40 protein-coding genes and 5 pseudogenes (1 of these 45 running past the window's edge) are annotated in these 57,671 nt (G+C 69.0%); 14 read left to right on the top strand and 31 right to left on the bottom strand.

The window, feature by feature from the left end:
- Positions 1–587: the beginning of a heavy metal translocating P-type ATPase gene (locus ACIOHC_RS38055; protein WP_401846137.1), read on the bottom strand. Its footprint begins 1,738 nt before the window's first position; 587 of the gene's 2,325 nt are visible here — the first part of the coding sequence; the start codon lies at positions 585–587; its stop codon lies beyond the left edge, outside the window.
- Between the two features lie 313 nt (positions 588–900).
- Between ACIOHC_RS38055 and ACIOHC_RS38050 the strand changes: the two genes are divergently transcribed.
- Entirely contained in the window at positions 901–1,236 is a 336-nt protein-coding gene (locus ACIOHC_RS38050) for a hypothetical protein (RefSeq protein WP_351078718.1), read from the top strand.
- Positions 1,237–1,549: 313 nt separating this feature from the next.
- Here ACIOHC_RS38050 and ACIOHC_RS38045 read toward each other — a convergent pair whose 3' ends face one another.
- Both ACIOHC_RS38045 and ACIOHC_RS38040 read right to left on the bottom strand, forming a co-directional pair.
- Positions 1,550–3,010 (bottom strand): multicopper oxidase family protein, encoded by a 1,461-nt coding sequence (locus ACIOHC_RS38045; protein WP_365690346.1) that lies wholly within the window; start codon positions 3,008–3,010, stop codon positions 1,550–1,552.
- Positions 3,011–3,337: 327 nt separating this feature from the next.
- Positions 3,338–3,964, bottom strand: a complete 627-nt coding sequence (locus ACIOHC_RS38040) for an isochorismatase family protein (RefSeq protein WP_351078723.1) — start codon at positions 3,962–3,964, stop codon at positions 3,338–3,340.
- A gap of 380 nt (positions 3,965–4,344) precedes the next feature.
- Here ACIOHC_RS38040 and ACIOHC_RS38035 point away from each other — a divergent pair.
- Positions 4,345–4,492 (top strand): annotated as a pseudogene (locus ACIOHC_RS38035) (RNA-guided endonuclease TnpB family protein); the annotation flags it as partial.
- Between the two features lie 39 nt (positions 4,493–4,531).
- On the opposite strand, the gene ACIOHC_RS38030 reads toward ACIOHC_RS38035, so the two are convergent.
- Both ACIOHC_RS38030 and ACIOHC_RS38025 read right to left on the bottom strand, forming a co-directional pair.
- Positions 4,532–5,782: a thiamine pyrophosphate-dependent enzyme gene (locus tag ACIOHC_RS38030; protein ID WP_401846134.1), complete on the bottom strand. Its 1,251-nt coding sequence runs from the start codon at positions 5,780–5,782 to the stop codon at positions 4,532–4,534.
- Positions 5,764–6,180 (bottom strand): thiamine pyrophosphate-binding protein, encoded by a 417-nt coding sequence (locus ACIOHC_RS38025; RefSeq protein ID WP_401846132.1) that lies wholly within the window; start codon positions 6,178–6,180, stop codon positions 5,764–5,766. The genes ACIOHC_RS38030 and ACIOHC_RS38025 overlap by 19 nt, the downstream gene beginning before the upstream one ends.
- Positions 6,181–6,525: 345 nt before the next feature.
- On the opposite strand from ACIOHC_RS38025, the gene ACIOHC_RS38020 reads away from it, so the two are divergent.
- Positions 6,526–7,425 (top strand): MBL fold metallo-hydrolase, encoded by a 900-nt coding sequence (locus ACIOHC_RS38020; RefSeq protein ID WP_389637755.1) that lies wholly within the window; start codon positions 6,526–6,528, stop codon positions 7,423–7,425.
- Between the two features lie 719 nt (positions 7,426–8,144).
- Here the strand turns inward: ACIOHC_RS38020 and ACIOHC_RS38015 are convergent.
- Together ACIOHC_RS38015 and ACIOHC_RS38010 are read right to left on the bottom strand one after the other, a co-directional pair.
- A pseudogene (locus ACIOHC_RS38015) lies at positions 8,145–8,330 on the bottom strand (substrate-binding domain-containing protein); the annotation flags it as partial.
- A gap of 73 nt (positions 8,331–8,403) precedes the next feature.
- Positions 8,404–8,601, bottom strand: a pseudogene (locus ACIOHC_RS38010) (LacI family transcriptional regulator); the annotation flags it as partial.
- A 580-nt stretch (positions 8,602–9,181) separates the two neighbouring features.
- Between ACIOHC_RS38010 and ACIOHC_RS38005 the strand changes: the two are divergent.
- On the top strand, positions 9,182–10,117 hold the full coding sequence (locus ACIOHC_RS38005; protein ID WP_389637757.1) for a PQQ-binding-like beta-propeller repeat protein: 936 nt from the start codon (positions 9,182–9,184) through the stop codon (positions 10,115–10,117).
- Between the two features lie 128 nt (positions 10,118–10,245).
- Positions 10,246–11,082: a heparin lyase I family protein gene (locus ACIOHC_RS38000; RefSeq protein ID WP_389637758.1), complete on the top strand. Its 837-nt coding sequence runs from the start codon at positions 10,246–10,248 to the stop codon at positions 11,080–11,082.
- Between the two features lie 332 nt (positions 11,083–11,414).
- Here the strand turns inward: ACIOHC_RS38000 and ACIOHC_RS37995 are convergent, their stop codons facing one another.
- The 6 genes from ACIOHC_RS37995 to ACIOHC_RS37970 all read right to left on the bottom strand — a co-directional run bounded on the left by ACIOHC_RS37995 (position 11,415) and on the right by ACIOHC_RS37970 (position 22,200).
- Positions 11,415–13,019 (bottom strand): glycoside hydrolase family 13 protein, encoded by a 1,605-nt coding sequence (locus tag ACIOHC_RS37995; protein WP_401846128.1) that lies wholly within the window; start codon positions 13,017–13,019, stop codon positions 11,415–11,417.
- A gap of 150 nt (positions 13,020–13,169) precedes the next feature.
- Positions 13,170–14,045 carry a carbohydrate ABC transporter permease gene (locus tag ACIOHC_RS37990; RefSeq protein WP_351078739.1) on the bottom strand — a complete coding sequence of 292 codons (876 nt, stop codon included), beginning with the start codon at positions 14,043–14,045 and terminating at the stop codon, positions 13,170–13,172.
- 18 nt (positions 14,046–14,063) lie between these two features.
- Positions 14,064–15,026, bottom strand: a complete 963-nt coding sequence (locus ACIOHC_RS37985; protein WP_351078742.1) for a sugar ABC transporter permease — start codon at positions 15,024–15,026, stop codon at positions 14,064–14,066.
- An 86-nt stretch (positions 15,027–15,112) separates the two neighbouring features.
- A complete protein-coding gene (locus tag ACIOHC_RS37980; RefSeq protein WP_351078745.1) occupies positions 15,113–16,528 on the bottom strand; it encodes an extracellular solute-binding protein in 1,416 nt (471 codons plus the stop codon).
- Between the two features lie 274 nt (positions 16,529–16,802).
- On the bottom strand, positions 16,803–17,810 hold the full coding sequence (locus tag ACIOHC_RS37975; RefSeq protein WP_351078747.1) for a LacI family DNA-binding transcriptional regulator: 1,008 nt from the start codon (positions 17,808–17,810) through the stop codon (positions 16,803–16,805).
- 100 nt (positions 17,811–17,910) lie between these two features.
- Positions 17,911–22,200: a discoidin domain-containing protein gene (locus tag ACIOHC_RS37970; protein ID WP_401846123.1), complete on the bottom strand. Its 4,290-nt coding sequence runs from the start codon at positions 22,198–22,200 to the stop codon at positions 17,911–17,913.
- A 773-nt stretch (positions 22,201–22,973) separates the two neighbouring features.
- On the opposite strand from ACIOHC_RS37970, the gene ACIOHC_RS37965 reads away from it, so the two are divergent.
- Positions 22,974–23,888 (top strand): GNAT family N-acetyltransferase, encoded by a 915-nt coding sequence (locus tag ACIOHC_RS37965; RefSeq protein ID WP_401846120.1) that lies wholly within the window; start codon positions 22,974–22,976, stop codon positions 23,886–23,888.
- A gap of 444 nt (positions 23,889–24,332) precedes the next feature.
- Here the strand turns inward: ACIOHC_RS37965 and ACIOHC_RS37960 are convergent, their stop codons facing one another.
- The 3 genes and pseudogenes from ACIOHC_RS37960 to abc-f form a co-directional block, all read right to left on the bottom strand.
- Positions 24,333–25,664 (bottom strand): erythromycin esterase family protein, encoded by a 1,332-nt coding sequence (locus ACIOHC_RS37960; protein ID WP_401846118.1) that lies wholly within the window; start codon positions 25,662–25,664, stop codon positions 24,333–24,335.
- Positions 25,665–25,841: 177 nt separating this feature from the next.
- A pseudogene (locus tag ACIOHC_RS37955) lies at positions 25,842–25,973 on the bottom strand (antibiotic acetyltransferase); the annotation flags it as partial.
- A gap of 47 nt (positions 25,974–26,020) precedes the next feature.
- Positions 26,021–27,640: a ribosomal protection-like ABC-F family protein gene (abc-f, locus tag ACIOHC_RS37950; RefSeq protein WP_351078755.1), complete on the bottom strand. Its 1,620-nt coding sequence runs from the start codon at positions 27,638–27,640 to the stop codon at positions 26,021–26,023.
- Positions 27,641–27,800: 160 nt separating this feature from the next.
- Between abc-f and ACIOHC_RS37945 the strand changes: the two genes are divergently transcribed.
- Positions 27,801–28,457: a TetR/AcrR family transcriptional regulator gene (locus tag ACIOHC_RS37945; RefSeq protein ID WP_351078758.1), complete on the top strand. Its 657-nt coding sequence runs from the start codon at positions 27,801–27,803 to the stop codon at positions 28,455–28,457.
- An 89-nt stretch (positions 28,458–28,546) separates the two neighbouring features.
- On the opposite strand, the gene ACIOHC_RS37940 is transcribed toward ACIOHC_RS37945, so the two are convergent.
- The 4 genes and pseudogenes from ACIOHC_RS37940 to ACIOHC_RS37925 form a co-directional block, all read right to left on the bottom strand.
- A complete protein-coding gene (locus ACIOHC_RS37940; protein WP_351078761.1) occupies positions 28,547–29,635 on the bottom strand; it encodes an NUDIX hydrolase in 1,089 nt (362 codons plus the stop codon).
- Positions 29,636–29,716: 81 nt separating this feature from the next.
- Positions 29,717–30,462, bottom strand: a pseudogene (locus tag ACIOHC_RS37935) (PIG-L deacetylase family protein).
- An 85-nt stretch (positions 30,463–30,547) separates the two neighbouring features.
- Positions 30,548–30,775: a hypothetical protein gene (locus ACIOHC_RS37930; protein ID WP_351078763.1), complete on the bottom strand. Its 228-nt coding sequence runs from the start codon at positions 30,773–30,775 to the stop codon at positions 30,548–30,550.
- A 53-nt stretch (positions 30,776–30,828) separates the two neighbouring features.
- Positions 30,829–33,330 carry a hypothetical protein gene (locus ACIOHC_RS37925; protein ID WP_401846114.1) on the bottom strand — a complete coding sequence of 834 codons (2,502 nt, stop codon included), beginning with the start codon at positions 33,328–33,330 and terminating at the stop codon, positions 30,829–30,831.
- 155 nt (positions 33,331–33,485) lie between these two features.
- On the opposite strand from ACIOHC_RS37925, the gene ACIOHC_RS37920 reads away from it, so the two are divergent.
- The gene (locus ACIOHC_RS37920; protein ID WP_351078813.1) at positions 33,486–34,220 is read left to right on the top strand and encodes a TetR/AcrR family transcriptional regulator; all 735 of its coding nucleotides are present in this window, start codon (positions 33,486–33,488) and stop codon (positions 34,218–34,220) included.
- A gap of 231 nt (positions 34,221–34,451) precedes the next feature.
- On the opposite strand, the gene ACIOHC_RS37915 is transcribed toward ACIOHC_RS37920, so the two are convergent.
- Entirely contained in the window at positions 34,452–35,030 is a 579-nt protein-coding gene (locus ACIOHC_RS37915) for a hypothetical protein (protein ID WP_401846113.1), read from the bottom strand.
- A complete protein-coding gene (locus ACIOHC_RS37910) occupies positions 34,940–35,317 on the bottom strand; it encodes a hypothetical protein (RefSeq protein WP_401846111.1) in 378 nt (125 codons plus the stop codon). Before ACIOHC_RS37910 ends, ACIOHC_RS37915 begins: the two co-directional genes overlap by 91 nt.
- Positions 35,318–35,554: 237 nt before the next feature.
- On the opposite strand from ACIOHC_RS37910, the gene ACIOHC_RS37905 reads away from it, so the two are divergent.
- A complete protein-coding gene (locus ACIOHC_RS37905; protein WP_401846109.1) occupies positions 35,555–35,776 on the top strand; it encodes a transposase in 222 nt (73 codons plus the stop codon).
- Here the strand turns inward: ACIOHC_RS37905 and ACIOHC_RS37900 are convergent.
- Positions 35,738–36,472, bottom strand: a complete 735-nt coding sequence (locus tag ACIOHC_RS37900) for a 2Fe-2S iron-sulfur cluster-binding protein (RefSeq protein WP_401846106.1) — start codon at positions 36,470–36,472, stop codon at positions 35,738–35,740. The two genes, ACIOHC_RS37905 and ACIOHC_RS37900, sit on opposite strands and share 39 nt — an antisense overlap.
- 137 nt (positions 36,473–36,609) lie before the next feature.
- Between ACIOHC_RS37900 and ACIOHC_RS37895 the strand changes: the two genes are divergently transcribed.
- The 3 genes from ACIOHC_RS37895 to ACIOHC_RS37885 are packed head-to-tail and all read left to right on the top strand — an operon-like array spanning position 36,610 to position 38,003.
- Positions 36,610–36,885, top strand: a complete 276-nt coding sequence (locus tag ACIOHC_RS37895) for a hypothetical protein (protein ID WP_351078776.1) — start codon at positions 36,610–36,612, stop codon at positions 36,883–36,885.
- A gap of 19 nt (positions 36,886–36,904) precedes the next feature.
- Positions 36,905–37,399: a transposase gene (locus ACIOHC_RS37890; RefSeq protein WP_351078778.1), complete on the top strand. Its 495-nt coding sequence runs from the start codon at positions 36,905–36,907 to the stop codon at positions 37,397–37,399.
- A 31-nt stretch (positions 37,400–37,430) separates the two neighbouring features.
- Complete coding sequence (locus ACIOHC_RS37885; RefSeq protein WP_365693853.1) at positions 37,431–38,003, top strand: GNAT family N-acetyltransferase; 573 nt, start codon at positions 37,431–37,433, stop codon at positions 38,001–38,003.
- 47 nt (positions 38,004–38,050) lie between these two features.
- Here ACIOHC_RS37885 and ACIOHC_RS37880 read toward each other — a convergent pair whose 3' ends face one another.
- On the bottom strand, positions 38,051–38,368 hold the full coding sequence (locus tag ACIOHC_RS37880; RefSeq protein ID WP_365693851.1) for a hypothetical protein: 318 nt from the start codon (positions 38,366–38,368) through the stop codon (positions 38,051–38,053).
- 395 nt (positions 38,369–38,763) lie between these two features.
- Between ACIOHC_RS37880 and ACIOHC_RS37875 the strand changes: the two genes are divergently transcribed.
- Positions 38,764–39,093: an antibiotic biosynthesis monooxygenase gene (locus ACIOHC_RS37875; RefSeq protein WP_351078785.1), complete on the top strand. Its 330-nt coding sequence runs from the start codon at positions 38,764–38,766 to the stop codon at positions 39,091–39,093.
- 170 nt (positions 39,094–39,263) lie between these two features.
- Here the strand turns inward: ACIOHC_RS37875 and ACIOHC_RS37870 are convergent, their stop codons facing one another.
- Entirely contained in the window at positions 39,264–40,280 is a 1,017-nt protein-coding gene (locus ACIOHC_RS37870; RefSeq protein WP_365693849.1) for a helix-turn-helix domain-containing protein, read from the bottom strand.
- A gap of 273 nt (positions 40,281–40,553) precedes the next feature.
- Between ACIOHC_RS37870 and ACIOHC_RS37865 the strand changes: the two genes are divergently transcribed.
- Positions 40,554–44,255: a S8 family serine peptidase gene (locus tag ACIOHC_RS37865; protein ID WP_401846101.1), complete on the top strand. Its 3,702-nt coding sequence runs from the start codon at positions 40,554–40,556 to the stop codon at positions 44,253–44,255.
- Positions 44,256–44,391: 136 nt separating this feature from the next.
- Here ACIOHC_RS37865 and ACIOHC_RS37860 read toward each other — a convergent pair whose 3' ends face one another.
- From ACIOHC_RS37860 to ACIOHC_RS37835, 6 genes are all read right to left on the bottom strand, one after another.
- Positions 44,392–45,678 (bottom strand): MFS transporter, encoded by a 1,287-nt coding sequence (locus ACIOHC_RS37860; RefSeq protein ID WP_351078792.1) that lies wholly within the window; start codon positions 45,676–45,678, stop codon positions 44,392–44,394.
- A gap of 88 nt (positions 45,679–45,766) precedes the next feature.
- Positions 45,767–45,973 (bottom strand): MbtH family NRPS accessory protein, encoded by a 207-nt coding sequence (locus ACIOHC_RS37855; protein WP_351078794.1) that lies wholly within the window; start codon positions 45,971–45,973, stop codon positions 45,767–45,769.
- 86 nt (positions 45,974–46,059) lie between these two features.
- Complete coding sequence (locus ACIOHC_RS37850; protein ID WP_365693845.1) at positions 46,060–47,556, bottom strand: amino acid adenylation domain-containing protein; 1,497 nt, start codon at positions 47,554–47,556, stop codon at positions 46,060–46,062.
- Positions 47,553–50,897: an amino acid adenylation domain-containing protein gene (locus tag ACIOHC_RS37845; protein WP_365693843.1), complete on the bottom strand. Its 3,345-nt coding sequence runs from the start codon at positions 50,895–50,897 to the stop codon at positions 47,553–47,555. Before ACIOHC_RS37845 ends, ACIOHC_RS37850 begins: the two co-directional genes overlap by 4 nt.
- Positions 50,890–52,689, bottom strand: coding sequence for a carbamoyltransferase C-terminal domain-containing protein (locus ACIOHC_RS37840; RefSeq protein ID WP_351078802.1), 1,800 nt, complete (start codon positions 52,687–52,689; stop codon positions 50,890–50,892). Before ACIOHC_RS37840 ends, ACIOHC_RS37845 begins: the two co-directional genes overlap by 8 nt.
- Positions 52,690–52,739: 50 nt before the next feature.
- The coding region (locus ACIOHC_RS37835) for an amino acid adenylation domain-containing protein (RefSeq protein WP_401846097.1) at positions 52,740–57,671 on the bottom strand (4,932 nt) is incomplete at its 5' end.

The following is a 57,671-nucleotide window of genomic DNA, read 5'->3' as shown; positions in this document are numbered from 1 at the left end:
ACTGATTCGTCCGGCGCCCGCTCGATATGGAGGGGTTCACCGGTGAGAGCCGACTCGTCAAGGACAGCGGCGTTCTCCAGGCGGCCGTCGACCGGGACCACTTCGCCCGGGCCCACCACGAGCAGGTCACCGACGCCCACTTCGGCCAGCTTCACGGTATGCACCCCGGCGTCGGTGAGTCGACGGGCCGTGCGGGGAGCGTGCTCCAGCAAGGCCCGCAGGTCGTGGGAGGCCCGCCGCTGAGCGGCGGATTCGAGCGTGCGACCGGTGGCAAGCATCAGGGCGATCAGGGAACCCGCCAGGTACTCGCGCACGGCCAGGGTGCCGCAGAGGGCCAGGACGGCGATCAGGTCCACGCCCGCCTGACCGCGGTGCAACGCAGCCAGAACCCACCCCACCGCTGGGACGATGGCGGATACGGTGCCCAGGCCCCAGAACAGGTCAGCCAGGCTGCCGGCGCCGACCACCCAGGCCACACCACCGGCCGTGAGGGCCGCTGCCGCAGTGGCCAGCAGCGCCGGTTCGAGCCCCGCGGGCAGGGCCGCTGCCAGCCGGCGAACCGGTCCTGTCCCGGCGGAATGCCCCATGGCTCACCCCTGCCGTTCCGAATTGATGGACTGAAGCCCCATGTCCTGCCTTTCGCACCCGTACCTGTCCACGACACACCGGCACCAGCACGCCACCAAGGGCGGCGGCCGCCGGCCAGGGCCGACCGGACGGTCCGCAGGTTGGGCGACGGAATGGGCATTGCCCACGGCCTGTCCGACGGAACTGGAACGCCCCAGAGCTTGGCCGGGTGGAGCCGCTGCGTCCGGAGAGCTCACGCGAGGTCCGCGCGCACCACCTTGCATCCGGCCGAACAACGACGCACGCGAAGCCCCCGCCGGTCCACCTCCAATCGTGCCCATCGACGCAGCTCTGCGCCAGCCAGACCTCATCGGGGAAGGCGGTCGACTCGTCGTCGGGCCGGTGGTGCTGGAGGCAGAAGAAAAGAACATGCCCATGAAGAAGCCGGTGGTGCGCAACGGCTACCACCGGCCCCGGAAGGTCACCACGGCGGCCTGCGTGATCGACGTGAAAGCGCCGCGGGCCGACGGCAAGCGCGTCGATGAGGACACCGGCGAGCGCAAGCGATTCTCTCCCGCGATCCCGTCGTGGTGCCGCAGCCCCCGAAGGTCAGCGAAGAGCTGCCCCTGCTCCACGGCCTGTCTTCGGCCGACTTCGTGGCCGCCCTGAGAAGCTCCTGGGCATTACGGCCGGCTTCCCCCGCCGACCACCGTCACTCGGCTCATCGCGCGGTGGCAGGCCGACCACAAGGCGTTCAGCGAGGGGAACCAGTCCAGGTCCGACTGCCGATTCCTGGGCCGGCCTGCTACACGACTGTGCCCCGCGCGGCATGCGCGCCCGGTCAGGGGCGAACGGCAGGCTGAGCGGTTCGTCCTTCCGATACTGCGGAGCAGGCGCCCGGCCCCGTGTCGGCGCCTACGGGAAGCTCCATGGACTCCGGGCCGGCGGCATCGCAGGCCCATGTGCCGTCGGCCGTCGGAGGTCACTTGCCGGGCGTCTTCTGGAGGGTGTGGGGCGGGACGATGTCGAGGACGGACATCATGCCCATGTCCTCGTGGTTGAGGATGTGGCAGTGCAGAACAGTCCTGCCGGTGAAGTCCCTGAAGTGGACGCGGATGACGATGGCGCCGCGCCTGGGCACGTTCACCGTGTCGTACACGCTGTGGGAGGGGTCCTCTGCCTTTCCGTCGGTGCTCATCAACTGGAAGTGGTCGGTGTGCAGATGGAAGCTGTGGTCCTCGTCGGAGTCGTTGCGGACGGTCCACTCCTCGACGGTGCCGAGGGTGGAGGTGAAGTCGGTCCGTTTCGGGTCGAACGTCCGGCCGTTGATGTAGAAGACGGTGCCCGCCGTGTTCTCCGTGTAGACCATCGTCTTGCGGGCCGCGATCTTCGCGTCGCTCAGGTCCTCCTGCGGGGCGAAGCGACTCGGGATCGTCGTCCGTGGCAGGGGAGTGCCGCCGGTGACGACGGTCGCGAGGTCGGCCTGGGGGAGCTGGTTGCCGGCCGGGCCCGTGTTGTAGGGCAGCGTCTCCAGCCGGTTGGTGCCGGGAGCACCGCCCTGGACCAGGACGTCGAAGCGTGCGGCGGCGGGGATGAGCAGCGTGTCCTTGGCGTAGATCCTGCCCACCGGAACGCCGTCCTGGGCGATCACATGGAAGCGGGCGCCCGGCAGGTGCAGCTTGTAGTAGATGTTGGCGCCGATGTTGGCCAGCCGCCACAACTGGGTCTCGCCCGGCCGGATGCGGATCACGGGGTTGTGCTGGCCGTTGACGGTGCGGTTGGTGGGCGCGCCGATGCTGAGGGGATGGGTCTTGATCGCGTCGCCCTCGACCTGGAAGTCCTTGAGCGCGATGGTGTGCTCGGTGATGTGGTGCAACGACGGCGGCAGATGCCGTCGCAGGCCGTCGACGACGATGATGCCCGACTCGCCCCCGGCGACCTGGGGGGCGGACAGCATGTCGGCGTGTGAGTGGTACCAGTAGGTGCCGGTGGGGTGATCGCGCGGGAGCTTGTACGTGTAGTGGTACGACTGCCCGTACTTGATGGAGATGAAGATGTTGTCGGCGGGGGAGCGTGGCGAGACCATGAGTCCGTGCGTGTGCAGGTTGGTGTGCTTGTCGGTCCTGTTGGTCATGGTCAGGTCGATGCGGTCACCCGGACGCACGCGCAACGTGGGCGGCATGTAGGCACCGTTGTAGGTCGTCGCGTACAACCGGTGGTCGCCGACCTGGACCTTGCGCCGCTCGACGACGATGGTCGCCTTGAGTACGCCGCCGTTGCTGACGAGCTCCGGTGGGTCCTGGAGCAGGGGCTCCGCGCTCCCTGAGGCGGGGTGGCCGTACTGCGTGGCGGGTCTGTATGCGGCGCGATAGAACTCCGTCGGTGTGTGCGCCACGCCGCCGGACAGCCCGGCCACGGCGAGCGCCAGGCCAATGGCCGTCAAGGTCGGAGGGAAACGGGTGTTGAGCCGGGTCACGTCACTCCCCAGGGGAACCGTGCGGCCGCGCGGGTGACGCTCGGCCGGGAACGAGTGTCGATACATGGACGGTCCGTGACCCGGATCGTATGCACGGTGGAGGCGGCGATGCCCCCGGTCGCACCCGGACGGTGACTCCGTTCACTTGAATGAACCCGGCAGCGGAGTTCACGCAGGAGCGGGGCTCGGTTCCGTGGGTAGCAAGGCGGAGGAGGGAGCCGCGACCGACGACAACGCGGCGAGGAACGGCTATGGGGCACGCGAGCCCGACATGATCCGAACGAGAGGCCCTGGTTAGACGTGGTAGGCCGCGGAGATCTGACCGACCAGGACGGCGAACGGCATGTCGAGGGCGGCGTAGAGGGCGCCGGCGTCGGGGGAGGCGTTGTCGGCCAAGGCCTCGACCATGAGGGTGGCGTAGTCGCTGACGATGACGCCCGCCTGCTGCATGCGCAGCAGTCCGGCCTCGCGCTTGGCCTGGCTGAACGTGCCGGAGGCGTCCACGACGACGTACGCGTCGTGCCCGGCGGCTGTCGCGGAGATCGCGGGCAGTGCGGCACACACTTCGAGCGACACCCCGGCGAAGATCAGCTTCTGTCGGCCGGTGGTCTCGATGGCTCCGCGGACCCGGTCGTCGTGCCAGGCGTTGACCGTGCTGCGGTCGATGATCTTCTGTCCGGGCGGCAGCACCTGAACCAGCTCGGCGGTGGTCGGCCCCCACATGCTGTCGGCCGCAGTGGTGGTGACAACGAGCGGGATGCCCAAAACGGTCGCCGCGCGTGCCAGCGCCACCACGTTGTGCTTCAGCTCGCCGAGGGGGATGTCCCGGACGCCGGACAGCAGGCCCACCTGGTGGTCCACCAGCACCACGGCGACGTTCTCGCGGGTGATCGGTTCCAGAAACTTGCTGCGCTCGCTCATGTTCCGCTCCTTTGGGGAGGTGAGTCGCAGCTTCACTGGTCACCAAACTCGACAGTCGAGTTTGGTGACTACTTTTGAAGCTATGCCTAGGCCTTCCGGAGTGCAAGCACCGAACGCGACGTCGCTCCGGGGGTGAGGTGACGATGTCCGAGCCCAGCGGGCGGTCGGTGACCGGGCATCAGACCATGGAACCGGATCTCGGCGTGCTCGCCCGCCCGGGTGCTCCTCTCCATTCAGTGTGAGCTGTTCACCGCGCTCGCCGGGCAGGGCTTCGACGACATCCCGCCCGTGCCGGTACCGTCCTCGCGCTCCTGCGTGCCGACGGCATCCGTGCCAGCGAACTCGCCCGCGCCTCCGGACAGCACAAGCAGGTCGTGCGCTCCCTCGTCGAGAAGACGCCGCTGACCTTCCGTACCTGGACGTGCGACTGCGGAACGACCCACGACCGGGACGTGAACGCAGCGAAGACGGAGACCTCCGGGCGGGCAGTCGGCGACGAAGGAGAAACCTCCACGGCGCGAGCCGTAGGAATCCCCTTCGCTCACGAGGGGGGAGGAAGTCAACTGACTAGAGAGCCGCCTTCTGGGGCTGTGTGGAGACCACGACGACCGTTGTTGTGTCGGCGGTGAGGGCCTGTGTGAACTCGCGTTCCAGGTCCTTGGTGGTGTCGACGTCGACGGCGCGGCAGCCGAAGCCGCGGGCCAGGGAGGCGATGTCGATGCCGGGCAGGTCGAGCCCCGGCACGCCGGGCGTCTCCTCCAGCTCTGCGAAGGATTTGAGGATGGAGTACTCGTTGTTGCGCATGACCACGTAGACGATCGGCAGCTTGTGCTGGGCAGCTGTCCAGATGGCCTGGACGGAGTACTGGAACGATCCGTCTCCGATGAGGCCGATGACGGGTCGGGAGACGCCTCTGTTCCGATCGGCCAAGGCGACCCCTACCGCAGCCGGCGTGCCCCAGCCGATGCCTCCGCTGGCTGTGGCGAAGAAGGATCCGGGTTTGACGGTCGGAAGCCACTCGATCTGCTGGGCCATGGTGGAGGTCGACTCGTTGACGATGACGGCGTCGAGAGGTCTGACCTTGCTGAGCGAGGCGTACACCTCCGGAGGGGTGAGCGGCCGGCTCGGTGCCGAGGGGAGCTTGCGGGGCCTTTCCATCGGCGTGGGGGCGCTGCGTGCGGACCCTTCGGTGACGAGTTCGAGGAGCTGGTCGATGGCAATCCTGGTGTCCCCCAGCAGGCTGTCGCCCATCCGTGCGGCCGCGGCCACTTCGGGGTTGCCCGTGATCTGCAGCAGACTCGTGCCGGCCGGGAGGTAGTCGCCGGGAACGTAGGGGTAGTACCGGAACACCTCGCCACCGATCACGACGACCAGGTCGTGTCCGGCCAGGCGGTCACTGATGGCCTTGATGGAGATTCCGAGCGGGCCGCGGAAGAGCGGATGGTCCTCGGGGAAGGAGGCGCGGTCCAGCAAAGGGGCCCCGTACACGGCTGCGCGCAGCTTTTCCGCCAAGGCGACCGCCGAGTCCCATCCGCCGCTGCGATCCACCTCCGGTCCGAAGACCAGGGCGGGCCGGCTGCAGGCCGAGATGCGATCGGCGAAGAGCCGCAGGCGCCGTTCGTCCGGGACCACCCGGTCGCTTACGGTACGCAGACGGGCAGGGCCGGCCAATGGCACCTTCCAGTCGTCGAGCGGAATCGAAAGGTGGACCGGCCCGGCCGGCGGCTGCAGGGCCATCGCATAGGCCCGCATGAAGGCATCCGGAACGTCTTCGGCGCGCGCGGGCTCGTAGGACCACTTCACCCACGGCTTGGGCATGGTGGTCGCTTCCCGGTTGCCCAGGTACGGATCGCCGATGACCATCTCGCGTGCTGCTGCCCGGACGTGACGATCAGGGGAGTGCTGCCGTGGTACGCAGTCACGAGATTGCCCAGGGAGTTGCCCAGTCCCGCCGAGGAGTGGACGTTGACCAGCGCCGGGCGCCGCGTGACCTGGGCGAAGGCATCGGCCATGGCGACGACCGAAGCTTCCTGAAGTGCCAGCACGTAGGTGAAGTCGTCGGGAAAATCCTGAAGGAATGGCTGCTCCGTCGAACCGGGGTTGCCGAAGACGGTGGTCAGTTCAAGGGAGCGCAGCAGATCGTAGGTCACACTGTGGACGGTTGATTGCGGAGCCACTGACACCACCAGTTCTCTGATCGTGATGCTGATGCTCACTGTGGCTGACGGCTGGAGTGCCGCGCTGGTGCGATGCCCGCGATACAGCACCTCGGGCCGGTCGTTCGACCCAGTATGCGCCGGATGGGCTCACCCTCCCGGGCGCCGTCGTCGTGGTCACCGCAAATTGCGCTGTTCGCGTGAGCTTCTCAGGGGCCCGACTCTCGCGCGTTCGCACCTCGTGCGACCGATCTGTGATTCCGTTCTCCGTCCCCCTGGTCACCGTCCGACTCCAACCCGGTGCGGTGCGTCGCCGAGCGGTCGCATCGCGCCGCATCCCGCTCCCTCCGAGGTGTGGTCATGCGACCGATAGCGTCTGCGTCATTCGGCACGCAGGCTGGGGGCATGGACACCATCGTGCTTGGAAACGCGGAGATCACTCGTGTGGTGGAGCTGCCGGCCAAGGGCCGCGCCCGCGACTACGTCTTCCCCGACGTGCCCGTCGAGCACTGGCAGGCACACGAGAACTGGCTCGCCCCCACCTTCCTGGACCCGGCCGCCGACGAGGTCCACTTGATGATCCAGACCTGGCTGATCCGCAGCGAGGGCCGGACGATCCTGATCGACACCGGCATCGGCAACGACCGGGAGCGACCGGCCATGCCGTCCTTCGACCATCTGAAGACCCACTACCTCGGTGAGCTGGCCGCGGCAGGCATCCGCCCGCAGGACGTCGACACGGTGATCTGCACCCATGTCCACGGCGACCACGTCGGCTGGAACACCCGCCTGACGGACGACGGAGAGTGGCGACCGACCTTCCCCCACGCCCAGTACGTCATCTCGCGCGCCGACTTCGACTACTGGAACCCGGCCAACGGGCACCGGACCCGCTCCGGCCCACAGATGGCCAACGTCTTCGAGGACAGCGTCGCCCCCGTGCACCAGGCCGGACAGACCGTGCTGTGGGAGGGCGACCACCACGACATCGACGCCCAGCTCCGTATCGAGCCCGCTCCCGGCCATACGCCCGGCTCCAGCGTAGTACGGCTGCGGTCGGGCACGGACCGGGCGGTGTTCGTCGGGGACCTGCTGCACAGCCCACTGCAGATCGTGGAGCCGGACGACTGCCCCGGCTTCGACGAGGACGAAGCTCGCGCACGGGGCAGCCGGCGCCGGGTGCTGGGGGAGGCCGCGGACCGGGGCGCCCTGCTGTTCCCCGCGCACCTGCCCGGGCCGGGCGCAGCCCAAGTACGTCGCGTCGGGGACCGGTTTGCGGTGAAGGAATGGGCGGCATGGAGATGAGGGCATGCTCGCGGTGCTTGGCCCTGTGGGCCTCGTTCCTGACGCCGAGTGCTTCCCCCACATCACCCTGTAGGGCAGCTTGACGAGCCTCGCTCCGCGAGCGTGACCTTCCGGCCGGTCCGTGCCGCCTCTCGGACCTGGTCAACGGTCAACAACCACGGAGGACAAGGCTGTAGCTCTGTCGCGCCAGACGCGAACCGATCCAGCGGGTGGAGGACGCGGCCGAGCGCGACCCCCTCTTCGCCGAGGCCCTGCGGCAGGCCGTGGCTCAGGTGCAGGCCCTCTCTCGTGCTGCCGGCCCCGAAGGCGGCAGGAACGTGGTGAGTGAGAACACGTTCATCGGGCCGACCGCGGTACAGACCGGCGACCATGACCGACAGGACGATCGTTTCGGGCCCCGACGACCACTCCGACCCCCGGCGGCCAGGGGACCGGCGGTACATCGGGCCATGTCTTCAACGCTGCATGTGCCTGGATGGTCGGCGACCACAACATCCAGAACAACTACTTCACCTTGCCCGTTCTGTGGCGCGCGGCGCCCGGCAGGGAGTTCGGCGACCATCTCCACCTGTCGGGGGACCCTGTTGAGGGAAGTGCTGCATCTCGGCTCCTTCGCTCGCGCCAGTGGACAGCGTCAGATCCCGTTCGACGCGCCGCAAGGAGGTCTGGTCGGATGCAGGCCGCAGCGCGTAGAAGCCGCGCGACGGTCGGCCGACAACTCACCAGCCGACTGGTGCCGAAGTGGTCCCGGCGCCCCCGCAGGACGCGCGGACGACCAGGGTGGGCCACAACTGCACGCGGTGTACGGGGCGTTCGGTCGGGTCGGCCATGCGCGCCAGGGCCATTTCGGCTGCGACCGAGCCGAGCCGGTGCTTGGGTGGGCGCACGGCAGTCAACGGGGGGGTCGGATGCCGCGGCGACTTCGTCGTCGTACGAGACGACGGCCAGGTCGTCGGGGACGGCGAGCCCTCGGTCGCGGGCGCGCTCCGTCAGGCCGATGGCTTCTCTGTCGGAGTGCACGAACAGTGCCGTGACCCCTGCGTCGTGGCAGCGGCGCGGTACGGCGTCGTACGCGTCGGCCCAGCCGGGCGACCCGTACGCGGGTACGTCGAATTCGAGGTCTTCACGGCCGGACAGGCCGAGAGAGACGACGGTCTCCCGCCACCCTTCGAGCAGGGCCTGGGCCGTGGGGCTGAAACGGGCGGTGATGAAGGCGATCCGGTGGTGGCCGATGCGACAAGGTGCCGTACCGCCTGGCCTGCCCCCAGGTTGTGCGCGGTGGTCACCGCGTCGAGCGGCAGCGTGGGCAGTGCCGGTGGCGGAAGACGCTCGACCAGCAGGACCGGGACGGTGAGGCTGCCGAGCCAGCGCAGGAGCTCCAGACCGGCCTCTCCAGTGGTGGTGGGGGCGATCAGCAAGGTACGTGCCCCGCGGTTGAGGAGCGCGGAGACCTGGCGTCGATCCTCCGCGGCGTCGTAGGCGGAACCGCGGAGCACGAGCCTTCCGCCCGCGGCGGCCACGGCCGACTGGGCGCCCTGGATGACGGGCGGCCAGTAGAACTCGACTGTGGGGACCACCATGCCCACCAGGACCTGACCGGGCAGCCGCCCGAAGGGCGAGGAGGCAGTGAGGGCACGCTGCTCGGGCGGATGACCACGGTGGGGCTGGGTGACCCCGCCGTGCACGCGCTGCACCAGGCCCCGGTCGGCCAGGATCGTGACATCCCGCCGGACGGTCACCGCGGTCACGCCGAGCCGTGGACAGCCGGGACGGAAAGATCGTCGTCACCTCGGCCTTCGGCTTCGTCGCGGAGATCGACCCGGGTGCGGGCACCTCGGCGGTCACCGACCTGGGGGAAGCGGGCGCCCCCCGGACCCCGCAGCTGGCCATGGGCCTCGCCGCGGGCGACGGCTACGTGTACGTCGGCGGTACAGGCACTCTCGCCCGTCACTCACTGCGCTCCGGCGACGTCGTCAACCTTCGCGCACCCGGCGAGGCCAAGGACTGCGTCGTCCACGGCGGAGCCCTGTACACCGGCCAGTACAACTCGCTGGGCATCTGGCGCCACGACCCCGACCACGACGAGCAGATGCGTCAGGTGGCCGGTTTCCTTCACGAGCAGAACCGGCCCCTGGACGTGACCCTCGACCGGACGAACGGCCTCGTGCTCGTCGGCGTGCAGTCCGACACAGAGGGCGGCGGTTCACTGTGGACGTACCACCCGAGCACAGGCCGGTCCCGGTGCTTCGTCGATCCTGTCGACGCGATGCAGTGCGTCCGCGGCATCGCGAGCCAGGACGGCGTGGCGTACCTCGGCGGTGACAACACCCTCGCCACCGGCCCGCGCAGCACCGTGGTGGCGTTCGATCCCGTCCGCGGCAAGGAACTCTGGTGCATCGACCCGCAGCAGACAGCAGGCACAGCGGCTCTGGCGATCAGAGGACGAGACCTCTACGGCCTGTCACGCAAGGGTGGCCTCTTCGTCATCGATCTTCACCGGCGCACCCTCGTGCACCGGGCGGACGTCAGAGAGGTCTGCAACGGGTTCGCCGCCATGGTGACCAACCGCGGTGTGGTGTACGGAGTCTCCGACACGACCGTGTTCCGCTTCGATCCCCCGCACTTTCGCCGTCAGCACCGTCGTCCCCGCGGTCAACGGCGGCTGGTACAGCGGCTCCCACCTCACCAATGACGAGGCCGGCCATCTCTACACCATGCGCGGCCGCAACTTGATCCGGATCACCGACAGGCCCGGCCGGTGACCGTACGACCCGATGGAGAACGACTACAGGAAGGGACGCGGAAATGCACAGGGAGGCAATGGTTTGGGCCTCGACCGCCCTTGCCCTGGCCGGGACTCTCAGCGTGGTGGACCCGAACGGCGCCGAGGCAGGTCAGGACAGGCCGAGCCGATCCGCGGTGCAGCAGCCCCGGAGCAGCACGCATTCCGCGCTGCTCGACATCGACTACGAGGACGGCAGCCTCAACTCGGGAATCCCCGCACTGACGACGACGCACGCCACCGCGCAGGACGCCTCGTCCGTCGTCAAGTCCGGGGACGACTACGCCATCACGCACAAGGTGACGCTCGGGGACTCCGGCTACGAGTCCGACGGAGCCCCACGCAGCGAGAGCGCCACGAACAACGTCCCCCAGGGGGCATTCCATGTGGGCGACGTGCGCCGGTACCGGTTCAGCGTCCTCCTGAAGGACTGGAAGACCTACGAGCCGGGGGACTCGGAGAGCGGCGACATCATCTTCCAGGGGAAGCACGCCGGCGGGAACCGGCCGTCCTTCTACCTGATGGCCAAGCGCAACAGCATCGCGTTCCGGTCACCCACGCTCGAACTGCACGCCGATGTGGTCGACGACTTCCGCCCGTACGTCAATCAGTGGATGACGTTCCGCGTGGACGTCCGCTGGACGGACGACAAGACCGGCTCCTACAAGATCTCCACCCGTATGCCCGGCGAATCGGACTTCGCCCTGCGGAAGACGTACGAGAACGTGCAGACCTTCCACCCCGAGAACCCCACGGGCTTCGGCTACATCAAGTGGGGCCTCTACCGGCCCAGCCAGAGCATCGAGAACGGAGATGTTCCGACGCGGGTCGTGCAGCACGACGACGTCAGTGTTCAGGATCTCGCGGGCGAGTGAGCCCGAAGGGGCGGGTGTCGGGCCCGCCCCGGCGTCTCCCCGCTGCTCATCTCGTCCTGCACGAGGTCCGTTCCGGTGACCACCGGAACGGACCGTACGTCCTGAGCCGGCCAGTCGCATTCGTGCGTCCGCCCGACCAGGTGTCCGGCCAGTCCGAGCCCGGCCACGATGCCGGTCGCGGCCGGGAGCAGGCAAACGATGCGCGCGGCTTCCGGTACGCGGTCGAGGAGTTGCCGGAGTCTTCCGTTCTGGCCGTCGATGTCAGCAACTGGCTGCGGCCGGAGGCCGGCACCAGCCTGAACCGGTGCGGCGGGGCGGTTCGGCGTTGGGGGTCAGGCCAGCAGCCACACCGCCGTGTCCTGCGGGAGGCGGCCCCGGTCGTCCAGGGGGCCGCTGGCGAGCAGGACGTCCGTGTGGGCCGGGAGCTCCGCGGGCTCCGCGGCGAGGTTGACGACGCAGGTCAGGCTACGACCCCGGCCGAAGGCGATGACCCCCGGCGTGGACGGCAGCCAGGTCAGCGACTCGTCCCCGAAGCCGGGGACGGTACGTCGCAGCCGCAGCGCCTCGCGGTACAGCGTCAGCATCGAGGCGCGGTCGGTGCTCTGCCGGTCGGCGGCGTAGGACGGCCAGTCCTCCGGCTGCGGCAGCCAGGGTTCGCCCCGCGAGCCGAAACCGCTGTGCGGCGCATCGGCGACCCACGGGAGCGGCACTCTGCAGCCGTCGCGTCCCGGGTCGGTGCCACCGGAGCGGAAGTGCATCGGATCCTGGATGCGATCCAGGGGCACATCGGCCTCGGGCAGGCCCAGTTCCTCGCCCTGGTACACGTAGACGGCGCCGGGGAGCGCCAGGGTCAACAGGGCGGCGGCCCGGGCGCGCCGCGTACCGAGGTCCAGGTCCGTGGGTGTCCCGAAGGCCTTCTCGGCGAAGTCGAATCCGGTGTCCTCGCGGCCGTACCGTGTCACGGTCCGGGTCACGTCGTGGTTGCACAGGACCCAGGTCGCGGGGGCGCCGACCGGGGCGTGCTCGGCCAGGGTGTTGTCGATGGTGCGCCGCAGGCGGTCCGGCTGCCATGGGCAGGCGAGGAAGTTGAAGTTGAAGGCGGTGTGCAGTTCGTCGGGACGGAGGTAGCGGGCGAAGCGCTCGGAATCGGGCAGCCAGACCTCGCCGACGTAGATCCCCTGGTACTCGTCGGCTATGGCGCGCCAGGACCGGTAGATGTCGTGGAGTTCGTCCTGGTCGATGTAGGGGTGGGGGTCGACGCCTTCGACGAAGTCGGCGAGTTCCGGGTCCTTGGCGAGCAGTGCCGCGGAGTCGATCCGTACGCCCGCGACGCCCCGCTCGAACCAGAAGCGCAGTATCTGTTCGTGTTCTTGACGGACCGTCGGGTGGGCCCAGTTGAGGTCGGGCTGCTCGGGGGCGAAGAGGTGGAGGTACCACTCACCGTCGGGCACGCGGGTCCAGGTGCGTCCGGAGAACTGGGAGGGCCAGTCGTTGGGCGGGAGTTCGCCGTTCTCACCCCGGCCGGGCCGGAAGTGGAACAGCTCGCGCTCGGGGCTGCCGGGCCCGGCGTCCAGGGCCGCCCGGAACCAGACGTGCTGATCGGACACGTGGTTGGGGACGATGTCGACGATTGCCCGGAGGCCGGACTCGCGGGCTTCCGCGATGAGTTTCTCCGCCTCGGCGAGTGTTCCGAAGGCAGGGTCGATGGCGCGGTAGTCGGCGACGTCGTAGCCGCCGTCGACGAGTGGTGAGACGTACCAGGGCGTGAACCACAGGGCGTTGACGCCGAGTTCGACGAGGTAGGGCAGTCTCGCCCGGATGCCCGCGAGGTCCCCGGTGCCGTCGCCGTCGCCGTCGGCGAAGCTGCGTGGGTACACCTGGTAGATGACGGCGCTGCGCCACCAGTCGTCGGTGTGTTCCGAGTGAGGGGCTGCCACGTGAGGGTCCTTTCGGGCAGGGGGGTTCTCCACCGCCGGCCCGGACAGCGGGGCGCCGGGGAACGGGCCGGCGGCGGAGGCTTCATGGAGATGCGAGAAGGGTGGGACGTGTGCGGGGCGGGAATGCTCGGTGCGGGTGCGCGCGGGCTGTCAGCCCTTGAGACCACCGGCGGTGAGGCCGCTCATGATGTTGCGCTGGAAGATCAGGAAGATGAGCAGCGTCGGCAGGGACGCGATCGTGAGCGCGGCGATCAGCACGTTCTCGGGGACGCCGTTGGAGAGCGAGTAGATGCCGACGTTGAGTGTCTGCATGGCCGGGTCGGGCAGGGTGAGCATCGGCCAGAGGAAGTCCTTCCAGACCCCGACCACGGCGAAGATGGAGACGACGCCCAGGATCGGCCGTGAGATGGGCAGCACGATCGACCACAGTGTGCGCATCGGTGAGGCTCCGTCGATGGAGGCGGCGTCCAGCAGTTCCTTCGGGATGGAGTCGAAGAATCTCTTCAGCAGGAAGATGTTGAAGGCGTTCGTCACCGAGGGCAGCCAGATCACCCAGGGGGAGTTCAGCAGATTGCGCTCCACGAACGGCACGTCCAGGACCGTGAGGTACTGCGGAACGACAAGCACGGTCGCCGGGATCATCAGGGTGGCGAGCATCATGCCGAGGATCGCCTTGCCGAAGAGTGGCCGCAGCTTGGAGAGCGAATAGGCGGCCGCCACGTCGAAGATCAGCTGGAAGGCCAGGGCGCCGAAGGCGTAGTACAGCGTGTTGAAGAGGAGCCGGGAGAGGTCCATCACCTCCCAGGCACGGGAGTAGTTCCCGGACTCCAAGGACCCGGGGACGAGGGTCGGCGGTATCTGGACGGCTTCCTGAGTGGACTTGAGGCCGCTCGACGCCATCCAGTAGAGCGGTCCGAGAAACACGAGAGTGAACAGACCGACGACGAGGACGAAGGTCACCCAGTAGGCGATCCTGCCCCGGGGCCTGGCCAGTTGGGCCGGTGAGATGAGTGTGCGTGTGGACATCCGTCGTATCCCCCGGTCCTACTCGTCCTCGGCGCGGCTGAGCTTCACGTACGCCGCCGAGACACCGGCGAGCAGTACGAGGAGGACCAGGCCGAGCGCCGCCGCGGCGCCGTAGTTGTTGAAGTTGAAGGCGTATTGGTAGATGAGGTAGACGACGGTGGTGGTCGATCCCTCGGGGCCCGCGCCGCCGGTGAGCAGGAACGGTTCGACGAACACCTGCATGGTCGCGATGACCTGCATGAGCAGCAGGAGCGAGAGGATGAGCCGGGTCTGCGGGATGGTGATGTGCCAGATCTTGCGGAACAGACCGGCGCCGTCCAGTTCCGCGGCCTCGTACAGCTCGCCGGGGATTCCTTGCAGTGCGGCGAGGTAGATCAGGGTCGCGCCGCCCATGTTCATCCACGTCGCCGCGATGACCACGGAGAGCATGGAGGTGTCCGGGTCCTGGAGCCATTGTTGCGCGGGCAGACCGAAGAAGCCGAGGATCTCGTTGAGCAGGCCGTACCCCGGGTCGTAGAGGTACTTGAAGAGCAGTACGGAGGCGACCGGCGGCAGCATGACCGGCAGGTAGACCAGCAGACGCAGATACCCCCGCGCGTGCCGGAACTCGTTGAGGACGACCGCGACGACGAACGGGACGGCGAAGCCGAGGACAAGTGCGAGCAGGGTGAACAGCAGTGTGTTGCGCCAGGCCTGCCAGAAGGCCGGGTCGTGGTAGACGGTGCTCAGATTGGCGAGGCCGACCCATGTGGTCCGCCCGCTCTCGGTCTTCTGGAAGGCGAGCAGGAACTCCCTCACCATCGGGTACCAGGAGAACAGCGAGAAGCAGATCACGGCACCGATCAGGAAGCCGTGGGCCGTGAGATTGCGACGCAGGTGCTTGGCGAAGGTCCCGCCGGAAGGCCCTGGCCCGCGACCGTGGTGCCGGGAGCGGTGGGGCTTGTTCGCCATGTTCGTGGTGGAGATGGTGGGGGCCGACATCTGTCGCCTCCTCGGTGCGGATGTGCCGGAGTGCGGTCGGGGAGCGGTCGGGACGCGGGGGCCGGCAGGCCGGCCCCCGGTGCCGGTCACTGGTTGGCCAGGACCTGGTTGACCTGCGCCTCGGCGGTGGCGAGCAGCTTGTCGACGTCTGCGTCCTTGTTGGTGAGGATGCCCGACATCACGTTGTCGAGGACCTTGTAGACCTCCTGGGCCTTCGGCGGCTCCGCCTTGCCCGCGACGGGGTTGTCCATGAAGGTCTTGAAGTTGGCGACCGGCATGGTGGCGTACTGGACACGGGCCGCGTCGTCCTTGGTCTTGGACTCGTTCAGCCAGAAGTTGGGCTGGGGAACGCCCACGGGCAGCTTGTCGGCCTTGGTGCGGGCCCACTCGAACTGCCCCTTGCCGACGGTGAGGTTCTTGAAGTTCAACCAGGCGACGGCGGCCTTGATCTTGTCGCCGGAGATTCCCTTCTTGACCATGTAGTTGTTGCCGCCGGCCAGAGTGTTCCTCTCGCCCGGGATCGGTCCCATCCCGAAGTTCTCGTAACTGGCGCCGAGTTGCTGGACCATGTACGCGATGTCGTCGGGTGCGGCCAGGAACATGCCCAGCTTGTCGGTGGCTATCTGCTTCTGCAGGTCGCCCCACTTGAGCAGTTGCGTCTTGCCCATGCTGTCGTCCTGCCAGCGCATGGCGTGCAGGTTCTCGGCGACCTGCTTGCCGAGTTCATTGTTGAAGGCGGCCTTCTTGCCGCTCTCGTCGACGACTGCACCGCCCAGGCTGTACACCTGCGCGGTGAAGTGCCAGCCGCCCGTGTTGCCGGCACTGTACTCGCCGAAGCCCGCGATGCCCTTGCCCAGGCCCGCGATCTTCTTCGCGGCCGCGCGGACCTCCGCCCAGGTGCGCGGCGGGGCGTCGGGGTCCAGGCCCGCCTGCTGGAAGAGCTTGCGGTTGATGAGCAGGCCCATGGTGTAGTTGCTGGTGGGCAGGCCGTAGAGCTTGCCGTCCTGCTTGAGCGAGTTGAGGACGTTCGGATCGATGTCCTTCAGCAGGGGAACGCTCTTGTCGTTGACGTAGGCGGTGATGTCCGCGGCACCGTCGTTGTCGAGGACCTGAGGCAGATCGGTGAAGTAGGTGTAGAACACGTCCGGCTGGGACTTGGCCTTGAGCATCGCCGTGAAGCGTGGTGGCTCCAGGCACTGGCCGGGTGTGGAGCGTCCTTCGATGGTGACATTCGGGTACGTCTTGTTGAACTCGGCGACGTCCTCCTTCCACTCCTTGAGCTCGGCCGCCTTCGCCGCAGGGGGCATGCAGTCGATGGTGAGCGTCACCTTGGTCTTCGGATCCAGGGGGGCGGCGGGGTCGGTCGACCCGCCACCGTCGGATCCATCGCTGCCGTTGTTGCTGCTGCTCGTGCCACAGGCGGCGAGCGCGGTCAGCGTGAGCGCGGAGACGAGGGTGACCGCGCTGGCGCGGCGGATACGGCGGAACCGGGCACTTCTCATGGGTGGTCCCCTTCGGGCATGAACGTGGAGGTCGCCCCACCGCCGATGCGTTGCGGGGCGTCGCACACTCAACCATCGCCGATAGATTGACGCAATATCTCGCGCTGATTTCGTAATTGTTTGACAGATGACCGCATGGGACGCCCGAGAGCACGGGACCCGCCGTCGAGCAACCCCGGCTACGCGGACCCGGATACGCCGCAGGGCCCTGTCCGGGAAGAGTGGACAGGGCCCTGCGGCATCGCGACGCACAGAGGCGGGCCGACGACCGGGGCTACCGCGGAGCCTGGGCCGTCGAACCGCGCACCACCAGTTCGGGCTCGAAGAGCAGTTCACCGGGGTGCACCTCACCGCCCTGGATCTGGGTGCACAGCAACTCGACGGCCGCGCGCCCCATCGCCTCGATGGGCTGACGCACGGTGGTGAGCGGAGGCTCCGTGCAGTTCATGAAGGCGGAGTCGTCGTATCCGACCACGGAGACGTCGCCCGGTACGGCGAGGCCGCGCCGCCGAGCCGCCCGTACGGCACCCAGGGCCAGCGGGTCGCTCGCACAGATGATGCCGGTGACACCCCGGTCGAGAAGGCGCGACGCGGCCGCCTGTCCGCCTTCCAGGGAGAACATCGTCCGCTCCACGCACACGTCGGGCAGTTCCGCGCCGTTGGCCCGTGCGACGTCCCTCGCAGCCCCCAGCTTGCGCCGCGAGGGAATGTGGTCGGCGGGGCCCAGCACCAGACCGATGGACCCATGACCCAGCGAGACCAGATGGCGCCAGGCCTGCTCGACGGCGACGGCGTCGTCGCAGGAGATGCAGGGGAAGTCGAGGTTCTCTATCGGGGCGTTGATGAGGACGACCGGAATCTTCCGCTCTGCGAGCTGCCGGTAGTGCTCGTGCGGAGCGTCCGCCTGGGCGAACAGCCCACCGGCGAAGACGACGCCGGAGACCTGCTGCTGGAGCAGCAGGTCCACGTAATCGGCCTCGGAGACGCCACCCTTGGTCTGGGTGCACAGGACCGGAGTGAGACCCTGCTGCGCCAGCGCACCGCCGATCACCTCCGCGAACGCCGGGAAGATCGGGTTCTGCAGCTCGGGCAGGACCAGGCCCACGAGGCGCGCGCGCTCGCCCCGCAGCTGGGTCGGCCGCTCATACCCGAGCACGTCCAGTGCGGTGAGTACGGACTGCCGGGTCGCCTGGGAGACCCCGGGCTTGCCATTGAGGACCCGACTGACCGTGGCCTCACTGACACCCACCTTCTTCGCTACTTCAGCAAGTCGTCGCGTCATACACGCAAGACTAACGCAAGCAGCGCAAGCAGCTTGCGTTAATCCTGCACCTCAGCTGGAGGGACTCCCCGTCCACCTGCTACGGGTTCCCGTCTCCCTTCTACGGATTGACGTCTATCTTGAAGGTGGAGGTCGTGTTCCGGGTGTCCACCGCGTTGCCGGAGAACCGCAGACCGTTGAAGGTCACCTCACCGACCGCGGGCCCCTGCCCCGATTCCGGCAGCTCGTTCGCCCACAGGCCGAACCCGGACTTGGCATCGAAGGCGTCCCCGCTCCTACGAGCACCCGAGATCGAGATGTCGGTGAAGATCGTGTCCTTGATCGGGAACTGGGGCTGCCCGCCGACGTAGTTCGTCTGGAACATGACTCCGCTGTAGGTCGGATCGACGATGTCGACATGGTTGACCCTGATGCCCTGGAAGATCTTGGAAGCCGAGAACACCCAGATGCCCGGGAAGGTCTGCGATCCCCAGAAGTGGCCTCCTGCCCGCACGATCGAGATGTTCTCGAAGGTCGTCGGATCGGTACCGAAGCCGTTCATCGGGTAGCCGAAGTCCAGCGAGGAGATGGTGACCCCGGAGTAGACGAGCGTGTCCGCGATGCGGATGTTGCGGAACGTGTTGTCGTATCCGCCGTAGACGGCGACGCCCGCGGCCCGCCAGGTCAGTATCGAGGTCAGGTTCTCGTAGATGTTGTTCTTCATGTCCGACCCGCCGGCGTCGATCGCCGAGAACAACGCGAAGCTGTCGTCGCCCGTGGCGCGTGCCTCGTTGTTGGTCACGAGGTTGTCCGTCGACCCGTTGGTCATGTTGATGCCGTCGGCGAACATGTTCCGGATCCGGGAGTTCTTGATGGTGATCCGGTCGGTGTTGGCGCCCCAGTACAGGCACACCATGTGTTCGTTCCAGATGTTGTCGATCACGATGTCGCTGACGTTGGCGAAGTCGAACACCTTCCCCGGTCCGTCGATCCGCGAGGTGTAGTTGCCGAAGTACGCGAAGTTCGAGAACGACGACCCCTTCGCGGAGGCGTCGGCCCGGAACCCGACATCGGTGTTCTCCTGCGCGGAAGGCGCCCGGAACTTCGTGTACCAGGGACCGGCGCCGACCACCTTCACCGCCTTCCCGTAGACCTGGAACTTGCTCGACGTCTGGTAGTCGCCGGCCGGCAGATAGACGCCGACCAGTTTGCCGGTGGTGTCCATCCGCACCGCGTCCAGCGCGTTCTGCACGTCCTGGTGCGTGAAGCCGGCAGGCACCGTGTACGTCGCAGGATCCGGGTTGGCGACCGGCGCGACCTTCTCCAGGCTGATGAAGTCGATCGCGTACGTGGAGGTGTTCGCGGCGTCCTTCTGCAGTCGGATCCTGCTGCCGACGGGCACGGTCTCGTCGAGCATGATGTGCGCCTCGTCGTAGATGTGCCGCGGTGAGCCCGAACCCGGGGAATTGCCGGGCGAGGTCTCGGCGCCGTACAGCCAGGCGTACTTGGACGTCAGCGGGAGCGCCTTCTTCATCACGCCGTCGACATAGACGTTGATCGTGGAGTCGATGCCTCCGCCGCCCGGGGCGTCCGGGATGGAGAAGCGGGTCACCAGGGTGTTGGACGGAGCGCGGGTGGTGAACTCGACGTACTCACCGGTCGCGTCCAGGTTCACCGCCTTGCGGCCGGACGCCTCGCCCGCGATGTCGCCGACCGTGCGGTTGGGACCCACGACCTGAGCACCGCCACCGACCGTGCCGTCCTCCGCCTCGTACATGTCGTACGGCATGTCGGCGCCGCGCCCGACGAAGAGCGGCTGGGTGGATGTGTTGTTCTCCCGTTTCACCGGCAGTTCGTTGGCATCGTCGGCCAGGACGACCTTGATCGTGTACGAACCGTCGGCCGCGGTCCAGGTGCCGAGCTTCACCGGGGCGGTGGTCGCGCCGGCCTCGATCTTGCCGGTGTACGCGCCCGTCAGCGTCTTGACGGTGGCGCCCTTGGAGTCGACCACGGCCAGTGTCACGCCGTGGTTCCCGCCGTCGGAGGCGACGGTGCCCTGGTTCTTGATCGCGACGGAGAAGGTCACGTCGTCTCCCGCGGCGGGGCTGGACGGTGAGGAGTCCACCGCGGCCGCGATCAGGTCGGAGCTGCTGACGGGCTTCACCACGAGGGAGTCCGGACTGGTGAAGATGTTGTTGGACTCGTCCTGCTCGATGATCTCGTTCGCCTCGTCGACGACCGCACTCAGCTCGTAGGTGCCCGCGTCCCGGGACCCGATGGAGGCGCTGACGGTGGTCTGCGCCCCGGCGGCCAGCGCTCCGACCGGCGCGGTGGCGACCTTCGTGCCGCCGAGCCGCAGCGCCACGCTGCCGGCGGGCGCCGCGACCGGGCCGTTGTTGCGCACCGTGGCCCTGAGTGTGATCACGTCCGACTCGACCGGCGCGGCGGGCGTTGCCGTCAGACCCGTGACCTCCAGATCCGGGTTGGGTGCCGGAACCCCGATGACCTGGAACTCCGCGAGCTGCCCGGCCGACGAGCCGGAGTTGGCCGTGAACTTCAGTTGCACGTCGGCGACGCGCGCGGTGACGGGCACGGTGACGCTGTTCCCGCTCGCCGGGTCGAACGCGTAACTCTTCGCGGCGACGAGCCCGGTGAAGGACGTGGCGCTCTGTTCCCGGCCGAGTACCTCGATGGTCTGGGTGCGGGCCGACCACACGCTGTCCGGGTTGAGCTTGAGAACGAGGCTGCTGATGTCGGCGTTCGCGCCCAGCTTGACGGTGAGGGTGTTCGGGTAGCTGCCCGCCGCCCCCTCCCAGTAGGTCGTCACGCTGTTGTCGTTGGCATTCGCCGCGACGAAGGTGTGGACCACGGAGGAGGCGCTGATCTGCTTGCCCACCGCGAGGTTGGAGCCCGCGCCCCCGGATCCGTTGCGGGTGACGGAGTTGCTGTTGCCGGACCGGTTCCCGGCGGCGTCCTTCGCCCGGACGAAGTAGGTGACGGTGGCGGAGGCCGGCTGCGTGTCGGTGTAGGTGGTCACATTGCCGGCGACGCTGCCCCTGAGCGTGTTGTTGGCGTAGATGTCGTAGCCGGTGACGCCCGTGTCGTCCGAGGACGCGCTCCAGGTCAGTTTGATCTGACCACTCGCAGGCTCGATGAAGGCCAGGTTCGTCGGCGCGGTCGGCGCCTGCGTGTCACCCGTGTCGGCGCGCCGGGTGACGGTGTTGCTGTTGCCCGACTGGTTTCCGGCCGCGTCCCTGGCCCGCACGTAGTACGAGACGGTCTGGTCGGCGGGCCGGTTGTCGGTGTACGTCGTGACGTCACCGCTGACGCTCGTCAGGAGCGTGTTGTCGGCGTAGATGTCGTAGCCGGTGACGCCCGTGTCGTCCGAGGACGCGCTCCAGGTCAGTTTGATCTGACCACTCGCAGGCTCGATGAAGGCCAGGTTCGTCGGCGCGGTCGGCGCCTGCGTGTCGCCCGACGCCGGACCGTAGATCTCCAGTTCGGAGACCTGGGCCCCTGGTTGGACACTGTTCGCGGTGATCAGGACGCGGACGTACCGCGTGGTGGCCGCGTCGAAGGTGATCGCGGCGGACTGCCCGCCCGCACTGTCGAAGGTGTATGCCTTGGACGCGGTCAGGTCGGTGAAGTCCGAGCCGTTCGTGCTGCCTTGGAGCTTCAGTGTCTGGCTGCGCGCAGCCCATCCGTCGGGCAGTCGCAGGACGACCCGGTCGACACGGACGGCAGAGCCGAGATCGGCCTGGATCCATTGCGGGAAGGCGTTGTTGCGGCTCTCCCAGTACGTGGCCCTGTTGCCGTCGTTGGCGTTTCCTTCGGTGTAGACCTCGGTGTGGCTGCTCGCGGTCAGAGTGCGTCCGCTCGCCAGGTTGACGGAGGACTCGCCTGCCGTGTGCACCTCCAACTCGGAGAGCTGCGCGACCCGCCCGACCGTGTTCGCGGTGATGTTGATCCGCACGAACCGCGCCTTGGTGGCGGGGAAGGCCACCGTGACGGTGTTGGCCGACCCCGGGCTGAAGGTGTACGCGGCGGAGCTTTTCAGCGTAGTGAAGCTCGTCCCGTCGGCGCTTCCCTGCACGGAGAGCGTCTGGCTGCGGCGCTCCCAGTCGGCCGGCAGCTTCAGGACGACCTGGTCCGTCCTGATCGTGGTGCCGAGATCGGTCTGGACCCACTGCGGCAGAGAGGTGCCTGAGCTCTGCCAGTACGTGCTCTGGTTCCCGTCGGTGATGCCGGTGGCGGCCTTTCCGCTCTGTGCACTGCTCGCCGCGGCCGACCGGCCGGCCGCGATGTTCGGTCCGTCGGCCGCCGACGCCGTCAGCGTCGGCGCGCCGAGCGTCAGAAGACTGGTCACGATCAGGGCGCTCAAGCCCCGCGACCTCCAGCGTTTCGCTCTCATGGTTCCCCGATCCTCGGCCTCGCGCCCTGACGGCGACGAGGCGCGGCTCAGTCGTATCGTGATGAGGATTAGATTTATGCACCATGTACGAGATCTATTGCGTTGAACGATCGGAGGGTTGCAGAGAATTGACGCACCGTCTACTGATCGCGCAGGCAGTAATCGGCATCGTTTCGATCTGGTGCAAGTCAACACCCGTTCACACCAGGGGTTTTCGCTGCGACTGTCAGGAAACGTAAGTTCGCTGCAAACCATGCAAGCTGCTTGCGTCCATGGAAATGGGCACCGTGAGCTGCTCGGGGTGCCTCGGAGCGTCCGTAACGGATCGCGGTTGCTCTGGGCGCCGGCGCCGGCCAGGCCGGAGGGAGAGACCGTGTTTCGCAGGCCGAGGGGTATCGGCTTCCGTAAGCACTCCGCCTGGGACGGCAGACCACTCGCCCGAACGGCAAGGACTGCCCATCGTCCTCCAGTACATCGGCGTTCGTGTGAATTCTTCGCAGGAGACGGGTACCGCAGCCCTGCAACCGGGCATCGATCGTGCCTCCTCCCGTTCTGTCGAGGAGCGGGGGCCAAGGGGCAAATCGAGCCGATTCATCTGGGAGTCGGCCACTTCCGTGGAGAGTCGGGCAAGGGTGCAGCAGAGCAGGGTCGTGCCGAGCAGGCCGGCTCCGCGGATGGGGGAGAGCCGTGACCATCGACTTGGTTCGCGATGTCTCGTCGACAAAACGTAATGCGGTGGCAGTGGTTACCGAGCTCCTGCTTGGATGCTCGGCGTGACGTCTCTGGATCTTACCGATCGCCGAAAGCTGCTGGGTCGACTTGAGCAGTACTACGACGCGGTTCCCCGCTCCGGTGCCCGAGTCGAGGACTTCGGGCCGCTGACCCTGTTCATCCGAGAGGGGCAGGGCTGGCCCTTCTACGCCCGTCCGACCCTGGGGTGGTCCGGAGCGGTGAGTGCCGCCGATGTGAACCGGGTCCGTGCCCGGCAGCGGGAACTGGGGATTCCGGAGACTTTCGAGTGGGTCGCCGAGGCCGCACCCGAGCTGCGGGCTGCGGTCGAGCAGGCGGGCCTTGAGGTGCACGAGCACCCCTTGATGGTGCTCGGCCCGAACGTACCGACTCCTGTCGTGCCCGAGGTGGGCGACGGCGTGGTGCTCCGGACCGTGAGGCACGACGATCCCGTGCTGCCGAGCGCGCTGGCCGTTCCCCACCTGGCCTTCGCCGAGCCTGGCACCGGTGTCGGGGCCGCCGGCCTGGCGGAACTGGACGAGGCGGTGCGCGGCCATGCAGGTGACGGATCGATGGAACGCGCGATCGCACGCATCCTGGCCGGTCTGACGTGTGTTGCCGCCGCGGTGGAGGACGGCACGGCGCTGTGTGTCGGCCAGCACCAGCCCGTCGGCGCGGTCACCGAGATTGTCGGCGTGGGAACTCTGCCGACCGCGCGCCGCCGGGGCCTCGCAGAGGCGGTGACCGCTGTGCTGGTGGCCGACGCACGATCGCGAGGCGTCGAGACCGTCTTCTTGTCCGCGGGCGACGATGACGTCGCCCGGATCTACGCCAGGCTCGGCTTCCGAGCCATGGCCACGGCGCTGATCGCCGAGCCCGCCGAGCCCGCCGAGCAGCAACGGGCGGACAGACCGTCAGCCGCGACGCGACGACGGTTGCACGGGTCGGTCGGTCCATGACGTCACCCCGGGCCCGTGCAGCCTTGCCTCGTCCGGCCTTCTGCGGCCTGTCCCGTGCGCATCTCGGCAACTTGATCGAGGAGTGAGCCGCTCCTCGGATCGGCAGATTCACACCGAGCACGCGGTGGATGCTGTCCTGGAGTTCGATCACGGTCATCGGTGTGTCGTCGTCGTATTCGGTGGTCTCGTCTTCGGTGGTGTAGAGGGAGACAACCTCTGAGGTGGGCGACGCGCCGAGTCCGAGGTTCCCGCGGTCGGTCCCGGTGAAACCCGCGCGGATCGCGCCGAAGCCGGGGACGTCGAGATCGCCGTCGGAGCACTGGGCCTGCGCCCACGGTGATCACATCGCGTCCATCACTGGCCCCTTCCCTCGTAGGCATTCGTCGTGGGCCACAGCGCGGTCCGTTCCCGTGGCGAGCGCGTACGGCCTGCCACCAGGGCCGTTCACTGCGTCTTCTCCTCGACGGTGTCGGAGACGTGGTCGAGGCCGAGGCCGTCGGCCACGGTGGAGGTCGGGGTGTGGAGGATGGCGTCGAACGCGTCGAGGACGGGGGTGTGCAGGAAGGCGCTCTGGATCCGGATGCGGTCGGGGCCCGGGGCCGGGTCGGCGTCGCTGTCGGCCTCCGGGCGTGCCCGGTGCAGATCGGCGATGCTGAGCCCGAGGTCGGCATCGGCGAAGGCGGCTTCGATACTTCCCGGTTCGGGGGTGTTCAGGGGGGTGGGGGCGACGGTGAAACCGAAGCGGGTGTTTTCGTCGCGGCGCATCTCCGCCGTGTGTCCGGTGGTGCTCGTCAGGGCGAGGGCGACGTACTCGTCCCCGAGCGCGCGGTGCAGGTACTGCCCCATCGGGAGCCCCGTGAGGTGACCGTTGAAGCAGACCGGTGTTTTCTGGATATGGGCGTTGTGAGCCGCCAGCACGACGCGGGTTCCGGGTTCGAAGCGCTCCAGGTGCCACAGGACCGACTCGGCCATGTACACGTCCCGGGCCGACGTGTCGGCGGTCAGCCCGTCACCGGTGAAGAGGCCGGCCATGGCGCGGAAGGTGTAGTCGCCGTGGCAGGCGCCTTCGAGTCGGCGCACGGCGATGTCGTAGCTCTGCTGGTCGCCGCAGGAGACGTACAGCGGTTCGAGGGAGCGGAACCGGATGAGCAGGCGCATCAGGGTCGCGCTGAGGGCATCCTGTTCGGCGGTGGCCAGGCGTGCCCACGCGGGTGCGGCGTCCGCCCCGGAGCCACCGGCGAACGATTCGGCGATCCGTATCGCCTCCTGGGCCGCCGGCAGGGTATCGGGATCGATGTGGCGCAGGTAGTCGGCGACCGGGGCCAGGGCGGGAAGCAAGGACCCACCGGCCGCCGGGATGTCGATGCCGACGAAACGCACCGGCGATGAGTCTGCGCGGTTGTGCCCGCGCATCCAGCGCAGCGGCCCATCGACTCCCACGGGGATCGCCGCGTCGAGGTGGGCCGACAGGTCATCGTCCGTCCCCTCGCCGAGGGCCCATGAGTCAAGAGGGAAGCCTTCGCTGAAACCGTATTCGAAGGCCAGGACGGTGAAACCACAGCGTTCGACCAGGAACCGCAGGATGCGCTCGCGCATGAGCGCGAACTCGTCGATGAAGTGGGAATTCTCCCCGATCGCTACGACGCGGGCATTGCCGATGACGGCACGCAGCGGCTCCAGGTCGTCGAGCGGCGCTTCACGGTCGAGGTGGGTGAGCGGGACGGCATGGGTGCGAAGCCAGTCGGCGAACGGGTTGTGGTGGGACGAAGCAGGCATGTGGACACTCGATTCTCGGTGCTGGAAGGTGAAGGGGCAGCCGGGCGGGAGCGGGCCACCGCTTGTAGGGCGACGACCGGAGTTCGGCAACCTGGCCGTGAAGCGTTTCTTCGGGAGGAGCCCGGCTTTCGCGGGGCCGGTCGTCCTCTGTCAGGGTTCGTTCAACAGATCGGCGGCGGGCCTTGACGTGTAGGAGAACTCCCCGACCTCGATCAGCGGCGAGATGATCAGCGGCGGCTTGAGCAGCGCCACCCGTGGCTGCTCGGGCTTCGGATGCACCACGGTCGGGTCGGCGGGAACACGTGGCATCAAGAAGTGCTTCCTCCTTGAAGGGATGTCTGTAGGTCCGGAGGGCCTCAGGCCTTGGCGGTGGACGTCGCAGGCGGCTGCACGGCCAGGTGGGCGCCACGCCAGCGCCGACGCAACCGGCGATCATGGCTGACGATGACGACGGCGCCGTTGTACCCGGTCAGAGCGGTTTCCAGTTCCTCGACGAGGGCGGGTGACAGATGGTTGGTGGGTTCGTCGAGCAACAGGACGTCTGACGGCTCGCTGAGCAGTCGAGCCAGAGCGAGACGCTGCCGCTGTCCGGTGGACAGCCGGCCGACCGGCACCGTGAGCTGATCGCGGTCGAACAGGCCGAGGGACAGCAACGGTTCGGTGTACCCGGTGGCCTCCCCCGCCCGTCCACGGGCGAAGGCGGTCAGTACGGTCTCGTCCGGTTTCCCGGGTCGCGGCTCTTGGGGGAGGTAGCCGATCCTGCCGCGGCGGCTGACGCTCCCGCTGTCGGGGGTGACTTCCCCGGCCAGGACACGGAGCAGGGTGCTCTTGCCCGCTCCGTTCGGCCCCGTGATCAGCAGGCGTTCGCCCGCCGTGACGGTGAGGTCGGTGCGGTCGAGCCGGTCGGTGACGGCGATGTCGGCGGCGTCGAGTACGAAGCCCTGCAGGCGGCGGGCCCGCAGTACGGGGGTGAAGCGCAGCGGCTCGGGCGGGGGCGGGACCGGGTCGGCAAGCAGCCGGCGCAGCCGCTCCTCGGCGTTGCGCACCCGGCTGGCCAGCGACTGCTGCACTCGGCCTCCCGCCCGGTCGTAGGCCATCTTGTTGCCGTCCTTCATCGGACGGCCGTGGGCGACCTGGCGGGCGGTGGTCGCGGCGGCCTCGCGAAGCCGGTCGACGTCGGCCCGCCACTGGTCGTGCGCCTGGACCCAGCGTTGCCGGGCAGCCGCCTTCTCGGCGAGGTAGCCGGTGTAGCCGTTGCCGTACCGGACGACGCGGCGCCGGTCGGCGTCCACCTCCAGCAGGCTGGTGGCCACACGTTCGAGGAAGACCCGGTCGTGGGAGACCGCCACCGTGCTGCCCCGTCGAGTGCGCAGGTGATTTTCCAGCCAGCTCAGGGCAGCCTCGTCGAGATGGTTGGTCGGCTCGTCCAGCAGCAGCATCTCCGGTGCGGCCGCCAGAACGGCCGCCAGCCGCAGCCGGACCTGTTCTCCGCCCGACAGACTGCCCACGGCACGTTCACGGCCCACCAGCCCCAGGCCGAGGCCGTGCAGGGCACGTTCCACCCGGGCGTCGGCATCGTAGCCGCCGCGCAACTCGAAGACCGTCATCAGTTCGCCGTATTCGGCCATGCCCGACTCATCGCCATCGGCCATCGCGGCCTCCAGACGACGCATTCGCTGCTCGACTGCGCGTAGATCACGCAGGGCCCGGTCGATGACCTGCTGGACGGTCGCCTGCGGCGCCAGACGCTCGTCCTGGGCGAGATAGCCGATGCCGCCGGCGGCCTGGACGACGACCTCCCCCTGATCGGGCCGTTCACGCCCGGCGAGCAGGCGCAGCAAGGTGGTCTTTCCGGAGCCGTTCTCGCCGACGATCCCGGTGCGCTCGCCCGCGGCGAGCGAGCAGGTCACCGAGTCAAGGACGAGCCTGCCGGCGAAGGACTTGCTGACGGCGAGCGCGGTGATCTGTGTAGGCATGCAGGCACTCCAAAGCATTCGAGAACAAGGCGGCCGTCAAGGGCCGCGCGGCCGGGCGAACGCTTCGGAAGAGCATCGATCGATCACTCCACTAATGCGACAACTGTTGATTTAAGATGCTGCCATATCACCGTCCCCCTGAGCAATCGGATTACCAGCGATGACTCCCACCGACCCAGGACCGGAAAGCACCCGGCCGCCTCCGACCCGACGCCGGCCCGGAGGCCGCACCGCCCGCATTCGTACGCAGGTGCTCGATGCTGTCCTCGCGGAACTCGGCGAACACGGATATGACGGGCTCACCATGGATGCCGTCGCCTCCCGCTCGGGCGTGCACCGCACAACGGTGTACCGGCGCTGGGTGGACGTCGGCGGCCTGCTCGCCGACGTTCTCGACGCGGCGAGCGACGACGACTGGCAGCCACCGGACACCGGCTCACTGGAAGGCGACCTGGCAGCACTGAACCTGGAGATCCAGACAGCCCTGACCGCACAGCCACCGATCGTCGCAGCGCTGATCGCCGCCTCGTTCCGTTCCGAGAAAGCCTTCCACGCCCAACAACGGCTCTGGGAGGACCGATACGCCCGCTGCGAGATCGTCGTCAGCCGGGCTGTCCGGCGCGGCGAACTCTCACCGCACACCGACGCCCGGCGACTGCTCATCGCCGCCACCGCGCCGCTGTACCACCAACTGGTGCTTGTCCGCACACCACTCGACCCGCACCTGCCCGGTCACGCGGCCAGAACCGCCGCCCTCGCCGCGGCAGCCGGCGCCTTCGCCGAGCCCCCGTCAGCGGTCCACACGAGCGAGACTTGACCAGCCCGCAGCCCTTCGAGGGCATGTGCTCGGCCTGTTCCACCACCTGGTGGGGGCGTCTCCGTCCCAGGCGCACCCAGAGCGCGGAACTACCAGGTGGTGGGGCCGACGAGTTCGGTGAAGGGCTGGCGTGCGGCTCCGGGGATGCCGAGGCGTTGGCGTGCCTCATGGATGGAGTCGAGCTGATCCGCGGCCGACGGGCCCCAGCTGAAGAGCTCGACGGCCTGCTCTGGGGTGGCGAGGACGCGAGTGTAGATGTGACCGGTGGCCGGATCCGGCCGGGCGGGGCCGACACGGGTGAGGGCGGCGGCGAGCCGGACGCGACCGCGGCCGTTGTCGCGGAGGTGGCCGATAATCAGCGGCTCGCCGTGCCGGGCAGCCGCCTCCTCGTCAGCCTCCCTGCGCAGTGTGGCGGCGATGTCCCCGTGGTCCTGGGGTTCGGGCGTGCCGCCGGGGAGACATGCGGATCCGGTGTCCGGTCCCAGGAGGACCAGGACACGCCCGTCAGGAGTGAAGAGCCAGCCCCATGACTGGACGACAGGCAAACCTGGTGGGACCGGGCCCGATGCCCAGGAGAAGTGGTGCTCGGCCCGGGCGGTGCGCAGGACGCCGGCCCGGTCCAGGACGGTCGGAGCGATCGGGCACCCGTTCTCCAGAAACACCGGCCCGGCGGCGTTGATACGTGCACGGAGCGCGGACAGGGCGCGGCGGGCGTCCTGCGGGGAGAGGAGATCAGGCAGGCGGGCGGGCTCGACGAACTCGATCCCGGTGATCTCGCTGTCGGGCAGCCGGATGGTGGCGATCTGGTCGTTGTCCCAGGTGCCGCCGTCGTAGACGCTGAGAATTTCGCCAGGGAACCGTATGGCCTCCGGCGCGTGGGAACTGTGGGCGGAGACCCAGTCGATGGCAAGGCCGCGGTCGACCGCGACGGTGACGCCGAGCTCCTCTCTCAGCTCGCGGGCGGCAGCGGTGGAGGGAGACTCGCCTTTGTCGACGGCACCGCCCGGCAGGAGACAGGTATCGCGGTAGTCGACGTGTTGAATCAGGACCCGGCCGCGCCGGTCCGTGATCAATATCGAGACGCCTGCCCACAGGGCGGCCGAGGCACGAAGGGCCCCGTACTCTTCGTCGGTCATTGCTGTATTGGGCAGCTCGCCGGGGTCGGGCGTCGTGGTCATGTTCTCACCTTTCTACTTGGGTTGATTCAGGTCAGTTGTACGGTCCTGGGGCCGGGGGAGACGGGGAGGGGGCAGGCGGCCTCAGGTGGTGAGCCGATGCGGGTCACCGGGGACCGGCCCGGACATGAGTCGTGTGAAGTGCTCGGTCCGGATGATCTCGTGGCGGGTCTCTTCGGGCAGGCGGACGAGGATGCCTGGCAGGGAGCGCTCGCGGGCGACTTCGCCTTGATGCGCGAGGATCGCGGCCCACTTCACGGCAATCCACGGAGTTACGTCCACGACCGTGGTGACGTACTCGTCCGGGACGCAGAGCACGCTCTTTCCGACACCCGCCAGCAGCGGTGCCAGTTCGCCGACGCCGGTGTCGGGGTGGGTGGCCGCGTACAGGGCTTGAGGCTGCCAGGGGTCGCCCGCTTCCGGGTAGAGGTGCGGGACGCCTGCGGCTTCGCAGGCGAGGAGGGTGATCTGATGGGTGCGGCGGTGGTCCGGATGGGCTGTCATCTGGCCGAGTACGTCGTGGGTGGTGACGATGTCAGGGCGGAAGCGCCGCATGTGGTGGACCAGTCGGGCGACGGCCTTGTCGATCGGCGCGTCGATGAGGCGCGGCCGGCCGGGAGCGGAGGAGGGGTTGCGTGCGTCAGCGTAGCCGAGCATGCGCGGTTCGCCGGCGCCGAGTTCGTCCAGGGCGTCGGCTAGGTGGGCCGCGCGGGGACTGTCTGCGGCCCAGGTGGTGGTGACGACCGCGGTGCGGTTCCCCGCGCGGTGTGCTGGGCGATTGTGCCGCCGACGAGCAGGGACTCGTCATCAGGATGCGCGAACACGCCCATCAGAGACGGGGGAGTGGACGGCGTCACGGGGTGCCTCCGGCTGGTGAACGGATCGATCGGGAATGCGCTTCCGCGCCCTCGCGGATCAGCGCGTCGACGACGTCCTCGCGGGGGCCGTCGAGGTGCCCAAGGCCAGGTGCCACAGGCCGGAGGCGTAGACGTTTCCGGCACGGCGGGACCGCAGGACCTCCACGCCCGTGGTGCCGTCGCGGCGCAGAATCAGATGGACGTCGACCGGTTCCCGGTGTCGCTGCTCCGGCCGGGTGACGAGGGAACACCATGGAAGCGGCGCCGCGGTGACCTCGCCTGCCATGAGTCGAGGCTCGGCCACCGCCACATGTCGGGCGCGCTCTCGTCAGGGAGCGCCTACGGTGCCCCTGGACCCCAGGCGAACGTGCGCACACGCTCGGAGACACGGAAACGCCGGCTGGAATTCTCAGCTGTCAACCGCCCACCGACGTGTAGCTCAGCACTCCAGTCCCCTCGAGTTCTCCGCAGCAGCACAGCGTCACCGCTCTCTTCCCAGGCATCTCCTTGCTTCTTCAGAGTCCTGAATTTCCTGGGTGGCTGCTGGAAGCAGGGGTACTCCGCAGTGAGAACGTCGCCATCATCCATCGGAGGAGCGAGGACGGCGTGAGGGTTCTTCTCCTCGTCGTACCAGAGGTTGCACGGCTCCCAGGACTGGTAGTGAGAGGGAACCGGAACCGTACTCAACTGCCCGGTCTTGGAAACTTCCGAGAACTCCAGATGGCCTGGCTTCCCCAGTCCGTCACAGCCGCCGGAATTCACTCCGGAGAGTAGCAACCGCCCGTCGGGTCCGGATTCGACTGCGTCGGGGTAGGCGTTGGCGACGGTGAGGGCGGATGCCTGGAGGAGCGAGTTGACGCGAAACAGCTTGGGGCGGCAGTCGTTCCACGGAATTCCGATGAGTGAATCGCCCGAGCTCGCCGCTTCGCCGTAGAGATCCATCGTCGCGCAGCCTCCGGTCCCGCAGTATTTCCGGGCCACCTCCCAGACTTCTTCTCGGGTCTGCCCGCGGTGGAGCGTCGCGGGGTTCTCCAGGTGAACCGCGGTGGGCTCTTCTTGCCCGATGCGATACCGGGCGAAGCCGGCTTCCTCACCACCCAGCGTGTCCCATTCGGAGAGCAGGACGTCTCCCGCGAAGGAGAGCCGACAGCTCCCGCATTCCCAGCTGCCGACCTTGCCCGTCGCCAGATCCGCCAGGTAGATGCGCCCCTCGTCATGACCGGATCTCGTCGGGGCGGTGCTCCATGCGAGTTGTTTGCCGTTCGGTGACCAGGCAAGCTGGCGGGCCGCCATGCCCGGCGGAATCGGGGCGACTCGGTCAGGGCCGGCTTCGCCGGTCCTGACCTCGACGCTGCTGTGCGTGGCGTAGGCCAGGGTCGGAGGGATCTTGCGTTCCCAGAGTGGCACTTTGTAGAGCGGAATCGTCATTCCGACCTGCCTGCCGACGAATTCCCCTGCGGTCACCTCCATGCCGGCGCCACCTTCGATGAATCCTTCGACCTTGGCCTTTCGGTTCAGTGGTTCGATACTTCCCTCCACGCCGGTTCCGAATTCCAGGAAGAATTCTGTAGCAAAAACATCCAGCGGTACGCCCGCCACAAGTTTGACCCTGAAGCCGACCTTTCCCTTCAGCTTCCCTTCTGTGGCCCCAGCCAGCTTGGACTCATACTTGACAGGGTCCTTGTCCTCGATATGCGCCGTAGCGAAAGGCTTTAGGGTGAGTCGGGACTTCACCGTGAATTCATTTTCAATCTTCGACTCAACCTTGAGTCCTGTTGCCGCCTGAGCTTCGACCCCTCCGACGACCGACAGTTCAGGACGCACGGTGAATGGTCCGACGCGCGCCAGCACGGCTGTCATCGCGCTGGCCACGTGAGTCTTCTCCAGACCTTCCTCCCATTCCCAGCTGCAATGCGCAGAATGTGGGGTACCCCAGGTTGTCTTCAGTGAATATTTGATCTTTGCTTGAAGTTGCGCCCAGACAAGATCGGTCTCATTGAACCCCATATCGGTTCCGGTGAGGTCGACGCTGGGCCATTCACCCTCCGCCTTGAACAGCGGGTGGTTGATCCCGCATGAAGCCTGACCGCCTTTGACCTTGCCTTTCCATGTGTCGATCTTGAGGGTTGCCTCGGTCTCGGGCTTAGGAATTGGCGGATCCGCTGCGTACGCGGCCGGCACCACGTCCGAGGCCGTCGCGCTCCCCTTTCGTGCAGCAGGGAAGCGCAGGACAGCCTTGGGCATGGCCTCCTGCAGCTGGGCCGGTGCCGTTTCGGCGGCCAGCACGGACTTGCGATGCTCGATACGGACTACCCGCCGCAGCAGGCCCTTGGGCGTCTGCGGCCCCTCGGCTGCGAGAAGGATGTCGCCGGTCTTCAGATTCTGTGCGCTCTTGGTGTCGGCCCGGAACAGCAGCTCTTGATCCTCACCCGTGGTCGATTTGGCCAGCCCGAGGTTGGTGTGGTCGAGAATGCGAGCCTTGTCGGCAACCGCGATCTGGTAGTCGACGATCAGGCGCGCTGACTCGCCGCTGTCGACCGTGGCGGTGAGCACGTCACGCGAGGTGTAGTAGGTCGCGTGGGCCGCCTTGAACGGCGCCGGTGTCACGCGGACGGATCCCGGGGGTACCTCCACGGTGGTGGAGGTCGTCACTGACCGCTTGAACCCGCCGGACCCGGTGACCGTGACGGCTGACCGGGCATTGCCGGGCAGCCCTTTGATCTCGATGGCAAGGCGGGTGTCGGATTCCTGAATCTTCCAGAAGGCGACCCCGCCTCCGGCCAGTAGTGCGAGCACCACGAGGACGCCGAGCCACCAGGCCCGTCTGCGTTGCATGGTCATGCGCTATCCCTTCACAGCGCCACGGTGAGGCGTGACACCCATCAACAGAGTGAAAGGTATTAACCACATAACATGGTGTCACTGCAACTCGGGGATCCATCAACTTCGCGTCGGCTTGGCCGAGTTGCTTCGCTCGGAGTCATTGAGAGGTGAAGATGCACCCCTCCGCCAGGGGAGAGACCGGTCGGCCCGCGTCACGTCGGGAGCGCCTGCGCGTCGAGTTGGAGCACGACGCGCTCGCGGTGGCGCGCCGGCTCATCGCCACGCAGGGCGTCGAGGCCCTGAGTCTGTCGGCGGTGGCCCGGGAGGTAGGGGTCACTCCGCCGGCGTTGTATCGATACTTCGAGGGAAAGCCGGGCCTCACGCTCGCGGTCTACCAAGGCGTCACGCGTGATTTCGTGTCGACCGTCGCCGACGCGGCGGGGACAATGGACCCGGAGGATTTCGGCGGTCAACTCTACGCAGCTACAAGGGCAGTGGTGGACTGGTCGGTCGCGAACCCTGGTGAGTTCGATCTCCTCATGGGCGCAGGCTACGCACGGTTGGTCGCCTCCGGGCAACACGTCGACCAAGTGCTGATCCGGGAATTGGGCGGTCTGTTCGGACAGACCTTCGCACAGTTGTGGCGCCGGGGCATCCTGCGGTACCCGTCTGTGAAAGAGATGGAGCCGCGCCTTCGGGCACAGGTGACGGCGTACGGACGGTTGATGGAGCACGACTACCCGCCAGGGGTCGCGATGGTGATGATCACGTGCTGGCGGCAGATCTACGGGCTGCTCTGCATGGCCGTCTACGGACACCTGGCCTCGTCATTCGATGATTACCTGCCCTTGTTCGAGAACATGATGGACGACCTCCTCGCCCTGTGCGGTGTGCCGCGGAAGCGGTGAGCACGCGCCGCGCCCGTCGGGGCGGCGACTGCTGTCGCAGTGTCCGGCGCGTGGTCCCGCCACGGGTGTTGGCCGAAGCGCCGTCGGTCGCCATGTGCAGGGCCGCGGTCCGGGGACGGGATCAGAGGGTGTGAGCCTTCGGTCTGCTCTGCGCATGGCCGACCGGGGTGGCGCGAGGGGGTGCCACCCCCTTCGAGGTGATCGGTTCAGTTCAGGAGGGCGGTCGGTTCGTCACGCCTCCCGGACACGGAAAGTCGCCTCCGGGAAACGGCGTCCGTTGACTTGGAGGGCGATCGAATACGCACCCGGCGTGAGCTTCACGGTGGCAGTGGAGCGCAGCACGTGGTCCTTGGCGAGTGACGGTTCCTCACTCGGCTTGCCGCTGCTGCGCAGAAGGAAGTACACCTTCTCGCGCGGCTTGCCGGTCCGCTTCGTCGAAGAGATCACGAACATCACGTGGACCGGGACGGGCGCGGTGGTGGTGAGAGTGGCGGAGAAGCTGAGCGTGTCGCCGTCGGCGAGCTCGGTGCGTTCCAGGACGAGAGGCGTCAGCTCGACCGGCGCGTCGGGCGTGTGGCCGAGGAAGGCGTAGGTACCCGGCCAGCCCTTCTTCAACCTGCTCCGAAGAGCCTGCCGGGAGATGAACGCGAAGTGTTTGTCGGGAAGGGGACCAGAGACCTTCCCACGCCGAAGTGTGGCCAGCACCCGATCCGGCTGCGTCACGGACAGGTCGTGCAGATGGTTGGCGACCGACATGCGGACGTAGGTGCTGGAGTCGCCGTAGAGCTGCTCGATGACAGGCAGTGCCACGTCGTCAGGCACGGAGATGCGCGGGGCAGGGGCAGCAGAGGGCAGGTGGCCTCACTCGCGAGCCGACGGGTCCGGTGGTCCAGGTCTCGGGCCCCGGCGTCGATGGCCTTCATCGTCTCGTCGGGGAAGTTGTTGAGGAAGTCCCGCACGGCGACCTCTGCCGAGAAGTACCGGGTGAAGCGAGCGAGGGCTTCGAGGGCCGGGTCCAGATACTCGCCGGTGCGCAGGTAGCGGGCGACGAGGTCGGAGTGCGGCGAGTAGGTGTGCCAGCCGAAATCGTTCGTCACGCCGACGGCTTCAGAGGGTGGTATGTGACGTGATGTCGCATCTGTCATCACCGGAACGCGTGGGGTCGCCGCATCTCCGCTGTCCGGGAGGCCCGGCCGTGTTGGAGTGTCCCGCGTGAGCGACCGTCAGTCCTACAAGAGCGACATATCCGACGAGCGCTGGGCTCTGATCGAGCCCGTGATCACCTCGTGGAAGGCCCGGCACCCCTCCGTCAGCGGCCACCAGGGCACTACGACATGGGGGAGATCGTCAACGCCCTGCTGTACCAGTCCCGCACCGGCTGCCAGTGGGATCACCTTCCCCACGACCTGCCGCCCGCCGGCGCGGTGAAGTACTACTTCTACAAGTGGCGCGACGACGGCGCCCACCAGACCACCCACGACCTGCTGCGCCGGCAGGTGCGGGAGAAGAGGGGCCGATTAGCCGACCCCGGCCTGGTGGACTCCTCGGCCCAGTAGCCGGTCGCATGCCGCGTGCCGTCCTTCAACGCCCAGTAGGTGGCTCCGCTGACGATGAGAAGCACCTTTGACATGGGAGAAATCCCCTCTCGGACGCACGCCAGGAGCGGCTTCGGCGGGATGCCCCGCGAAACCGACCCGCCCCGCCGGATTTCTCCCCCCTTCCCACGCAACCACGCTAGGCAGCTGCGCCGACCACGCGCAACCCGGCGCTCCGCCGGCGGCCTTGGACGCGTATCGCGCCGTCGGCGGTGGCGCCCTCGGCCACGGACGCATCCGGTCACATGTCCAGGACCACGCCGGCCGGGGGCGTCGAACAGCAGATGAGCGCGCTTCCTCCGGCGGGGGCTCCAGGGGCTGTGGGGCGTATTCAACGTGGCCGGAGAGAAGCGCGGTCTCGCAGGTGTGACAGATTCCGGTGCGGCAGGACCAGCGCACGGGCACGTCGCACGCCTCGGCGAGTTCGAGCAGCGTCCCGTAGTCAGGGTGCCAGGGGACGATCAGCCCGCTGCGCGCGAAGGCTACGGACGGCCCCGGGCGGCCGCCGGGAGGAGCGGCCGGCTGGTGCGGTGCCCGGCTCGCCAGCGGCTGGCTCCGCTCGGCGCCGTCGGTGCGGGTCCGGCGGCGGGAGTGATCGGCACCGTCTGCATGGACACCGTGCGGTTCCTGCGCCGGCGTCGGGCCGGCGGCGAACACGACGCCGTGCGCTGGGAGTTCGCCCGGTCAGCACCTGGCAGGAGGCGCCGGATCCCGGGCAGGTCGGAAAGCGCCTGGCCGAGGCCTTCACCCTGCGCGAGCTGCCGGACAGCGCGGCGTTCCCCGTCAGCACCTTCATGCACTGGGCCTATGGAGTGGGCAACGCGGCCTTCTACGACGTCGTCAGCGCCTCGCTGCGCAAGCCCCACCTCCTCTACGGGCTCCCGTACGGTGCGCTCGTGTGGCTCAGCGGATACGTGTTGCTTCCGATCGCGGGACTCTACGAACCCATCTGGACATACGACGCCAAGACGCTGGGTGATGATCTGACCGCCCACCTCGCCTACGGCGTCGGCACGAGCAGCGCTTTCTGGTTGCTGAGCAGGGTTTCCGTGTTCTCACGGCAGCTGTAGTTCGTGATCTGGGTGGCGCGTGCCGATCGCGGGGGAGACCGGGGACGAAAGGTCTTCCACGGACGCGGTCGGCGCCGGCCCGCAGTACTCCGGCGCGCTGGGCGGGGTCGGGGTGTGCCAGGTCGCCGTCCACCTCACCTTCGCCACCGACCGCGGCCACATGGTGACCGGCCGGGCTCCGTACCTGCCCAGGGACTGTGCCGGGGACGAGGAACGCCGTGAGCTGGCCGGCGCTCCCGAGGAGGTGTGCCTCGCCACCAAGCCCGAACTCGCCGCGGCCCTGCTCACGCGGGCGGTGGCCGGCGGGATACGGGCCGCGTTCTTCGCGGCCGACGAGGTCTACGGCACCCGCCACCTGCGGCGCACCTGCCGCACCGTCGAGTTCGGGTACGCGGTCGCGGTCCGCTCCCAACCACACGGAGAGACGCTCGGTTGCGCCGATGAGCGGACACGTCGTTCTGCCGGCCCGCCGAGAAAACCCATTGCGAGTGACCCGCATCGGATGTCTGATTGATCGGCCACCGATCACGGGAGGGAACATGAGTATGTCGCTGCCCATCCTCTCGTTGCACACCGCTCGCCTTCGACTGCGTGCATTCGAAGACGCGGATGCGAACGACCTCTTCGCACTGCACAGCAGCGCCTACGTGCTGCGCTACTGGGACGCGCCACCGTGGAGCGAACGCGTGCGCGCCGAGAAGTTCATCACGACTTGCCGGCAGATGGCACAGGAGGGCACCGGGGCGCGGCTGGCCGTGGATCGTGTCTCCGACGGGGCGTTCATCGGCTGGTGCAGCCTGAACAGGTGGAATCCGGACTACCGCAGCGCGTCGCTTGGCTACTGCTTCGACGATGCAGCGTGGGGCCACGGCTACGCGACCGAGGCCGCGCGCGCTTTGCTGCGGTGGGCATTCGACACGCTGGAGCTCAATCGCGTCCAAGCTGAGACCGATACGCGCAACGTGGCATCTGCCCGCGTGCTGGAGAAGCTCGGCTTCTCGCGTGAAGGGACGTTGCGGGAGGACTGCGTAGTCAACGGCGAGGTCTCTGACTCGTGGGTATACGGGCTGATCAGGCGGGAGTGGCGGCCGTCGTCGGAGCCGGTTCCCGCCCACTGAGTCACGTCGCTCGGCACCCGGTATCGGCCACGCCCCAAACCATTTGATCACTGCGCCTCATCCACACACGACAGCGAATCGGATAAAAGGTTGCGTACCGTCCTCTCGGGGGTCGGCGGCAGCGAGCGAAGCAGTACGTTGAGGGCTTCGGCGCCCGTGACGGGAAGGTGTGCGTGCAGAGCCTTGCTGGTGCGAGCAATCCGCTCTTTGAGCTCCAGCCTGGGCAGGTCGGACATTACGTCCCGCGCGAAGGCTTCAGCGTCGAACCCGGGGCACACGCCATGCACTTGGCGTCCGATCTGGGTGATGCGATCGATGGTGAGGACGATTTCCCTCTGGGGCACCTTCACGGCCTTCACGGTCATGGGCAAACCCTAGGGTTGGTGACCGGGCGATCCTCGCGTTCTCGCCGCAGGTCATCCGGCGGAGCCGCTCGGGGCTGCGGGCTGTCGGACAGCAGCGCGACACAGGAGGCGCGAGTGGCCGGAGCTGTCGCACGAGGAGGCGCCGCCGACACCGCCGCTGACCGCCAGGCACCCGGGGCCACGGCACGTTTCCGACGTACTCCGGCTGCCCTCCAAGTGCCTCTGTCGTGGACCGCAGGCTGTACCTTCTCCGTCTGCGGGCGCTGCGGCGACCCCTGCGACCCGCGGCGGGCAGCACGACCACTGCCGGTCCCGATCCGAGCGGCGCCCTGCGGAACCGTCTCGTACACGAGCCGCTCCTCATCCTGCCGACTGCTGTGAGGCAGGATGAGGCCATGAGCGTAGTCAAGATCAACGTACTGACCGTCCCCACCGAGCAGCGGAAGACGCTGGAGAAGCGCTTCGCCTCCCGTGCCCATGCCGTGGAGAACTCCGACGGATTCGAGTGGTTCGAACTCCTCCGCCCCGTCGAAGGCACCGACAACTACCTGGTCTACACCCGGTGGCGTGATGAAGAGTCCTTCCAGGCCTGGATGGAGGGCCCCATGAAGACGGCCCACCAGAGCGGTGACACGGAGAGCAGTGAGCGCCCCAAGCCGGCGGCGAGCCGATCCACACTGTGGTCCTTCGACGTCGTGCAGCAAGCGGCGCCGCCAAGCGCGTAGACAAGGCGGGTCAGCCGGGGCAACGAGGTGACACAGGAAGTACGCCGCGCGTTCGCCACGAACTGAGCGGCGACCCCTGCCGCCGGCCCGGTGAGTCCGTCAGGTCAACCGACAATCGACCTGGCGGACTCACCGACGTCCGCTGCGGTGCGGGAACAGCGATCCGCATCTCATGACAGCCACCCCCGCCGCGCCGCCTGCCACACCAACTGCGTCCGCGTCGCGGCGCCGGCGCGCTGCATCAGCACCTGGATCCGGCGCTGCACCGTGCGCTGGCTGACCCGTAGCTGCGAGGCGATTGCCTTGTCCGCGACCCCGGCGACGACCAGGGACAGCAGATACCGCTCGTCGTCGGCGACGTTCGCGCCGGGCCGCGGACTGCCGCCGAAGTCGGCCAGCTCACCGGAGTCCGTGACGTGCAGCGGCGACGCCGCCGCCCACTGGCTCTCGAACAGCGCGATCAGCGCGTCGAGCAGGCTGCTGCCGTGCACCACCGCAGCCGTCGGCTCCCCCAGCGAGCCACCCGAACCGCCGTGCATCAGCGGGCAGATGGCGATCGAGCCGTCCGCGATCACCATCCGCACCGGCAGCGTCCCGGTAGCCCGCGCCTGCTCACCCGCGCGGATACTCCGGGCAACGTTGTCGACCATGCCGGGCTCCTCCAGCAGAGCGCGCTCGTAGATAGCCTCGTACCGCACCCCACGGGCGAGCAGCTCCCACTCCTCGTCGTTCTCCGCCGCAGGCATGGCCACATGGCCGGCCTTGCAGAACCAGCGCATCTCACGGGCCCCGTACGCCATATGACGCAGCCGCTGTCGGATCACACTCACCCCCGTGATCACCTCGACAAGCTGCCCCACGTCATGCCGCCGTCCCGCGGCCCTGTACTCCTCGGTGAGCTGCTCCACCCCCCGCCGCGCCGACTCCAGCGCCTCATGTCCCCGCAGCAGCAACGGACGCAGCGCCGCATCGGGCGCCACCGGCACATAGCGCACCGCGTCCCCCGCCGGCGAGACGGCCACCCGCCCCACCAGCCCCTTGTCGTGGAGCGAGGCCAACAGCCTGTGTGCCTGAGCCACTCCGAGCCCCAGCTGCTCCGCGATCACTGCGGCATCAGCCTCACGCATCCCGACGAGGAAGCGGTACACCCGCTCCTCCCCCTCCCCGATCCCCGCGGCCTCCAGCATGTGTCCGCCTCTCACGACGCCCCCACCCACCCCGACCCACCCCGACCGATGTACCACCCACCGGAAACAGCGTGATCTAACCACACCCGCACACCGGGACGATGTCCGCGCTATCACGTACGACGACCTCCCGACTTCGATACGCGCAAAGTGGCGGCGAGCGGACATGTCACTTCTTCGTCAGGCGCGGCCGTAGCGTCGGTGCCCCTTCCTGCCAAGGCTTGACCCGCCGGTCGCGGAACCCTCCCTGCCGGCGGAAGGAGAGCGTTCAGCATGCGTTTCAGGCGAAGAGCCGCACTGCTCAGCTTCACCTTGGCGACCACCATGGCCACCACCCTGGCCGGCGGCGGCCTGGTGTACGGTGCCACCCCCGCACCGAAGACCGGGGAGGACGCGGTAACCACCCCGTCCCAAGCAGAAGTCCGCACCTCGAAGGTCACCCTCGTCACCGGGGACCAGGTGACGGTGGCCACGAGGGCGGGCAAGACCCTCGCCGTCAACATCCTCCCGAACCACCGCAGTGCGGCCGAGCTGCGGACGTACACCGTCGGCACCGATGTGTACGTGATCCCGCGCGACGTCGAAGCGCTGGTGCACAACGGCCAGGTGGACGACCGGCTGTTCAACGTCACCCAGCTCATCGCCCAGGGGTACGACGACGCCCACCACGCGTCGACCCCGATGATCGTGCGCTACGCGTCCGGCGCCAAGGACACCGCACCCGGCGGAGCCCGCCTCACACGGAAACTCCCCGGCCTACGCGGAGCCGCCGTCAGCGCCGACAAGCGCAAGAGCACCGCGTTCTGGGAGGCCATCGACGACGACAGCGCCCGCGCAGGTACCCCCAAGGCCCGCCTGTCGGGCGGCATCCAGCGCCTCTGGCTGGACGGGCAGGTCAAGGCGCTCCTCGACAGGAGCGTCCCGCAGATCGGCGCCCCGGAGGCGTGGAAGGACGGTTTCGACGGCACCGGCGTGAAGGTCGCGGTGCTGGACACCGGTGTCGACCCCACGCACCCCGACCTCGCCGACCGCATCGTGGAAAGCCGCAGCTTCGTCCCCGGCGAGACGGTGCGCGACGGCCACGGCCACGGCACCCACGTCGCCTCCACCATCCTGGGAAGCGGAGCCGCCTCCGGCGGGAAGTACCGGGGCGTGGCACCGGGCGCCGGACTGATCGTGGGCAAGGTGCTCGACGACGGCGGCAGCGGCTCGGAATCCTCGATCATCGAAGGGATGGACTGGGCCGCGCACTCGGGGGCGAAGGTCATCTCCATGAGCCTGGGCGGCGGAGAAGGCGCCGACGGCACCGACCCCATGTCCGTGGCGGTCAACGAACTGACGGCGCGGACCGGCGTGCTGTTCACCATCGCGGCGGGCAACAGCGGCCCCGCGGCGACGTCGGTCGGCTCACCCGGAGCCGCCGACGCGGCCCTGACGGTCGGCGCCGTGGACTCCACCGACGCGGTCACCGACTTCTCCAGCCGGGGCCCACGAGGCGGTAACGGCGGGCTCAAGCCGGAGATCACCGCGCCGGGCTCGCGGATCGTCGCCGCCCGCGCCGCCGGTACGACGATGGGCACACCGGTGGACGGCTCGTACACCACCGCGAGTGGCACCTCCATGGCCACGCCGCACGTGGCCGGCGCCGCCGCGATCCTCGCGCAGCGCCACCCCGACTGGACGCCGGCCCGTTTGAAGAGCCAGTTGATCAGTACGGCCAAGACCACCGCCGCCACCTCCGTCTACGCCCAGGGCGCCGGCCGCGTGGACGTGGCACGCGCACTCCGGCAGCCCGTATCGGCCAGCGGCACGGTCGACTTCGGACTCCGGGACTGGGACGCCACCGCCCCGGTCGGGAAGAAGATCGAGTACGTCAACGACGGCGACCAGCCGGTCACCCTCGCCCTGAAGGTCGAGAACGCGGGTGAGGAACTGCCGGCCGGAGTGCTCAGCCTGGGAGCCGACTCGGTGACCGTGCCGGCGCACGGGACCACCGAGGTCGACCTCACCCTCAACACCGTCGGCGTGACGACCGGATCCCACGGCGCGCACGTCACCGCGGTCTCCGCCGACGGGCGGACGGCGGCAGTGACGGCGGTCGGCTTCGGCCGGGACGTACAGCGCTTCGACGTCACGCTGAAGGTGCTCGACCGCGACGGCAAGCCGACGAGCGGCATCGCCGCGGTCACCGCCTGGCAGCTGGGCCGCTACGGACTGCCCGAGACGTACCCGGTCGCAGCGGACGGGACCGTCGTGGTACGGGTACCGCGCGGCGAGCACGCCTTCATCTCGGAGATCTTCCACTACAACTCCGACTGGAGCCGACTGGAGGAATACACCTACGCCGCCCAGCCGGGCACGATGATCGAATCCGATCGGACCTTCACCCTGGACGGCGCCAAGGCCGGCCCGGTCACCATGACCACCTCCCGGCCGACGGAGACCAACCGCGCCCGCATCGGTCTGAACTTCCAGGCCGTGGACGGCGACCTCATCCACGACCGCGAGATGTGGCTGGACGGCGAGACGGCCGTGTACTCCATCCCGTCGAAGACCGCGAACGAGCGCTTCGAATCACGCGTGGGCTGGTCGCTCGGCGCGCCCGCACTCGACGCCCGCCTCGTCGGGCACGGCAACCGGACCCTGGACGCGGCCTACCTCGAGGGCTGGACGGGCTCCGCACGTATCGACGGCACCCGCGCCCTGCGCGTGGCGAAGGCCGGTGAGAACGTCCGGGGCAAGCTCGCTCTGGTGAAGCGGAGCGCCGAGCGCACGGTGCGGGAGCAGGTCGACGACGCCGCGAGCGCCGGTGCGCTCGCCATCCTCATCTACAACGACATCCCCGAGAACTGGCTCGCAGGCAACTGGGGCCCGACGGCCACCAAGATCCCGGCGATGACTCTCTCCGGCACCCAGGGCGAGGAGCTGGCGGCCCTGGACAACGCCGTGATCAGGATCTCCGGTACGGCGGTGAGCCCGTACTCCTACGAGCTGCTGAAGTACCGCAAGGGCGGCATCCCCGCCGACCAGCGCTACCGGGTACGCGACGAGGAACTGGCCACCGTGGACTCATCGTTCCACGCCTCGACGCCGGCCACCGAGGGCGGATACGCCCGGCTGACGCGCTCGCCGATGCAGCCGACGGCGTACTTCGGCTTCGACCGGGTGGTCCTGCCGCGCTCCCGGACCGAGTACGTCTCCGCGGGCGTGCCCACCTGGGAAGCGGTGAAGGCGGCTCCCGTGTGGACGTCGGACGGCTCCTGGAAGGTGACGGAAACCTCGATGCTCAAGGCCGGACAGCGCGTGCACCGCGACTGGAACAAGGCCGTGGTCCGCACCGCGCTGCTGGACGCACAGTCCAACTCGGCCGTGCGGCAGGGCGATGTCGGTGTGGTCATGTCGGGCGGTCTGCTCGACACCGCACCGGACCAGTCCTTCTCCGTCGAAGCCGGCAGCGACAAGGCGTTGTCCACCGTCTACCGGGACGGCCGGCTCCTCGGCAGCGTCCGTTCGGCGCCCGTCGCCTTCCCGATGACGGCAGAGCGCGCTGAATACCGCGTGGTCACCGACGTGCAGCGGGACGCCCCCGGCTGGACGACCTCCACCAAGGTGCACACCGACTGGCGCTTCCACTCCGAGCGGAAGGAAGGACCGACCCTGCTCCCCGTCCTGTCGGTCGACTACCGACTCGACGTCGACCAGGCCAACAGCGCCCGGCCGCACTCCACCACCCGCATCGGACTGGGCGTGCGCTACCCCAAGGGCCTGAACGGTCTGAAGCTCGCCGGGGCGAAGCTGTGGGCCTCGTACGACGACGGCACCAACTGGCGGCAGGTCCGCCTCGACGGCGGCCTCAACGGCACGATCGGCAACCCCGCGAACGCGGGCTTCGTGTCGCTGCGCGTGCAGGCCACCGATGCCGATGGCAACACCATCGAGCAGACGGTGACCCGCGCCTACCAGATCCGGCGCTGACCGATGCCGGGGCGCCTGCACCGCAGGCGCCCCGGCGTGCGCGTTCACCCGGCGACCGGGGCACAGGCTCCGTCTCGTACGCCCTTCTTCGTGGAGCCCTGCGACACGCGTTCGGCGCGGCCCGTTGTGGCGGGGCTCAAGCCACCCGCGGCTCGCCCGCGGGTGCGCCGCCGTCCTGCTCGCGCGCGGGGGCCGCGCCCGGTCCGGGCCCCTCGTCGGCCGGGGCGTCCGCCACCGACGGCACCACCTCCGGAGCGGGAATCGAGCGGACCAGCAGACTGACCGCGCACGTCACCGTGGTCACTGTCATCACCAGGTACATGACCCGGTAGTCCAGCACCCCGATCAGCGCGGCGCCGGCCGTGAGCGACAGGGTCTGCGCCCCGTCCTTCGCGGTGTTGACCGTGGCGTTGACGCGGCCCTGCATGCGGGCCGGTGCGTACAGGTGCACCGCCGCGCCCAGCACCACGGCCACGAACGGCAGGCCCGCACCGATGAGTGTCGTCCCGACGAGGAAGAGCGCCACATCGCGGGAGACGCACAACAGCAGCCCCACCGCGACGAGTCCGTAACCGACGCAGCTGGTACCGACGTCCCCCAGCCGCCGTACCACCGTCCCGGAGATCAGACCGCCGAGCGCGGAACCGGCGCCCTGGATCGACGCCATGACCCCGACGAACGCCGCCGGGCGGCCCAGACCGTGATCGACGGCGGCGAAGGCCGCGGTCTCCAGCATGCCGATGCCACCGAGGAAGACGACCATCGCCAGCGTCAACCGGAACAGCAGCGGTGTGCCGCGCAGATACCGCAGGCCGGCGGCGAGGGAGGTGCCGAAGGACTCCTCGACCGGATCCGGTTCCGACTCGACCACCTGGACCGAACCGATCAGCAGCGCGGCCGCGCTCAGTGTGAGCGCCCCCAACACGGCCAGCGCGACACCGCCGAAGGCCACATACACCCCGGCGCCCGCCACCGGGGAGGCGATGCGCACGCCCTCCCTGGTGGCGATGAGGAGCGATCTGGCCTGGACGGCGTCGGACGACGGCAGCAGGTCCTTCAGCAGCGCCTGCCGGGCGGGTGTGGAGACCAGCACCCCGTAGGCGAGGGCGACCACATAGATGATCCACAACTGGCCGGAGCCCCGGACGGCCAGCAGCGACAGCACGAGAACCGCCATGCCGCCGTACATCCTGACCAGCAGCGGTTTGCGATGCACCCGGTCCACGAGGTGCCCCAGCAAGGGCGCGGACAGGCCCGGCACGGTGAGTGCCAGCATGACCAGACCGGCGGCGGCGTTCGAGCCGGTGAGGTCCTTCGCCCAGATGGCGAGTGACAGAAACATGGCGCTGTCCCCGAAGCTGGAGACCGCCTCGCCGGCGAACATCCGACGGAACTGCGCATTGCGGCGAAGAAGCGCCCACACGGCTGACCTCCACTGCTGGCTGGGGTACGACCGGGGAAGGCACCCGTACGACGACGGGTTCCCTCCCCGGTCCTCGGTCGGTGAACTGTCAGTTCTCGCCCATGGCCACCCGCAGGCTCCTGGGGCGCATGTCCGTCCAGACCTCGTCGATGTGGGCCAGGCACTCCTCGCGCCCGCCGCTGAAGTCCGTGCGGTGCCAGCCGGCCGGGAGCGGCCGCCCCTCGGCCCAGAGGCTGTACTGCTCCTCGTCGTTGTGGACCACGCTGTACCGGGTGCCGGTCGTCTGCTCGCTCATGAGTCTGCTGCCTTTCTGACTGACGGTTGAATCGACTGGAAGGATCAGTTCGGGCGCACGACCGGTGACGGTGTGCCGTGTCGTGATCAGGGCCGCCTCAGGCGCTCCTCGACGATCCGCCGCACCCCGTTGCGGTCGGTCTTCCCCGAGGCGTTGCGCGGCAGTTCGTCGAAGAACAACAGACGTCCCGGCCGCATGTGGACCGGCAGGTCCCGCCGCAGGCGTTCGCGCAGCGCGGCCTCGGCGGCCCCCGGGCCGACGGGTGCGCCCTCCCCGGCCCGGTACACCACGGCGAGATGCAACTCGGCCCGCCCACGCAGCGCTTCGGTCAGCAGGGCGACCGCCTGCGAGACGCCTGGGGTGCGCTCGGCGACCGACTCGATCTCGCCCAGCTCGACCCGGTGTCCCCGGATCTTCACCTGGTCGTCGATCCGGCCGTGGAAGAAGTACTGCCCGTCGGCACCGATCCGCACCATGTCACCGGTCAGATAGGCACGGGAGCCGTCGGGGCCGGTGGTGAAGGACCGGGCGGTGAGACCGGGCTCACCGACGTAGCCGCGCGCCACGCCGACCCCGTAGAGGCAGAGTTCACCGACCTCACCCTCGGGCACGGGCTGCCGCGACCCGTCCAGCACCTGGCCGCGGAGGCCGGTGATCGGTACGCCTATCGGCAGCGGGTCCCGGTAGGGGGGACGGAGCTCGGTGCACAGGCCGCAGACGGTCGTCTCGGTGGGGCCGTACCCGTTCCACAACGTACCGACGACCCCGTCCAGCTCCTCGGCCAGCGCGGCGGGCAGCGCCTCCCCGGCGCTGACCAGGTGGGTGAAGGCCCGCTCACCGGCCAGGAAGGGAAGCAGCAGGCGCAGCTGACTGGGTGTGGCGTAAGCGGCGCCGGGCGCCTGGGAGAGCAGCCATTTCGCGAAGAACTCCGGGTTGCGCGCACACCGCGACGGAGCGACGGCGATCGTGCCGCCGCTCGTCAGCGGCACCAGCATCTCCGGCACCGACATGTCGAAGACGATGCTGCTGTGCGCGAGCATCCGGTCGCCCGGCCCCAGCCCCATGGACTCGGAGAAGTGGTCCAGCATGGTGAGCAGCCCGGTGTGCTCGATCTCCACCCCTTTCGGGAGCCCGGTCGAGCCCGAGGTGAACAGGATGTACGCGGCAGGCTCGCCCGCGTCCGGCGGGCCGGCGGTCCCGGTCGCCCGCGCGGAGACCACGTCGGCGACGGCGGCGCGGACGATGCCGTCGGCGTACGGAAAGGGAACGGCCGCCTCGCAGCCCGCCTGTCGGACCTGGTGGCGACGGCGCTCGGCCGGCGCGGCCGGATCGAGCGGCACCGCCACCGCGTCCAGCAGCCAGGTCGCCAGCAGGGCGACCACGTAGTCGGTGCCGTACCCGCACTCGACGGCGACCCGCGTACCGGGGCGCACCCCATCGGCCGACAGCCCGGCCGCGCGGGCGCGGGCGGCGGACTCCAGTGCCGCGTAGCTCAGTTCTCCGCTCTCGTCGACGATCGCCACGGCGCACGGCTGGACCTGCGCCCAGTGCAGGAAGCGGCCCAGAGAAGGAGCGGAGCTCACAGCCCACCTCCCGTCAGTTCCTGCCGTACGAGGACGGTGAGCGTGCCCAAGGTGGGATTCTCGAAGAAGTCGACCAGATCGATCGTGACGTCCAGCTCCTCGCCGAGGAGGGCCAGCAGCCGCATGGCCTTGATGGAATGTCCGCCCGCGTTGAGGAAGTTGTCCTCCGGCCGGACGCTCCCGGTGCCGAGCACCTCCTGCCAGAGCGCGGCGACCGTGCCGTCGACCGGGTCGCCGTCCTGCGACGGATCGGCGGACTCCGCCGGAGCACAACCACCGGCCGCCGCCGATGTCGACAGGAGTGCCTCGCGGTCCGCCTTTCCATTGGCGGTGACGGGGATGCGGTCGACGACGATCAACGTCGGCAGCATGTACTGCGGCAGTTCGCTGCGCAGTCCGTCCCCGAGCACGGTGACGTCCAGGGCCGCGTCCGGTCCGTCCCCGGTGGTGTCCGGTACCACGAAGGCGGTGATCTCGATGCCGTCGTCCGTCGGACGTGCGTGCACGACGGCGTCGGCCACGCCGCTCTGCCTCCGTACCGCCGCCTCGATCTCGGCGAGTTCGACGCGATGGCCGCGCACCTTCACCTGGTCGTCGAGCCGCCCCACGTACTCGTAGCGCTCACCGGGCAGGACCCGTACCTGATCGCCCGTGCGGTAGAGCCGCTGCCCGGGACGCCCGGCGAACGCGTCGGGGACGAAGGCCGCGGCGGTCTGCGCCGGGGCGTCGAGGTAGCCGTGGGCGAGCCCTTCGCCGCCCACGTACAGTTCCCCGGTCCCGCCGGTACCGACCCGGTGCCCGGATGCGTCGAGGACGTACGCCGTGCTGCGCGGGAGCGGGCGGCCGAGGGGGACCACGCCCTCGGCGAGATCCTCGGCGGTCACCGCGTGGGTGGTGCTGAACGTGGTGTTCTCGGTGGGGCCGTAGCCGTTCACCACGACGGCGGGCGGGGCGGCCGCGAACAGCTTCCCCAGCCTGCGTGCATCGTGCTTCTCGCCGCCGAAGAGCAGCACCCGGAGATCCCGGAAGGCGTCCGGCGCGAAGTCCACCATCTGGTTGAGGAGCGTCACGGTGAGGAACATGACGGAGATGCGCTCGTCGGTGAGGAAGGAACGCATCCGCCGCGGTGACAGCAGGACGTCCCGGTCCGCGACGACGAGGGTACCGCCGCCGGCCAGCGCCCCCCAGATCTCCAGCGTCGCCGCGTCGAAGGCGGGATTGGAGACATGGGCGACCCGGTCGGCGGGGCCGAACGTCACGAAGTCCGCGTCCGGCACCAGCCGTACGACGGCTCGGTGCGGCACCACCACCGCCTTGGGACGGCCCGTCGAGCCCGAGGTGCAGATCACGTAGGCGACATCGGCGCCGGTGACCTGCGCCGGGACCACCGGGGCGTCGTCGGTGACGAGCAGCTTCTCCAGCAAGTGGGTGGGCACGACCTCTGCGAGCAGTTCGGCCGCGGCGTCGTCCGCGACGACGGCCACCGTCGCCGCGGTACGCACGATGTGCCGGGTGCGCTCGGCCGGCTGAGCGATGTCCACCGGCAGGTAGGCGGCGCCCGCGTACAGGATGCCGAGGCATGTGGTGACCGATGCGATGCCACGCTCCATGGGCACGGCCACCACCGCGCCGCGGCCGATCCCGGCCGTCCGGAGCCCCGCGGCCACAACGCTCGCCCGCCGGTCCAGCTCCCCGTACGTGAGCGTCGTCCGCCCGTGTCGCACCGCCACCGCGCCGGGGTGCTCCACGGCCCGGCGGTGCACCCTTTCGTGGATCGGTACGAACACGTCGAGCGCGTCCGTACCGCACTCCGGTAGCGGGGTGTCCGGTTGCGCGAAGGCATCGTCGATGGCCGCCACCATGCGTCGGTGCAGCGCGGCCGCCGCCTCGTCGGTGAACAGGCCCGTGGAGTACTCCAGCTCGCAGACCGTTCCGCGACCGGTCCGCGTGACCAGCCACAGCACCTCGTACTTCGCGGTGCCCGTGCCGATCTGCTCACGCTCGGCGCTGTGACCGTCCCACCGCAGCCCGCACCGTGTGGTGTCCATGTAGGTGAGGGCGGTCTGAGCCAGCGGGGCCCGCGAACGGTCGGTGCCGGACCGTACCTCCTCGACGAGCGTCTGGAACGGCACCTCCTGATGGGCCAGGGCACCGGTCACCACACGACGCACCAACCGCACCACGTCACGGGCCGTGGCCCCCGGCCGGACGGTGAACCGCAGCGGGAGCGTATCGACGAACATGCCGACCTCGCCCGCCTGGGCGGGGCCCCGCGACGAGGCCGGCACGGCGAGCACCAGATCCCGGTCGCCCGTCACCGCGATCAGGCCGGTCACATAGGCGGCCACCCACGCCATGAACGGACTGAGCCGTTCCTCCTCGGCCGGCGACAGGATCGTCGACACCTGCTCGTCCGTGAGCAGGATGCGATGGGCGGCGCCTTCGACACCGGGCCGCGCAGGACGGGTCAGGTCGTGCGGCAGGGACAACGCCCCCGGGCAGCCGGCGAGCATCGTCCGCCAGTGGTCCAGCGCCGCCCCGGCGTCCCGGGGCCGTACGGACACGGCCTGCCGGCCGGCGGATTCCCGCTCCCACCCCGTGCCCTCCGAGCCCGAGTCGCCCTCGTAGAGGTGCTGGAGCTGAGTTTCGAGGAGGTCCAGCGAGACCCCGTCGCACACCAGGTGGTGCACGGTCAGGACCAGTTCAGTGCCCGCGTCGCCCCGGTCCACGACGAGTGCGCGCAACAGCGGAGGCCGTCCGAGGTCGAACGGTGTGCGTACCTCGGTGTCGACGAGCTCACGCACACTCCCGTCCGACACGCCCCGCGCGTCCACCCACCGGCAGGCCACGGAGGCCTTCTGCGCGGTCAGTGCGAGCGCGGGCTTCACGAAGCCGCGCCGCAGTGCCTCGTGCCGGGCCGCCAGCGTGTCGAGCGCGGCGCGCAGCCTGATGACGTCGAGGCCGCCGGGAAAGCGGTAGCGGACGGCGAGATGGTAGACGGCGCTTCCCGGGTGGAGCTGTTCGGCGGTCCACAGCCGTTCCTCGGCGGCGGTCAGCTCCCTCGTCTCCGGCGCTCCCTCGTCGGGGCCCGCGCTCAACACCGCCGACAGTGCGCCGAACTCCGGGTACTCGTAGAGGATGTCCAGTTCGAGCTCCTGGCCGATGAGTTCGCGCAGCGAGATCGCCACCTCCACGGAGAGGACGGAGTCGCCGCCCTCGTCGAAGAAGTTGCAGTCGTCGCGGACGTCGTCCAGGCCGAGGGCGTTGCGCCAGATCGCGGCGACGGCCTCACGGAGCTCCGCCGCGGAACGTGCCCCCGCGGGGGCGGGCCGCTCACTCATCGGTCGCACCTGCGGTCCCTGCGGCCGACGGCTGGTCGCGGGTCACCAGCCAGTCGCCGATCGCCAGCGCGTCCAGCGTCGAGCGGGCGTACGTGGCGACCGCGTCGTCCGGCGTCCGCACGATCGGCTGGCCGCGCAGATTGAACGAGGTGTTGACCACCATCGGGATGCCCCGGTCGTCACCGACCCGGCGGATCAGGCGCCAGAACCTCGGCGCGCTCTCCCGGTCGACGGTCTGCACCCGGGCCGAGCCGTCGACATGTGTGATCGACGGCAGCTTGTCACGGTACTCGGGCCGCACCTGTGCCACGAAGAGCATGTGACGGTACATCGACTCCTGACCCGGCTCGATCTCGAAGTAGGTGGTCGCCTCCTCCGCCAGGACGGCCGGCGCGAACGGCCGGAACTCCTCACGCTGCTTCACGACGGTGTTCAGATGGGCACGCATGCCGGGCGATGCCGGGTCCGCGAGGATGCTCCGGTTGCCCAGCGCACGCGGGCCGAACTCCATCCGCCCCTGGAACCAGGAGACGACCTTCCCCGCGCCGATCAGCGACGACACCTCGGCCAGCAGTTCGTCCTCGGCCAGCTTCCGTACGGTGAATCCGGCACCCAGCCCACGCAGCTGCGCCTCGATGTCCGCGTCGTCGAACTCCTCTCCCCAGTAAGGCATCGTCATCGGGGCCGGCGGCGCCGGTACGTGCTGCTGGAGCTGCCACAGAGCCGCGCCGAGGGCCGTACCGTCGTCCCCCGACGCCGGCTGCACGAACACCCGGTCGAACAGACCGCTGCGGGCGATCACTCCGTTGGCCGTGCAGTTCAGCGCGACACCACCCGCCATGCACAGATTGCGGGAGCCGCCCGCGCCGTCGGCCGTCTCGCGCAGGACGTACAGGAGGCTCTCCTCCAGCTTGCGCTGGACGGTCGCCGCGACATCCATGTGCCGCTGGTCGAGCGATGCCTCCGGATGCCGGGCCGGACCGAACAGCTCCTCCAGCCGTCGGATGGCTCCCCGGTGCGTCTCGCGCTCCGTAGGTGACTTGTCGTGCGCCAGAACGGGGACCAGCAGCCGTCCGCCCGGAGCCCTGCGCACCAGCTCGTCAGCCACATTCGCGTACCGGCTCGCATCCCCGTAGGGCGCCAGGCCCATCACCTTGTACTCGTCCATCCCCGGCAGGAACCCCAGGTACTGGGTGACGACGCTGTAGAGGATGCCCAGTGACGCGGATATGGAGTAGCTGCGCACACCGTGCAATGCGTCACCGCTGCCTCGCAGCACCGACGTGGACTCGGCCTCGCCCATGCCGTCGGCCACCAGAACCGTCGCGTCGGGGAACCCGCTCAGGTAGTAGCTGCTGGAGGCGTGGGCGACATGGTGGCCGACCCGGACGAACTTGCGCTCCCAGTCCTGGTCCGGATAGTGCGCGCGCAACACCTCGTACTGCACGTCCTTGCTGTACACCTCCCGGTACCAGCGCCGGGCGAACTCGTCGCGCTCGAACGTGACGGACGGCTCGTACCGGAAGCCGTGCGCGACGAAGTCGACGTCGTCCAGGGTCGCTCCGGCCATTCTCAGGCACGCCTCGACCGCGTCGACGGGGAAGGACCCCGTGCCCTTCACCCCGTCGTGCCGCTCCTGCGCCGAGGCGGCGATCACGCCCTGCTCCCCGACCAGGGCCGCGGCCGAGTCGAGGCCCTGCACCACACGCTGTTCCCGCCGGTCCAGACCGGGCAGCATGTTCTTCTTGACGGACAACGATCGGTCGAGTCCGCTGACACCGAGCACCAGCACGTCGAGTTCCTTTCGAAAGGGTCCAGCCGGATTCGGATGTGTACGGCGGATCAGGACCGGCCGGACACGCCCCCGTCGGTCTGATCTGTCGGATCGTCCGGGCCGGCGAACACCTCGGCCACGTCCCCGATCCAGGGCTCCCGCATGAGCTGGTAGTGATCGCCGTCGGCGTACGAGACACGCAGCGTCCCGGCGCACCGCTTCCACCCGGTGATCTGGGCACGCACGGCCGCCTCCTCGCTCCGGCGGGACACCACGAGGTGCACGGGGCCCGGGTAGAGGGAGGGCCGGTGTCCGGCCAGGCCGGACAGCATCCCCTGCCAGAACTCCATGAGTGACGCGGTGACGGGCCCGTTCAGCTCGGCCAGCGCCTCCGCGTCCACGCCGAGCAGCCGCAGCACGTCGTCGATGGCGTGCTCCGCCAGGAGCCGGCGCGGTCCCAGCCGTGCCACATCAATACGCAGCCGCTCCAGCGCCTCCGCGTCCGCCGCCGCGTCCGGTCCCTGTCGGGGAGCGGCGTCGATGACGACGACACGATCGGCCACGATGCCCCGGTCCGCCAGCCGTGAGGCGACCTCGTGCGCCAGCACACCGCCCGCCGACCAGCCCGCGATCACGGGCCGCCGGCCCCGGAGCAGGGGCGCCAGTTCGCGGGCGTAACCCGACGCCAGCGAGGCGAAGTCCGCCGTGTCCCCGCCGCCCATCAGGTCCCCCTGGACCCCGAGGACCTCGAAGGACCCCGAGATCCGGGCCGTCAGATCCCGGTAACAGAAGAGCGTGCCGCCGAGCGGATGCACCAGCACCAGCGGCTGGAGCCCGGGAGAGCCGCCGAGGTTGATGACGCTGCGCGGGCCGCTGCTTCGGCCCCTGCCCTCACGCTCGTGCCGCACGTCGTCGAGGTACGCCGCCTGACCCGCCAGTGTGGGAGTGCTGTACAGCTGCGGCAGGGGAACCGTGGTGCCGAACGCGGCGCCCAGCTCACCCGCGAGCCGTACGGCCAGCAGACTGTGACCGCCGATCGAGAAGAAGTCGTCCTGCCGGTCGGCACGAAGGCCGAGGAGCTTGTGCCACACCTCGGCGACCCGCCGCTCCGTCCGGGAGAGCGCCGGCCCCGCCGCGCCACGGCCCGGTCCGCCCGGACCCCCGATGCCTTCAGGACCTTCGGTTCCCTCGGCACCCGAGCCGTGGCCGGCGGTCAGCAGCGCGCCACGGTCCAGCTTTCCCGCCGGGGTGAGCGGCAACGCGTCGACCACCACGAAGTGCACCGGGACCGCTGCCGACGACAGCCGGGAGGCGGCATGCCGTCGCAGTTCCCGCTGGTCCGGGGCACCGCCCTGAGCCGGTACGACGTTCGCCAGGAGCCCCTCGTGGTCCGGATGGCGGCCGACGATCGCGCCGGCCACGCCCGGATGGGCGCGCAGCACCGCCTCGACCTCCTCCGGCTCGACGCGCTCGCCGAGTACCTTCAGTTGGTGATCCACGCGCCCCAGGAACTCAAGATCGCCGGAGTCGGTGAGACGGCCGACATCACCCGTGCGGTAGAGACGACTGCCCGCCGGGCCCCAGGGATCCGGCACGAATCGCTCGGCCGTGGCCCCGGGCCGGCCGAGATAGCCCCGACCCACCCCGGCGCCGCCGACGCAGATCTCACCCGCGGTGCCGGGCGGCACTTCACGCCCTGCGGCGTCCAGGAGATGGATCCGGGTGTTGGCGCAGGGCCGGCCGATGACGGGCCCGCCGTCGCCGGTCACCCGTGAGACGGTCGCCTCCACCGTCGCCTCCGCAGGCCCGTAACTGTTGAACACCTGCACGTCGGACCGTACTCCCAGCGCCGCCCACAGGTCGGGCGGGCACGCCTCGCCTCCGAAAACGAGCAGCCGAGGCGGCCACGGGGCATCCAACAGTCCTTGCTCCACCAGGAGTTGAAGCTGGACGGTGGTCGTGTCGATGACGTCCACGGCCCGCTCACGGTCATGGGCGAGGGCGACGAGATGCCCAGGGTCACGCCGCTGCTCCTCGTTCAGCACGCACAGTGTGTGACCGTCGAGCACCAGGAGAACCTGCGCCAGCAGGAAGTCGGAGATGTACGCCGATGTGCCGGTCACCACCCGCAGCGGCTTCTCAGCACCCAGCGAGCGAGTGCGCCCCAGCGGTGTACCCACTGCATAGGCGGCGAGGCTGCCGTGCTCGATCATGACGCCCTTGGGGCCACCGGTGGTGCCGGATGTGAACATCACATAGGCCAGGTCACGGGCGCTCACGGACGGCAGCGCGGAACTGTCCGGGCCCTCCCCGGACCGCGAACCGGTCTTTTCCTGCCCTGCCTCGTGCGTGACGGACGAAAGGCTGAACAGTCGGTGACCGCTCGGGGCGGCCTTCGGGTCGTCGGTGACCAGCACGACGGGCCGGGCCTGATCCAGCATCGAGCGCAGACGGTGTTCCGGCAGCCCGGGATCGAGCGGGACGAACGCGGCCCCCGCCTTCCACACCGCCCAGAAGGTGGTCAGCGCCGCCGATCCGGGCCGCAGGAGGATTCCGACGAGATCGCCGTGGCGCACCCCGTCCCGGCGCAGCCGCCGGGCGAGGCGGTCGCTGTCCGCGTCCAGCCGGGCCAGGCTGATCCGTGTCCCGCCGTCCTCGATCGCGAGCGCGTCGGGTGTACGGGCGGCCTGCCGCCGCAGCAGCTCGTGCACCGGAACCCTGCCGGCCGCCCGGGCGTCCGTCGTGTAGTTCAGCATGTCGAGCAGTGCCTGCTCGGCCTCGCTCAGCAACGGCACCCCGTACGCGTCCGCTCCGATGTCCGCCGCCACCGCCTCCAGCGCCCGCAGGTGGTAGTCGCGCAGCCGGGTGACCTGGTCGGCCGACAGCTCCGCGGTGTCGTACTCCAACTCCATCCACATCCCGCCGAGCACCGATTCCCGGCTGAGCGTGACGCTGAACGGGAAGCTCGTGGGGGCCACGCCAGGGACGTCGCTGCCCGGTCCCTCCTTGGCCAGCGCACCCGCCTCGGCGAGCGCACCGAACTGCGGAAAGCTGTTGTAAGTGAAGTTGACCTCGAAGAGCGGTGCACCACCGAGCTCGCGCCGGAGCGCGGCCATCGGATACCTGCGGTGCGGCATCATCTCGCGTTCGGCGTCGAATACGGCCCGCGCCAGATCGGCCCAACTGCCTTCCGACAGACGGAGCCTGAACGGCACGGTGTTGAGGAAGAGGCCCCGCACCTCGGCCCCGTCGGTCTCCTCCAGCCGCCCGTTGGCCGTCAGCCCGGTGACGACATCCGGGCTCCCCGTCGCGAGGCTCAGCGCACGCAGATGGGCGGCCAGCAGCACTGCCTTGAGCGGAACCCCGGCCTGCGCGGCACCGTGCTCCAGCGCGGTGAGGAGCTGTGGGGGCAGATGCGTGGTGACGCTGCGGTAGCCCGGCTCGTCGGACAGCTCGGCCGAATCGTGGGGGAGGCGGGTGTCGGGGCGGTCGGTGAGGAGGTTGTGCCAGTAGGTGGTGTGTGCGGGGTTGGTGAGTGCGTTCTGTTCGGCTGCGATGTAGTCGCGGTAGGTGGAGCGGAGGGGCGGGAGTGTGGGGGTGTGGCCGTTGAGGAGGGTGTGGTAGGTGTCGATGATTTCGGCGAGGGTGGAGGCGAGGCTCCAGCCGTCGAGGATGGCGTGGTGGTCGGTGACGGTCCACTGGAAGGCGTCGTCGGACAGTACATGGACGGTCATCCGGCACAACGGCGCGGCGCCGATGTCGAACACCTTCGCCCGCTCGGTACGGACGCACTCCCGCAGAGCAGTGCGCTGCGCGTCGTCCCCGAGTCCCCGCAGATCCAGCACTGTCAGCTGCACATCGGCGTCCGTGTGCACAAGTTGGAGCGGTTTGCTGTACCCGGTCAGCGCCAATGACGTACGCAGAATGGGATGCCGCTTCACCACCAGCGCGAGAGCCCGCCGGAAGACCGGAGCGTCGAACGGGCCGGCGACCGGAAGGTTCTCGACGTTCAGATAGGGGTTGCGGTCGGGGTCGCGTTGCATTTCGTAGACCATGCCGATCTGGAGTTCGGCCATGGGGTAGGCGTCGTCGAGGTGGTGGGGGAGGTGGTTGCGGTCGTGGGGTGTGAGGAGGGAGAAGGGCTGGGTGGTGGGTGGTGTGGTGGTGGGTTGTGTTGTGGTGGTGGCGAGGTCGGCGAGTGTGGGGTGGTGGAAGAGGTCTTGGAGGTGGAAGGTGATTCCGTTGTCGCGGGCTCGGCCGAGTATCTGGATGCTGCGGATGGAGTCTCCGCCGAGATCGAAGAAGTTGTCGTGGCGGCCGATGCGGTCGACGCCGAGAACGTTGCTCCAGATCCCCGCGAGCAGTTCCTCCGTCCCGGGCAGCGGGGCGATGTACTCGGCGGTCAGTTCCGGGCGTTCGGCCGTGGGAGCAGGCAGCGCCCGGTGGTTGAGTTTGCCCTGCGGAGTGAGCGGGAGGGCGTCGAGGAGGACGAAGTTCCTCGGGATCATGTAGTCGGGGAGGTGGCCGGCGAGGGCGTCGCGGAGTTCGCTGGTGGTGGGCGGTTCGCTGCCCGCTTCCGGCGCAAGATAGGCGACCAGATCCGTACGGTCACCGAGATCGTCCCGAACGACGACCACGGCCTGCCGGATCGCATCCAATCGGGCCAACTGGTCCTCGATCTCGCCGAGTTCGATGCGGTATCCGCGGATCTTGACCTGTGCGTCGGACCGGCCGAGGTACTCCAGTTCGCCGTCGGCCGTCCATCGTGCGAGGTCCCCACTGCGGTAGAGGCGGGCGCCCGGGGCCGACGTCAGGTGATCCGGTACGAATCGTTGTGCGGTGAGAGCGGGTTGACCGGTGTAGCCACGTGCCAGGCCCGCGCCGCCGATGTGGAGTTCACCGACCACTCCGATCGGGGTGGGGTTCCCGTACGGGTCGAGGACATGGAGTCGGAGGTCCGGGAGGGCCCGCCCGATCCTGGTGGTGTTGTTGTTGAGTTG

The organism is Streptomyces sp. NPDC088252, from assembly GCF_044740965.1.
Classification (GTDB): Bacteria; Actinomycetota; Actinomycetes; order Streptomycetales; family Streptomycetaceae; genus Streptomyces.
Note: the sequence above shows the minus strand (reverse complement) of the source record. Positions and strands in the feature narration are given on the sequence as shown.

Coding starts and splice junctions, on each gene's coding strand:
- ACIOHC_RS38040 (WP_351078723.1), bottom strand. CDS start 3,964: ATGAGCGAGCGCAGCAAGTTTCTGGAACCGATCACCCGCGAGAACGTC.
- ACIOHC_RS38030 (WP_401846134.1), bottom strand. CDS start 5,782: ATGCCCAAGCCGTGGGTGAAGTGGTCCTACGAGCCCGCGCGCGCCGAA.
- ACIOHC_RS38020 (WP_389637755.1), top strand. CDS start 6,526: ATGGACACCATCGTGCTTGGAAACGCGGAGATCACTCGTGTGGTGGAG.
- ACIOHC_RS38000 (WP_389637758.1), top strand. CDS start 10,246: ATGGTTTGGGCCTCGACCGCCCTTGCCCTGGCCGGGACTCTCAGCGTG.
- ACIOHC_RS37990 (WP_351078739.1), bottom strand. CDS start 14,045: ATGTCCACACGCACACTCATCTCACCGGCCCAACTGGCCAGGCCCCGG.
- ACIOHC_RS37985 (WP_351078742.1), bottom strand. CDS start 15,026: ATGTCGGCCCCCACCATCTCCACCACGAACATGGCGAACAAGCCCCAC.
- ACIOHC_RS37980 (WP_351078745.1), bottom strand. CDS start 16,528: ATGAGAAGTGCCCGGTTCCGCCGTATCCGCCGCGCCAGCGCGGTCACC.
- ACIOHC_RS37975 (WP_351078747.1), bottom strand. CDS start 17,810: ATGACGCGACGACTTGCTGAAGTAGCGAAGAAGGTGGGTGTCAGTGAG.
- ACIOHC_RS37970 (WP_401846123.1), bottom strand. CDS start 22,200: ATGAGAGCGAAACGCTGGAGGTCGCGGGGCTTGAGCGCCCTGATCGTG.
- ACIOHC_RS37960 (WP_401846118.1), bottom strand. CDS start 25,664: ATGCCTGCTTCGTCCCACCACAACCCGTTCGCCGACTGGCTTCGCACC.
- abc-f (WP_351078755.1), bottom strand. CDS start 27,640: ATGCCTACACAGATCACCGCGCTCGCCGTCAGCAAGTCCTTCGCCGGC.
- ACIOHC_RS37945 (WP_351078758.1), top strand. CDS start 27,801: ATGACTCCCACCGACCCAGGACCGGAAAGCACCCGGCCGCCTCCGACC.
- ACIOHC_RS37940 (WP_351078761.1), bottom strand. CDS start 29,635: ATGACCACGACGCCCGACCCCGGCGAGCTGCCCAATACAGCAATGACC.
- ACIOHC_RS37930 (WP_351078763.1), bottom strand. CDS start 30,775: ATGGCAGGCGAGGTCACCGCGGCGCCGCTTCCATGGTGTTCCCTCGTC.
- ACIOHC_RS37925 (WP_401846114.1), bottom strand. CDS start 33,330: ATGACCATGCAACGCAGACGGGCCTGGTGGCTCGGCGTCCTCGTGGTG.
- ACIOHC_RS37920 (WP_351078813.1), top strand. CDS start 33,486: ATGCACCCCTCCGCCAGGGGAGAGACCGGTCGGCCCGCGTCACGTCGG.
- ACIOHC_RS37905 (WP_401846109.1), top strand. CDS start 35,555: ATGGGGGAGATCGTCAACGCCCTGCTGTACCAGTCCCGCACCGGCTGC.
- ACIOHC_RS37895 (WP_351078776.1), top strand. CDS start 36,610: ATGCACTGGGCCTATGGAGTGGGCAACGCGGCCTTCTACGACGTCGTC.
- ACIOHC_RS37885 (WP_365693853.1), top strand. CDS start 37,431: ATGTCGCTGCCCATCCTCTCGTTGCACACCGCTCGCCTTCGACTGCGT.
- ACIOHC_RS37880 (WP_365693851.1), bottom strand. CDS start 38,368: ATGACCGTGAAGGCCGTGAAGGTGCCCCAGAGGGAAATCGTCCTCACC.
- ACIOHC_RS37875 (WP_351078785.1), top strand. CDS start 38,764: ATGAGCGTAGTCAAGATCAACGTACTGACCGTCCCCACCGAGCAGCGG.
- ACIOHC_RS37870 (WP_365693849.1), bottom strand. CDS start 40,280: ATGCTGGAGGCCGCGGGGATCGGGGAGGGGGAGGAGCGGGTGTACCGC.
- ACIOHC_RS37865 (WP_401846101.1), top strand. CDS start 40,554: ATGCGTTTCAGGCGAAGAGCCGCACTGCTCAGCTTCACCTTGGCGACC.
- ACIOHC_RS37855 (WP_351078794.1), bottom strand. CDS start 45,973: ATGAGCGAGCAGACGACCGGCACCCGGTACAGCGTGGTCCACAACGAC.
- ACIOHC_RS37845 (WP_365693843.1), bottom strand. CDS start 50,897: ATGAGTGAGCGGCCCGCCCCCGCGGGGGCACGTTCCGCGGCGGAGCTC.